Below are 57,279 nucleotides of genomic sequence, written 5' to 3'. Positions count from 1 at the left end.
CACCGGCACCACCTATGGCGTGTTCCGCCTGATTGGGACGCCGACCAGCACGGACCGCCGCCAGTGGCAGCTCCTGGGCGCGTGCGACTACTCCGTCGCCGTGCGCGCGCTGGGCGTGTCCTCCACCGTGGACGGCCTGTACGGCATCGCCGGCAGCGGCGGGCGCTTCCGCGTGATGTCCGGCTGCACGCTGGACACGCCGGCCTCGCAGTGCGCGTGGACGGTGACCAACCGCATGGGCACGGACCTCAACGGCAGCGGCACCATCGACTCCAACGAGACGCCCACCTTCACCAGCAGCATCGACTTCCCGCCGAACCACACCGGCATCAACCCGGGCGACATGTTCGTGGTGTCCAGCGCGGCGCTGGCCTCCGTCCTGCCGCCGGGCCTCGGCCGCGTGTACCTCACGACCAACCGCGGCCAGACGTGGCAGAACATCTCCAGCAACCTGCCGAACGTGCCCGTCAACGTGGTGCGCTTCGACCCGTCCGACGACACCAACCAGACGCTGTTCGCCGGCACGGACCTGGGCGTCTACCGGAGCACCAACCAGGGTGCCACCTGGGAGCGCTACGGCGTGGGCCTGCCGCTGGTGCGGGTGACGGACATGTTCGTGGGCCGCACCGGTGGCCTGCTGCGTGTCGCCACCTTCGGCCGCGGCATGTGGGAAATCTACCCGTCCGCCACCGCCGAGCGCGGCGTGGCCGGCAACGGCGACTATGACCGCAACGGGCAGCTCGACTTCGTGGACCTGCTGTCCACGGCCAACCGCCTGGGCACCACCCCGGCGACGGCGGAGAAGCCCTACTACGACTGGAACCAGGACCTCGTGGGCCCCGTGAACGCGGTGGATGACGACGACCTGGCGCAGCTCCTGACCCGTTACGGAGGGCGGCCGTGAACATGCGCGCGTCCTCTTCCCCTCATTCGTTCCTCATGGAGCGCAACATCGTGACCCAGCGAATTGCTGTCGGTCTCACGCTGCTCGCGGCGCTGTTCGCCACCGCGTGCGGTGACGACCCCAAGCCCCAGCCCGCGGAGGCCACCCTGGTCTTCCGCACCCAGCCCGGCTCGGTCCGGGCGGGTGAGCGGCTCGGGGCCGTCGAAGTGGCCCTCGTCGACGCCAACGGCAACGTCGTCGTCGAGCGCGGCGGGACGGTGCAGCTCACGCTGACGGATGCCCCCGCCGACGCACGGCTCGGGGGCTCCACCCGGACCGCGCTCCTCTACGGCGTGGCCCGCTTCACCGACCTCACCGTGGCGAAGGTCGGCGCCAACATGAAGCTGTCGGCCCAGGTCGGCACGCAGACCGCGAGCAGCTCGGCGTTCTCCGTGCGCGCGGCCGCTCCGGCTCGCATGGCGCTCACCACCGGCCCCACGGACGTGGACGTGCATACGGTGCTCTCCCCGGTGGTCATCAACGTGCAGGATGCCTTCGGCAACACCGCGGACGACGCGGCCACCGTGACGGTGGCGCTCGAGGGCGGCGCCACGGGAGCCACGCTGGGCGGCAACACCACCGCGGAGGCGGTGAATGGCGTGGCCACCTTCAATGAGCTGACCGTCGACGAGGATGGCACGGGCTACGTGCTGGCCTTCTCCTCGGGCTCGCTGCCCGTGGTGAAGTCCGCTCCGTTCACCGTGCGTCCCGGCCAGCCGGCCAGCCTGAGCTTCACCACGCAGCCGGCGGAGTCCGCGGTGGCGGGTGCCACCCTGGCGCCGGTGCGGGTGACGGTGCTGGACTCGCATGGCCGTGTGGCGAAGCGCGCCCAGGGAAACGTCACCGTGGAGCTGGTGTCCGGCAACGGCGCCACGCTGGCGGGGACGGCCTCGGTGGCGGTGGCCAACGGCGTGGCCACCTTCGACGCGCTGAGCGTCCAGAAGGCGGGCGCGGGCTACACGCTGCGCGCCAGCTTCGGCTCCCTGACGGCGGCGGACTCGTCGGCGTTCGCCATCACCCCGGCGGCGGCGGCGCGGCTGGCCTACGTGGCGGCGCCCGGCGCGGCCACCGCGGGCGTGGCCTTCAGCCCGGCGGTGCAGGTGGAGCTGCTGGACACCTACGGCAACCGGACCGCCTCCAACGCGACGGTGGCGGTGGCGCTCGACGCCAACCCGGGCAGCGCGACGCTCAACGGTACGGCCTCGGTGTCCGCGGAGGGTGGCGTGGCGACGTTCGCCAACCTGTCCATCAACGTGGCGGCCCAGGGGTACACCCTCCGGGCCACGTCGGGGTTGCTGGAGTCCGCGACGAGCGGCACGTTCGACATCGCCCCCGCGGCGGCGGCGGCGCTGGCCTTCACCGCGCAGCCGGCCAACGGCACCGCGGGCGCGGCGCTGGCCCCGGCCGTCGAGGTCACCATCCGTGACGCGTTCGGCAACACGGTGCCCTCCACGGAGCAGGTGACGCTGGCGCTGCAAGGCGGCGCGGGCGTGGTGCTGAACGGCACCACCACCGTGGCGGCCGAGAATGGCGTTGCCCGCTTCTCCGCGGTCAACGTCCAGCGGGCCGGTGCGGGCTACACGCTGCGTGCCAGCTCGGGCTCGCTGGCGGAGGCGACGAGCAGCGCGTTCTCCATCTCCGCGGCGGACGCGGCGAAGCTGGTCATCTCGCAGCAGCCGGCCAACGGCACGGCGGGCGTGGCCCTGAACCCGGGGATGCGCGTGTCCATCCTGGATGCGTTCGACAACCAGACGGCCTCCACGGCGAGCGTCACGGTGGCGCTGGCGGCCAACCCGGCCAACGGCACGCTGCTGGGCACGCTGACGGTGTCGGCCGACGCGGGCGTGGCCACCTTCGGCGCGCTGCGGCTGGAGAAGGCGGGCAGCGGGTACTCGCTGCGCGCTACCTCCGACGGGCTCACCGAGGTGACGAGCAACACGTTCGACATCGCCGCGGCGTCCGCGGCGGCGCTGGCCTTCCGCACCCAGCCCGCGAACGGTATCGCGGGGCAGGACCTGGCGGCCTTCGAGGTCGAGGTGCACGACGCGTACGGCAACATGGCGGACTCCACCGCCACCATCACGCTGGCGCTGGGCGCCAACCCGGGCGGCGATACGCTGGGGGGTGACGTGGAGGAGGCCGCGGCGGCGGGCGTGGCTCGCTTCTCCGCGGTCCACCTCCGGAAGGCGGCGGCGGACTACACGCTGCGCGCCACCTCCGACGGGCTCACCGAGGCGACGAGCAGCGCGTTCTCCATCTCCGCGGCGGACGCGGCGAAGCTGGCCGTCTCACAGCAGCCGGCCAACGGCACGGCGGGCGTGGCCCTGGCTCCGGGGGTGCGCGTGTCCATCCTGGACGCGTTCGACAACCAGACGGCCTCCACGGCGAGCGTCACGGTGGCGCTGGCGGCCAACCCGGCCAACGGCACGCTGCTGGGCACGCTGACGGTGTCGGCTGACGCGGGCGTGGCCACCTTCGACACCCTGCGGCTGGAGAAGGCGGGCAGCGGGTACTCGCTGCGCGCCACCTCCGACGGGCTCACCGAGGTGACGAGCAACACGTTCGACATCTCGGCGGCATCCGCGGCGAAGCTGGTCATCTCGCAGCAGCCGGCCAACGGCACGGCGGGCGTGGCCCTGACTCCGGGGGTGCGCGTGTCCATCCTGGACGCGTTCGACAACCAGACGGCCTCCACGGCGAGCGTCACGGTGGCGCTGGCGGCCAACCCGGCCAACGGCACGCTGCTGGGCACGCTGACGGTGTCGGCCGACGCGGGCGTGGCCACCTTCGGCGCGCTGCGGCTGGAGAAGGCGGGCAGCGGGTACTCGCTGCGCGCTACCTCCGACGGGCTCTCCGAGGTGACGAGCAACACGTTCAACATCGCCCCCGCTGGCGTCGACACGCTGGTGGTGGCGACGGAGCCGCCCGAGACGGCGGTGGCCGGTGAGTCCCTGGGCACCATCACCGTGGAGGCTCGGGACGCGTTCGGCAACCTGGTGCCGAGCTACGGTGAGCTGGTGGCCGTCGCGGTGGACCCCGACGCCAACCCGGCGGGCGCCTCGGTGGTGGCGGGCGCGCGCGAGGTGGCGGCCGTCAACGGCGTGGTCACCTTCGAGGGGCTGGCCCTGGACAAGGTGGGCGCGACGCAGCTCGTGTTCGTGGGCTACAACGCGGCCTTCACCGAGCTGTACGTCGGCTACTCGCGGGCGGTGAACATCACCGCCGCCGCGGCGTCGGCCATGGCGTTCCGCCCGGTGGCGGCGGAGACGCAGGCGGGCTCGGCGATTGGCCCGGCGGTCCAGGTGCAGGTGACGGACCGCTTCGGCAACGCGACGAGCGGCAGCGGGAACGTGACGCTGTCCCTGGGCGCCAACCCGGGTGGCGACACGCTGCGCGGCACGCTGACGCAGCCGGTGTCGAATGGCGTGGCGACCTTCGCGGACCTGGTGCTGGAGAAGGCCGGCCGGGGCTACACGCTGAAGGCCAGCCAGACGGGGCTGACCCCGGCGACGAGCGCTCCGTTCGCCATCATCGGCGCGGAGCCCACCCGCCTGGAGTTCGCCGCGCAGCCGCGCTCGACGCCCAACGGGCTGCCGCTGAACGAGGTGGCGGTGCGTCTGGTGGACGCGTTCGGCAACACGGCGACGTCGGCCAGCGAGGTTGCCCTGGCGCTGGGCAACGCGAACGGCGCGGTGCTCGGCGGCACGGTGCAGGTGGCCGCGCAGGCCGGCGTGGCGCGCTTCGGTGACCTGACGGTGGACCGTAACGGCCAGGGCTACACCCTGGCGGCGTCCTCGGGCCCGCTGGTGGGCGCCGAGTCCGCCGCGTTCGACGTGTACGGCGCGACGCTGGCGTACACGGACCCGGCGGCCGGCCGCATCCGGGTGATGCGCAACCCGTCCTCCACGGCCACGCGGCTGGTGCTGGACGTGGTGGCGGCCGAGGACCTGAGCGGCTACGGCGTGGGCTTCAACCTCCCGCTGGACGCCACGAAGGTGCGGCTGCCCACGGCGGGGGCGCTGACGGCGGGTGCCATCCTGTCGGCGGGCGCCTCGGTGCCGGCCGCCGCGGTGGCGCTGCCGGCTTCCGGCCCGCTGGCAGGGGTGCTGACCAGCGGTATCAGCCAGAAGGCCGGCGGCTCGGGCTCGGTGGCGGCGGACACCGCCATTCCCACGGGCAGCGTCCTGTATCAGCTCACCCTCGAGCTGGCTCCGGGCGCCGAGCCGGGCGTGGTGTTCGACGGTGCCAGCCTGGGCAGCCGCTTCAAGGGCCTGCTCCGGAACAAGCTGGGCGATGACGTGGTCGGCAGCAACGACTTCGGCATCGGCCGCCTGGAGATTACCGCCGACCCTGGCTTCCAGCAGACCGCTCAGCGGTAGTTGAGGGCTTCACCGGTGGGGCCCGAGTCCCACCGGTGAGTCCAGCTTCCGGGCCCTGCTCGGGTGGCACTCGCCACCTGGGTGGGGCCCGGGTGTTTTCAGGGCACGACTCTTCCGGGGGAAGAGGGCAGGGCGGGCTCCACATAGCGGGCACGCGGGCGCAGGAGGTGGCCCTGCTCGCGCTGCTCCAGCACGTGCGCCACCCAGCCCGCCGCGCGGCCCACGGCGAACAGCGTGGCCCCCGCGCCCGGTGGCAGCCCCAGTGCCTCCGCGAGCATGACCAGCCCGAAGTCCACCGACGGCGGCGGGTGCCCCGCCTTCCGCATCACCTCCAGCACCGAGCGCGCGACACGGACGCCCATTGCCTCCGGCCGCACCGACTGTGCCGCCTCCACCAGCGGGGGCGTCCTCGGGTCTCCGTCGGGGTACAGTGGGTGGCCGAAGCCGGGCACCGACTCGCCCCGCCGCAGGCGCTCGTACACCACCTCCGTCGCGCGCTCCGGCCGGCCCACCTCCGCCAGCAGCGCCTCCACCCTGTCACAGGACCCGCCGTGCTTCGGCCCGGACAGCGCCGCCAGCGCAGCGCTCACACACGCGTAGAGGTCCGCCCCCGAGGACGCCGTCACCCGCGCCGCGAAGGTGGACACGTTCAGCTCGTGGTCCGCGCACAGCACCAGCGCCCGGTTCAGCAGCGCCGGCGCCCGCTTCACCCCCGTGCCCCACGCGCACGCCAGCGACGCCGCCACCGTGTCCTCCTTCAGCGCCCGCACCACCCGCCCCGGCGCCTGGGCCACGCACACCCAGGCCGCCAGGTGCCGCAGCAACCGCCGCGCTCGTGCCTTCTCGCTCTCGGGAGGCGCCGCGAAGCGCACCGGGTCCCTCGCGCCCAGCAGCGTCACCAGCGCCGACAGCGCCGCCACCGGAGGCGTCCCCCGTGGCAGCAGCCGCGCCAGCTCCGAGGGAGGGAAGGACGGCTCCGGCGCCGGCCACAGCACCGCCTCCGGCGGAAGCGTCCCCGTCCACAGCAGCTCCGCCACGTCCTCGAAGCCGCGCCCCTCCACCGCGAGCGCCACCGCCGGCTGCCCCCGGTACGCCAGCCCCTCCGCGCCCACCCGTGACACCGAGGAGTCGATGACCGGCTCGCCCCACCGCAGCGCCCCCGAGGCCACCGCCGCATGTCCCGCCCGCGCGTCATGCCGGGCCTTCAACCGCTCCAGGTCCGAGCGCACATAGCGGTTCTCCTTCGTCCCCGGCTCGGGCACGCAGCGCACGAGCCCCCGGCTCACGTACGTGTAGAGCGTCGCCCGCTTCACCCCCAGCAGCGCCGCGGCCTCCGCCGCCGGCACCAGCTCCTCCTCACGTTGATGGTCGAATCGAGATTGAGAGCGACCGCCCTTGCGCCTACTCATGTCTCACGCGCCTCCCCGAGGCACATTGTCGACTCGACTCGATGCCATGTCGATATGAAGGAGCCCGTCATGCAGGTGGACTTCGGACGCACGTCTTCTGACTACGCGAAGCACCGCGCCGGCTTCCCGGATGCCTTCTTCGAGCGGCTCGCCCGGGAGGGACTCCTCCGGCCCGGCGTGCGCGCGGTGGACCTGGGCACGGGTACCGGCACCGTGGCCCGGGGGCTCGCGCGGCACGGCTGCACAGTGCACGCGCTCGACGTGTCCGCCCCCATGCTGGAGGCCGCGCGGCGGCTCGCCACCGAGGCCGGACTGAGCATCGACTTCCACCAGGCTCCCGCCGAGCACACCGGCCTGCCCTCGGGCGCGTTCGACCTCGTCGTCGCCGGACAGTGCTGGCACTGGTTCGACCGGCCCGCCGCCGCTCGCGAGGCCGCGCGGTTGCTCGCTCCCGGTGGGCGGCTCGTCATCGCCCACTTCGACTGGATGGCCCTGCCCGGCAACGTGGTGGAGGCCACCGAGTCCCTCATCCAGGCCTTCAACCCCGGCCCGTCGGCGCCCGACGTCTTCAGCCACGGCACCGGCCTGTACCCGCAGTGGTTCCGCGACACCGCGGAGGCGGGCTTCACCGGTCTGGAGTCCTTCACCTTCGACGTGCCCACGCCCTACACCCACGAGGCGTGGAGGGGCCGCGTCCGCGCCAACGCGAAGGTGGGCGCCTCCCTTCCGCCGGACACCGTGTCCCGCTTCGACACCGCGCTCGCGGCCGTGCTCGCCGAGCGCTTCCCACACGACCCGCTCGCCATCCCCCACCGCGTCTTCGCCCTCCTGGCGGCGCGGCCTTGAACCCCGTCACACAGGAAGGAGCACACGCCATGTCCTCCCACCCCCACGTCATCCACGAGCCGGACGTCCCCTGGAGCGAAGTCACGCAGGGCCCGAAGGTGGCGTACCGCCGCAAGCAGCTCGGCGCCGCCGCGAAGGGCCGCAAGCTGGGGTGCAGCCTGATGGAGCTGCCTCCCGGCAAGCACGCCTGGCCGCGCCACTACCACCTGGCCAACGAGGAGGCCTACTACATCCTCTCCGGCACCGGCCGGCTGCGCCTGGGCGAGGACACCCTCGCGGTGAAGGCCGGTGACTACGTGGCGCTGCCCATTGGCCCCGAGGGTGCGCACCAGCTCCTCAACGATGGCACCGAGCCCCTGCGCTACCTCGCCTTCTCCACCATGGTGGAGCCCGACGTCATGGTGTACCCGGACTCGCGGAAGGTGGTCATCTCCGCGGGCTCCGCGCCGGGCGGCGACAAGGCCGCGCGCACCCTGTTCACCACGCTGCCCCTGTCCGCCGAGGTGGACTACTGGAGTGGCGAGGAGCGGTAGTCCGCGGAGTGGCGTGGATTCCCGTTCCGGCTCCGGGTTGCTGGAAGCTGGAGGTTGGGGCTGTTGTGTCCTACCCAGGGTGTTCTAACCTCTGCTGCCCGCAACGAGGGGGACACCTGATGTCTGGCGCAGCAAAGTCGTTCGTGATTCGCGACCCCATTCACGGTTACGTCCGCATCGCGTCCCACGAGCGCGTCATCGTGGACCATCCCATCACGCAGAGGCTGCGCCACGTTCTCCAGACAGGTCTCGCGCACCTGGTTTTTCCCGAGGCCAGGACCTCTCGGTTCGTGCACAGCCTGGGGGCGATGCACCTGGCTTCACGCTTCCTCGTTGCCAGCCTCGAGAACGCGGAGCCCGTGGTCGCGGATGCATTCTTCGACGAGGTCGAGAGCCTTGGGGCCTTCCGGCCGCTGAAGCACGCTGACATGGATGCGCTCCTGTCGCCTGCCTCGGGCGAGGGCGGGCTCCTTGCGTCCCGTGCGACCTTTCCGGGCCACCATTCCCCCGAGGAAGAGCGCCGCCGCCGCCGTCTGCTTGCGTTCGCGGAAGCGGGGCTCCGGCTGGCTGCCTTGTTTCACGACCTCGGCCACCTGCCCTTCAGTCATGACCTGGAGTTCGCGCTGGACACCCACGCGCAGAATGCGCGCAAGCAGGCGGCGCCCGGTTCCGCGCTTCCCAACGGACTCCAGGCCCTGCTGGAGAGTGGTCTTCCCGCACACGAGGCCATAGGCCACCAACTCGCGAAGCTCGTGATGGACAACCTCGTCGAGACGGAAACCTCCACGGGCGTCCGCGCGGTGTACCAGCTCGCCTACGATATCCTCGACCTGCAGCCTCCGTATGAGCAGAAGGCGGTGCCCAAGGCCAACGTGCTTCACTGGCTCCATTCACTCGTTGATGGGGAGGTGGACGCGGACAGGGGCGACTATCTGCTGCGAGATGGGAGGGCACTGGGCTTCGAGTTCGCGGCCTACGACCTGGAGAGGCTGGTCGGCAACCTCGTGCTCGTCAAAGACCCCGCCATGGGGTTCATGACGGCGGTACGTGAGGCGGGCCTGAGCGCACTCGAAACGTTCTTCCTCTCCCGAAGCCGGAGCAATCTGGCGATGGTGCGCCATCACAAGAACGCACAGGCGGGTGCCGCCTTTCGTTACGCCTCCCTGCGCGTCTTCAAGGAGCCAGCGGGCCTGGCACTGGTAGAGGCCATTGGTGAAATCTTCGCCGTCCGGGTCAAGGACGATGCCAAGGTCCGTACCGCGCTCAACCGGTTCGCTACCTTTGATGATGCCTTCTGGTGGCAGGCGCTACGGGAGCTTCGCCCGTCAGCGAGCGAGCCCCTGCTGGTCGCCTGCCTCGAGTTGGTACTCAATCGCTCGGCCACTCTGCGGAGTCTGTGGAAAAGGAAGGGCAACGTCGCACGCGACAAGGTCGCGCGGCTCAATCAGTTGCTGGATGACCCGAATGCGAAGGAGCGGGTCAGCGCCACCATGAACAGGCTTGCCGAGCGTGGCGTGCTGGTCCTGCGCCACAAGTTCACCCCGTTCAAGACCTTCAAGCGTGAGACTCGACCTGATGGTATCCACCCCGATGACGACAGCCTCGTCCTCATCCGGACGGAGCGAGGGCTGCAGCCGGCCGCAAGCCTCTCGTCCATCATTCGTGGCCTGCGTGAAGCCTGGAAGGAAGAGCCACACCTGCACGCGTTCGTGCTCGCGAACTCCCGCGGCCTTGATGCGGAGGGTGTGCTGGACGAGTTCCTCCGCGAGTAAAGTTCCTGACCGCTGTGCTACAGGTCTTTCGGCAGCGAGAAGCCGCAGCGCCAGCCAGTGTACGGAATCCCTCCAGCGCCGCTAGACGCGACGGATGAGAGGCACTACCGTTGATTTGTTCGCGACCTCGGGAGATTGCTCGTGTTCGACGCATATCGCTTCTTCGAGCCACTGAATGGCCGCTCCTTCATCGAGGTGCGCGACTTGTTGCGGGCAGTCGCGGAAGTGCGAGTTCGGTTCCTCGCGGACCTGCCCTCCGACTTCGACGTGACGGAGTTGCTGGAGTTGGCACGTCGGAACCAGTGGCTCACCGAAGATGCGGAGGGGCGGTTGCACTTCCATGTCGCGGCTCCCGCGAAGTCCCGGAAGATGGAAGCGGCATTCTCTTCGTGAACGTGGCGATAGGGCTCGCTTCTTTCCAGGGCTGAGTCGAGCCGCAGCGGAGTTGAGTTGACAGGCGCATGAGGCCCACGTCCCCGCGTCGGCCCGTCCGGGCTTAAGCTTCCGGCCGCATGGCCTCCCTGCTCGACACCCTCACCCAGGAGCGACTCCTCAAGGACCGCGACGCCGCCGCCGAGGTGGTGCGTCGTGGTGAGCCCCCGCACGTGTCACTGCTGCGCCTGTGCGACGCGGGGCTGCTGGAGGGAGGCCTCTCCGTGGGGTACGGCGTGCGCCCCGACGAGCTGGTGGGCCCCCTCACCACCGCCATGGGCGGCCCGGCCCGCCGCTTCAAGGTGGTGGACGTGCGTGAGCGCCCCGTGCTGGAGCTGCACGTGCTGGCCGGCGACGTCTCCGAGCGCTGGGAGGTGGAGGACCTCTCCGCGCTCGTCCACAACCTCAACAGCCTCTACCGCGACGCGCCCGACGTGCGCGCGGTGGCCGAGCTCGGCGAGTGGGAGGACGCGCTCCAGCTCTGGTGCGTGGACAAGCGCACCCTGCCGCGCCTGCTGCGCCAGCCCTTCTTCGCCCCCCGCAACGTCCGCGCGCTCACGCCTTCCGGCGGCAGGTGATGTTCAGCGGACGCCCTCCGCTCCGGGGCAATCCCCCTGGAGGGTGGGGGCAGGCGCGGTGGACGGTTTCGCGTCCACTGGCGGGGCGGGTCTGCCAGCGCGTCCAGCGGGACCTGGTGCGGGTGTCCTGCTGCTCGCCCGGGAAGCTGTGTGGCCTGGGTCTTGGCACCATCCGCGGGCTGGCGCGGCACCTGGGCCAGGACGTGGTGGCGCGGGAGCGCCGGTGCATGCACCAGGGCGCGCCCACCTGCGAACTGGAGGTGGGCCAGCTCCCCTGACGGCCCGGGCCGGTCCGCTCCGGCGCCCCCGGCCTCCCACGCGCCGGAGTTCTGGGGCACCATGGGGCCCCATGCGCTTCGTCCCCCTCTTCGTGCTCGTACTCCTCACGGCGGCCCCCGCGCTGGCGGAGCTGGACTCCTTCGGACAGGGGACGGGCCGCGACGGTGCCCTCACCGTGTCGACGCTGGGCCGGGTCATCAACCCGCACGGACCGCTGGTGGCCAGCGCTCCGGCCGGGAGCACCGTGCTGCAGCTGCAGAGCACCACCAATCAGGTCGTCGGTGCGTTGGTGCTCATCCACCAGAGCATCGGCGTTCCGGCCACCACGCCGTCCGGCGGCACGACCTCCGTCGCCCCGGGAGCGGTGGGGCGCTGGGAGCTGGCCCGCGTGGAGTCGGTGAGCGCCGAGCCGCCCGAGGTGCGCCTCACCGCGCCCCTGGTGAACAGCTACACCGTGCCGGGCGCGCAGGCCGTCCTCGTGCCCGAGTTCACCAACGTCGACGTCGCCCCCACCGGCTCGCTCGTGGCGCCGCCGTGGGATGGCCGCAGTGGCGGCATCCTCGCCTTCCTCGCCACGGGCACGGTGACGAACGGGGGCCTCATCTCCGCGGACGGCGCGGGCTTCCGAGGGGGCGTCTTCGCCAACCACGCCAGCCTCCAGCTCTGCACCGGGCTGGACCTGACGCCCGAGCAGGGAGGCTCCTTCAAGGGCGAGGGCGTGGTGGTGAGCCGTTTCGGCACGGCCTCCGGGCGCGGCAACCTGGTCAACGGTGGCGGTGGCGGCAACTGCAGCAACTCGGGAGGCGGCGGGGGCGGACACGGAGGCGTGGGAGGGCTCGGCGGTCGCACCGGGAGCTCCCCCCCCAGGGACGAGGGCGGGCTCGGGGGCGCATTCATGAGCTACTCCCTCCTGGACCAGTTCCTCTTCGGCGGTGGCGGTGGCGCCGGCGAGGGGAACGACGACGCAGGCTCCAGCGGTGGGGCGGGCGGTGGCGTGGTACTCATCCGCGCGGGAGTGCTGAGCGGCACGGGCGTCTACATGGCCAATGGCCAGGGGGCCGCCGTCACGTCGGGGCACGACGGCGCGGGGGGCGGAGGCGCGGGTGGCGCCGTCATCCTGCGCGTGGCCGGGCAGGCCAGCTGCGGCGCCGTGATGGCGACTGGTGGCGGTGGTGGCCGCGTGAGCGAGGCGAGCGTCCCGCTGGGCCCGGGCGGCGGAGGCGGGGGCGGCTACACGCTCGTGCAGGGCACGGCGTTGAACTGCCCGGCCATCGTGGCGGGTGGGCCCGCTGGGCAGACGGCGTTCGACGGCTCCACCTACGGCGCGGCGGATGGTGGGGTGGGCATCGGCAAGGAGCTCATGGTCGCCTACCGCCGGCCGACGACACCCGTGGTCACCACTCCGGCGGCGGGTGCGGTGGGCGTGCCATCCCGCCCCCGCTTCGAGGGAGTGACGGACCCGGGCCTGCGCGTCATCGTGTACGTGGATGGCGTGGAGGTCATCCAGGTCTCCTCCGCCGCGGACGGCGTGTTCACCGCGAACTACCCCGCGCTGCGCGAGCCCCTGCCCGCGGGCGAGCACCGGGTGGCGGTCGTGGCGGATTCCCTGGGCGCCTACAGCCTGCGTTCCGCGGAGGTGGCGTTCAACGTGGTCGTCACGGTGGCGGATGGTGGCGTGGTGGAGCCGCCCATCCTCGTGGTGCCCGCGGAGGGCGACGTCGTCGGCCCCACGCCGCTGTTCGCGGGCGTGGCACCCCACGGCGTGACGGTGGGCATCGAGGTGGACAACGGGGCGGAAATCACCGTCCCCGTGGATGCGTTCGGCCGCTTCCGCTACCAGGTATCCGCCGACAACCCTCTGCCGCCGGGCCCGCACTTCGTCGTCCTCCACGCGCACAACGAGGCGGGCGCCACCGGGCCGTATTCGCCGACCACCCGCTTCGAGTCGGTGGACGGGGACGCCGGAACGCGGGATGCGGGCACGGGTGGGCCGGACTCGGGCACCCCGGGCGCGGACGGGGGGACTTTCGAGGTTCCGGTGCTGGTGGTGCCCGCCGAGGGCGAGGTCGTGGACTCCACGCCGCTGTTCGCCGGCGTCGCCGCGCCCGGGGCCTCCGTGTCCATCGAGGTGGATGGCGCGGAGGTGGCCCGGGTGACCGCTGACGGGACGGGCGCCTTCCGGCATCCGGTGCCCTCCGCGCAGGCGCTGGCGGTGGGAGCCCACAGCGTCACGGCGTACGCGCTCGTCAGCGCCACGGGGACGGCGGGGCCCCGCTCCGAGGCCACCGGCTTCGAGGTGCGCGGCCCCGCGGCGCTCGACGTGGGCTGCGGGTGCGGCGCGTCTCCCGCGAACGTGGCGGGGGCCTGGGCCCTGCTCGCCGGACTCGCGGCCGCGGTGAGGAGGCGGAGGAGGTAGACGGCTGGGCTCGCCCCATGATGCGGGCTCCTCCGCATGTGTACACGCCGCGGCGTCGCGGCGCGGACCGGCTCCCTCATCTGTCGGCAGGCGCCGGCCCCTGGCGCGGGACGCGCTACTCGTCGCCGCCGAGCAGGGCGCCCAGGCCGACGCCGCCCAGGACGCTGCCTTCGTCGCGCGAGCCGCCGGGACGCGCGGCGGAGAGGATGCGGCCCGCGAGCCGGCTGAACGGGAGCGACTGGAGCCACACCTTGCCCGGCCCTCGCAGGGTGGCGAAGAAGAGGCCCTCGCCGCCGAAGAAGGCGGTCTTGATGCCGCTCACCATCTGGATGTCGTAGTCCACGGTGGGCTGGAAGGCGACGATGCAGCCGGTGTCCACGCGCAGCGTCTCGCCGGGGCCCAGCGTGCGCTCGTGCAGCGTGCCGCCCGCGTGGATGAAGGCGAGGCCGTCACCCTGGAGCCGCTGCATGATGAAGCCCTCGCCGCCGAACAGGCCGGTGCCCAGCTTCTTCTGGAAGGCGATGCCCAGCGACACACCCTTGGCCGCCGCGAGGAAGCTGTCCTTCTGCGCAATCAGCTCGCCGCCGAGCTTCGCCAGGTCCACCGGGATGATTTTGCCGGGGTAGGGCGCGGCGAAGGCCACCTTGCGCTTGCCGCCGCCCCGGTTGAGGAACACGGTGGTGAAGAGGGACTCGCCCGTCAAGAGCCGCTTGCCCGCGCCGAGCAGCGAGCCGAGGAAGCCGCTCTTCTTCTCCGAGCCGTCACCGAAGATGGTCTCCATCTCGATGCCGTCCTCCATGTACATGAGGGTGCCGGCCTCGGCCACCGCCGCCTCGTTCGGGTCCAGCTCCACCTCGACGAACTGCAGGTCTTCGCCGTAGATGTGGAAGTCCACCTCGTGCATCTGCGCCATGGACACGCTCCGTCGTAAAAGGACGGCGCACCATAACCGTCCCGTCGCATGGCTCAACCCGCGAGATGGGGCGGACCTGCCGGTTCCGTACTGGGTTGACGGGCAGACAGGCGGGTTGCCGGGCGGGTGACGGAACCGGCCGTTATCTTCCGCGTCTTCGCGGCTGTGAGTCCCTGATGGAGGTCCTGTGTCCGTGGCGGAGCCGTCCCAAGGCATGGAGGAGCGCAGGTCGAGGCCACGCGTGGCCCTGGGATTGCTGCTGCGGTGGCTGATGTCGCTGGGCGGCATCCTCGCCGTCTTCGGCGGGCTGCACGCGTACATCGCCGTGCGGCTGTTCATCAGTCCGGAGCTGCCCGCGCCCTGGCCCGTGGTGGGCCCGCTGCTGGTGGCGCTCCTCTTCGTGTCGCTTCCGCTGGGCATGGCGGTGTCCCGGCGCGAGCCCACGGTGTGGACGCGGGCGCTCCAGTGGACGGCCTTCGTGTGGCTGGGGGCCTTCGGCATCTTCCTCAGCGCGGTGGTGGCGGCGGACCTCGTGGGCCTGGTGCTGAAGTGGACGGGTGTGGTGGAGGACGCGCTCGTGCTGGCGCGGGGCAAGGCGCTGGCGGTGGTGGGCCTGGCGCTGCCGGCGGTGGTGTACGCGTTCGTCACCGCGCGTGGCCGGGCGCGGGTGGAGCGGCTGACGGTGCCCATGGCCGGGCTGGAGCCGGGGCTGCACGGGCTGAAGGTGGTGCAGATTTCAGACATCCACGTGGGCCCCACGCTGGACAGGCACTGGCTGCGGCGTGTGGTGGCGCAGGTGAACGCGCTCCAGCCGGACGTGGTGGCGGTGACGGGCGACCTGGTGGACGGCCACGTGGAGGCGCTGCGTGACGAGGTGACGCCGCTGGCGGAGTTGCGCGCCTCGCTCGGCGTCTTCTACGTGACGGGCAACCACGAGTACTACCACGGGGGCCCCGCCTGGGCGGCGGAGGTGGCGCGGCTGGGGCTCACCGTCCTGCAGAACGAGCACCGCGTGGTGGAGCGCGACGGCGCCCGGCTCACCGTGGCGGGGGTGACGGACCACGACGCGGGGCACATCCACCCCGCGCACGCGAGCCGTCCGGACGTGGCGCTCGCCGGGGCACCCCGGGGCGTGCCGCGCCTGCTGCTGGCGCACCAGCCCCGCACGGCGCTCCACGTGGCCAGGGCGGGCGTGGAGGTGGACCTCCAGCTCTCCGGGCACACGCACGGCGGGCAGGTGTTCCCCTTCATGTTCTTCGTGAAGCTGCAGCAGCCGGTGGTGCGCGGGCTGGCCACCATCGCCGGGGTGCGCGTCTACACCCACCGGGGCACCGGCTACTGGGGCCCGCCGCTGCGCCTGGGGCCCGCGCCCGAAATCGCGGAGCTGACGCTCGTCATGGCGGGGTGACGGGCACCCGGTGGCCTTCCGGTCACCGGGTGCTCAAACGCAACTCCGTTCCAACCAGCAGCCGGGCGCGGCGACCCGACGCCTGCCCGGGCCCTCTCCATGCCCCTGGCCCTTCCGGAGCTTTCACCTAGAATCCGCGACCTCTGTAGCCGATGAGAGGGCTTCACCCGGTGGACCAGACGACGTTGAACAAGCTGCTCTCGGTGGGCGTGCAGAATGGCGCCTCGGACATCCACTTCCGGCCGGGAGACCCGCCCATCTACCGCGTCAACGGGGTGCTGCGGCCCCTGAAGATGGAGAAGCTGCATGCGGACCACACGAAGCAGGTGGCCATGCACATCATCAGCGACCAGTTGATGAAGGCGCAGATTGACTCCTTGCAGGAGTACGACACGTCCTACAGCGTGCAGGGCGTGGCGCGCTTCCGGGTGAACATCTACCGGCAGCGGGGCTCACTGGCGTGCATCCTGCGCATCATCCCCGACGAGATTCCCAACATCGACACGCTGGGGCTGCCGCAGGTCCTCAAGAAGATTGCGAGCAACGACCGCGGGCTGGTGCTGGTGACGGGCGCCACGGGCTCCGGCAAGAGCTCCACGCTCGCGGCGATGATTGACCACATCAACCGCAACGAGAGCCTGCACATCCTCACCATCGAGGACCCCATCGAGTTCGTCTACAAGAACATCAAGTCCTCCATCTCCCAGCGGGAGATTGGCCCGGACACGGAGAGCTTCGCCCGCGCGCTGCGCTCGGCGCTGCGGCAGGACCCGGACGTGATTCTGGTGGGCGAGATGCGCGACACGGAGACCATCGACATCGCGCTCAAGGCGTCCGAGACGGGCCACCTGGTGCTGTCCACGGTGCACACGACGGACGCGTCCCGCACCATCAACCGGCTGATTTCGGTGTTCCCCGCCGAGGAGCAGGCCATGGTGCGCATGCGCCTGGCGGACTGCCTCAAGGCCACCATCTCCCAGCGGCTCCTGCCCCGCGCCACCGGCAAGGGCCGCACCGTCGCGCTGGAAATCATGGTCCAGACGAAGTCCGTGGAGCAGTACATCCGCGAGGACCGCGCCAACGAGCTGAAGGACGTCATCGAGAAGGGCCGCGACATGTTCGGCATGCAGTCCTTCGACCAGCACCTGACCCAGCTCTACCGCGAGGGCATCATCACCCTGGAGACGGCGCAGAGCGCGGCCACCAACCCGGCCGACTTCCAGCGCGCGCTCGAGTTCGAGTGAGCCTTCGCGCCCTGCCTCCCGGTGCCATGGAGGTGTGAAGGGCAGGGTGGGTCCATTACGCTCCAGTCCAGGCGGTCAGTGGTCAATTTTGACTCGCTGAACGGGTTTTCAATGGACGGAGGTACCATCGGTGTGGCCGACCTCGGGGGAGCGGGGTCTCCTCGGCCGTTTGCGCACGAATTGAAGCAAAGTTTGATATTTCCGCTATCGCTGGTTACTCTGTGGGTGTGTCCCGCGCCCTCGCCCCTTGTTCGAGTCGTCTGGAGTCCCTCCCCGTCCACGGCCTGACGGAGGTTGGCGCACTGCGTCTGCCGCTGGCTTCGGGTGAGGCGCCTGGCCGGGTGCGCCATGGCGCACCGCCTTCCGGGGCGCCTCGCGTCATGCTGGTGTCGGAAGCGCCGCTGCTGAGGCTGGCCATTGGCCGGGAGCTGGCGTCGGGCTTCGAGCTGGCGCATGCGCTGGGCACCGCGTCGGCGGATCGGCGGCTGGATGCCGGCACGCTTCCGGACGCGCTCGTCATCGACCTGGACACCTCCGAGCGCTCCGCCGTGCCGGCCTTCCTCGTCCGGCTGGTGGAGCGGGGCTTCACGGGGCCGCGCATCCTCGTGTCGGCGCACTTCCGTCCGGAGCTGGCGGCGTCCTACAGCGCTTCCTGCCTCACCCACTTCGCGCTGGCGCGTCCGTGGCATCCCGGTGCGCTCCGCGCGCTCGTGGAGACGGTGCTGGGGGTGAACGGCTCACGCGCCGCCATGGGCGGCGCCTGAGGTCCTCGCGGTGAGCCGCGTGCCCTCGCTTCCGGACCGGTTGGTGGATGCGGGCCATGGCCTGCTGACGGGAGTGGCGAGCGCATCGCTGGGCGTGGCGCGGAGCGTGGGTGTGGTGCTGGCGTCGCTCGCCGGAGGCGCGTCGCAGTGTGTCCGTGGCCGTCCGCGCGAGGGGCTGTCCCGGCTGGGACGTGGGCTGACGCGCGTGGTGCAGCTCCCGTCGGACACGGTGCTGATGCTGGCCGGGCGCGTGCTCAGCGCGGTGCAGGTGCTGGCCGGGGTGGAGGTGCCGGGCCGCCGCCTCACGGATGAGGAGGTGACGCGGCTTCACGCCATCTTCGGGGAGAGCCTCGACTACGGGCGGGTGCGGGTGAAGGCGGGGCGGTTGGGGTTGCTGGGGCTGACGGGGCGGGCCTTCGCGCACGGCAACACCCTCTTCGTGCCGGGGCGGGACACGGTGGAGTTCGGGCTGCTGGTGCACGAGCTGACGCACGTGTGGCAGCACCAGCACGGCGGCACCGCGTACCTCGGCGCCGCGCTCGCCGCGCAGTGGTGGGGGGACGGCTACGACTGGCGCAAGGCGGTGAGCCGCCACCTGCGCTGGGCGGAGCTCAACCCGGAGCAACAGGCGCAGCTCATCGAGGACGCCGCCCTGTCGGGCCTGATTCCGCCCATCGTGCCGCTCCCGCCGCGTGCGCGGCTGAAGGGGTGGACGGAGGCGGCGTTGCCGCTGCTGGACGAGGCACTCATCTGTCTGCACACCGGCCGCGGCGCGCCCTGAGCGTCAGGTCCGGCCTCACAGCTTCGGCGGCGCCACCGGGTCGTGCTCGGAGAGGAGCCGGGCCACGCGGGCCTCGTCGATGCGCGTGCCGAGCTGCTCCATCTCGTGCTGGTCGCGAACCGTCTTGGACAGGCTGAAGGTGGAGCCCACCGTGAAGAGCAGCCCCATGCCCAGGAAGGACTTCACCCAGATGTCCACCGGCAGGTTCCAGATGCCCACCGCCGTCACTCCGACGGACAGGACGAAGGACAGCCAGGTCTGGGCGACCCAGGCGGAGCTGTGGGGGACGACGACCTTCGGCGTGGCGCGGGACATGCGTGCTTCCTCCTCGGAGCGAGCCGTGCTCGCTGATGGGAGAACCATGCACCTTCCGCTCGTAAAGCGCATGGAACGAATCCAGCGCGGATTGATAACCTGGAGTGAATGATTCAGCTCCAGCGGCTCGAGGGCTTCTACCGGGTGGCGCGCGCGGAAGGGTACGCACGCGCGGCGCGCTCATTCCCCTATCCGATAACGCAGCCGGGGGTGCACCAGCAGGTGAAACGGCTGGAGGACGAAGTGGGCGTGCCCCTCTTCGAGCGCGTGGGCAAGGACCGCGTGGTGCTCACGCCGGAGGGCCGCGCGCTGTACGCGCACGTGGCGCCCTTCCTCGAAGGGCTGGACGCCGTGGTGCAGTCGCTGCGCAAGGGCGAGGTGGGCGGCACGCTGCGAGTCCACGCCTCCGGCCACGTGCTGCGCCACCTGCTGCCGGCATGGCTGCGACGGCTCCAGGCGAAGCGGCCGGACATCGAGGTGGCCCTCTTCGAGTCCAAGGTGCCCGCGCTGGACGTGCTGCGCTCCGGTGACACGGACCTGGTGGTGGACCACCTGCCGGAGGTGCCGGACGATGTGGAGGCGCGCGAGGTGGGGCGGACGTACCCGTTCCTCGTGCTGCCCTCGCACCATCCCCAGGCGAAGAGCCGGCAGGTGCGGCTGGCGGAGCTGCGCGACGACGCCTTCATCGCCTACAGCACGGACCGGCACCTGCGGGAATTGCAGCTCGCGGAATTGGCGCGCGTGGGCGTGAAGCCGAAGCGGCTGCACGCGGCGGACTCGTCGGAGACCATCCTCGGCTTCGTGGCGGCGGGGCTGGGCTATTCGCTGCTGGCCTCGCTGCTGCCCGGAGGCCCCCGCGAGGCGGGCGTGGTGGCTCGTCCCCTGCCTGGCACTCCCACCGGCACCATCCACGCCGCGTGGCGGAAGTCCGCGACCCGCAGCCCCATCCTCCAGGCCGCGCTGGCGCTCGCGCCGAAGCCGTAGCCGCGCCCGGAACGCCGACGGGGCCCCGCGCCCGCCCGGAAGGACGGACCCGGAGCCCCGCGGGGACTCCATAACCTGCGCGCGGAAAGCTCAGCCGCGGTGCTGGTGGATGGCCATGATGGGGTAGTTCATCGAGCGGATGGTGACGCGCTGCGAGCCATCCGCGTTGACGTTGTTGGAGCCGATGAACTGGGGCTTGCCGTCCTTCCAGCCCGCGAACATCACCACGTGCTGGCCGCCCGGCGTCTTCATGGACACCACGTCACCGGGCTTCGCGTCCTTCAGGGACACGCGCTTGAAGTCCGGGTCGTTGTCCAGCTTCTTCATCAGGCCCATCACGCTGTTGTCGTGCTGCTTGTCGGTGATGAGCCCCGCCTGCTCCAGGCACGCGGAGACGAAGTTGGCGCAGTTGACGTTGTTGGGGACCCAGTCCTCCATGTTCTTGCCCACGCCGCTCTTCTCCAGCTTGAGCGAGCCCGCGTTCTTGCCCAGGTGCGACTTCGCGATGTCGAAGGCGCTGCCGGTGGGGGCGTTGCCGCCGTTCGTTCCGGTGGTGCCGCTCGTGCCCTGCGGACGCGAGCCGGAGGAGGGCTTCGTGCCCTTCGGCGGGTCGAACCCGTCGGTGGCGCCCGGGATGCTCAGCGACTTGCCGGCGTAGATGAGGTTCGCGTTCTTGATCTGCGGGTTGGCCTTCATCAGCGCGCCGACGGTGGTGCCGTACCGCTTGGCGATGCCGGACAGCGTGTCACCGGACTTGATGCGGTAGCTCATGGGGGGCTCCGAGGAGGCAGGGGACGCGGGGGCGTCACGGGTGGGACCTGCAACCATTCTCGAAGCCTGTGAATTGAAGTTGCGCACCCTCTGCGTTTTTTACCTACAGCCAAGGGGAGCAGCCTCAGTGTGGAGTCCCTCCCTCGGGAGTTTCGGGGCCTTTGGGCAGGGATTCCGGACAGTGGGGGGGGCCACCCGCCGTGTCCGGAAGCAGCCGGGGAACCGGAGGCCCCTCCCGGGAGGGGGCCGGAGTCCCTACCCTGCGGCGTATGAGCGAGTCATTCCGCAGGCTCAACCTGGACTGGGTGCTGCCCTCGCTGGCGGTGGGAGGCCGCTTCCCCATCGAGGCGGCGGAGCACCTCGCCCGGAAGCTCGGCATCCGCTACGTGGTGGACGTTCGCGTGGAGGAGCGCGACGACGAGCACGTGCTGCGCGAGCACGGCATCACCCTGCTGCACCTGCCCACGGAGGACATGCGCGCCATCCGCCGCGACATGATTGACGACGGTGTCGCGTGGGTGACGGAGCAGATTGGCCACGGCCACAAGGTCTACATCCACTGTGAGCACGGGGTGGGGCGCAGCGCGCTGCTGGCGCTGTGCTGCATGGTGGCGCTGGGGCACCCGCCGCTGGAGGCGCTGGCACTGGCCAAGCGGCAGCGCTGGCAGGTGTCGCCCAGCCCGGAGCAGCTCCGGACCTTCATGGACTGGACGGAGGCCTGGCGTGCGCGGCACGGGCTGACGTGGAGCATGCCCACCTTCAACGAGTTGGCCGACCTCGCCTACAGCCACCTGCGCAATCCGCCGCCCGCCGGCGCCGACAACCACGACTGATTCCGGAGCGTCATGTTGGTGTACGGAGACCACCCGCGAGAGGTGGACGCCGTGGCGGAGGCGCGGGCGCTCGTCACCACGAGGGCGGAGGTGCGGGCGCTGCCGCCGGGCCTGTCCCGTCACGCCGCGCTGGTGTCGCTGCTCATCCGCGTGGGCGAGTGGGCGCAGGGCGTGCTGGACGCCGAGCATCAGCGGCGCGGCGGTGACGGGGACACGCCGCTGGCTCGTGCGTGCGAGGCCGCGCTGCTGGCGCTGGGACACGCGGTGGCCGCATCCTGGTCGGACGGCTTCCGCGCGGACCTGGAGACGCTGGGGCCGCTGCTGGAGGTGCTCGAAGGGCTGGCGCCGCGCGAGCCCGTGCGGTGCAAGGTGCCGGAGGGTTATGCCTTCTACGCGCTCTACCCGGAGGCGTATCTGGAAGCGGCGAGGGCGGTGCCGGCGGACGGACGTCCCTGGCGCGTCATCGGCATCCGCGGCATCGGCACGGGGCTGGCGGGCGTGGTGGCCGCGGGGTTGGGCACGGAGGTGCTGTGCACCGTCCGCCCGGGAGGGCACCCCTTCGAGCGCACGCTGTCGCTGTCACCGGAGCGGGCCGCGCGGCTGGCGGAGGAGGCGCGCGCGGGCTGGCGCTTCGCGGTGGTGGACGAGGGGCCGGGCCTGTCGGGCTCCTCGTTCGGCGCGGTGGCGGACTTCCTGGAGTCACATGGTGCGGCGCCGGAGTCGGTGACCTTCTTCCCGAGTCACGCGGGGGACCTGGGGCCCCAGGCACAGGCACGGCACCGCGAGCGCTGGGCCCGAGCCGGCAAGTGCGTGGTGGACTTCGAGCCGCTGCTGCTGCGTCTGGCCGAGCCGTCGCACGCGCTGGCCCGCTGGGTGGAGGACCTCACCGGACAGGCGGAGGCTCCGCTGGAGGACGTGGGGGGCGGAGGCTGGCGGCGGTTGCTGCTGCCGGAAGCGGAGTGGCCGCCGGTGCACCTGTGGCAGGAGCGGCGCAAGTACGTGTCGCGAGCGGGCGGACGGCGCTGGCTGCTGAAGTTCGCGGGGCTGGGGGCTCATGGTGCACGCGCATGCCTCCATGCGCGCGCGCTGGCGGAGGCGGGCTTCGGCGTGCCGGTGGCGGGGCTGCGGCACGGCTTCCTGGTGCAGCCCTGGCTGGAGGAGGCACGGCCGCTGAGCATGGCCTCGAGCGGCGTGGAGCGCCAGGCGCTGGTGGAGCGCGTGGGGGCGTATCTCGGCTTCCGCTCCCACCACTTCGGCCCGGTGGGTGACGAGTGCGGGGCATCACCGCGCGAGTTGTGGGAGATGGCGCGCTACAACACGGAAGCCGCGCTGGGGCGCGAGGTGGCATCCGCGCTGGAGGCATGGGAGCCACGGCTGGACGGACTGGCGCGCGAAATCCGCCGGACGGTGACGGACAACCGGATGCACGCGTGGGAATGGCTGGTGCTGCCAGGGGGGCGTGTGCTGAAGGCGGACGGAGTGGACCACCACCGGGGGCATGACCTGGTGGGGTGTCAGGACCTGGCGTGGGACCTGGCGGGAGCGGCGGTGGAGCTGTCGCTGGACGCGGACGCACTGGGCGCGCTGTGCACGGCGGTGGAGTGCCACAAGGGCCATGTGCCATCGCCCGGCGTGCTGCGCTTCCACCGGCACGCGTACCTCGCCTTCCAGCTCGGCCACCATGCGCTGGCGGCGGCGTCCTATGACACCCGCGCGCCGGACGAGGCCGCGCGCCTGCGCCGGGCGGCGGACCGCTACGCGGCGCTGCTGCGGAGCGAGCTGGCGGCCTTCTCCGCGAGTGTCAGGGCACGCTGAGCGCGGGCCCACATGCCGGGGCGCGTCACCGAGCCCGGAGCCGCGACATGGCCGCTGCAAGACGGGAGAAGCCAGTGCCGGCGCCAAGAGGCTTGAACCGGACGGGTGGGCCGCGCATGGTGCCAGCGTGAGCACCCTCATTCCACACCCCGACTTCAAGGCCGCGCGGTTCGCCCAGTGCCCGGACGCGCGCTTCCAGCCTGCTCCCGCGGACGGCGTCCTGCCGGAGGGCTTCTTCTCCACCACCAACCTCCCCACCTACGTGCGCGTGGACGGCGTCTGGCGCATGCCCCGCGAGCCCCGCATGGACTGCGCGCTGGTGCTGGACGCGCAGGGCGAGCTGTGGGCGCGCGAGGGCCGGCGCGTGCGCGCGGGCGAGCGCGTGGTGGTGGGCCACGCCGAGGACGGCAGCGAGGGCGTGTACGTGAACCTGGCCTGGCTCTCCGAGGGCGGGGAGGGTGAGTTCAAGTTCATGACGAGCGAGGTGTCGCGCGAGAAGCCCATCGACTACGCGCACATGGCGCGGCTGCTGGTGGATGAGCGCGAGCGGGGCGGCTACCCGGTGTGGGTGACGGGGCCGGCGCTGGTGCACTCGCGGGCGCGCGTGGACATGACGTGGTTCATCGCCAACGGCTTCGTGGGAGCGCTGCTGGCGGGCAACGCGGTGGCGGTGCACGACATCGAGGCGTCCATCTTCAACACCACGCTGGGGATGAGCGGCTCGGGTGAGGCCACCTCGGGCGGCCACGGCCTGCACATGCGCGCCATCAACAAGGTGCGCGCGGCGGGCTCCATCTCGAAGGCGGTGGAGGCGGGGGTGATTACCAATGGCATCATGCACGCGTGTGTGGTGCACAAGGTGCCCTTCGTGCTGACGGGCTCCATCCGCGACGACGGGCCGCTGCCGGACGTCATCACCGACAACCTGTCCGCGCAGGACGCCATGCGCCGTCACGCGGTGAAGGCCTCCATGGTGGTGATGATTGCCACCGCGCTGCACTCCATCGCCACCGGCAACATGCTGCCGTCGTTCGTCACGGAGAAGGACGGCAGCCTGCGCGAGCTGCCCACCATCTGCGTGGACTCGTCCGAGTTCGTGGTGAGCAAGCTGAAGGACCGCGGCACGCACCAGGCCTTCGGCGTGGTGACGAACGCGCAGGACTTCATGCACATCCTGCGGCTGTACGTGGAGCGTGAGCTGGCGGCGCGGGGCAAGGCCCCGAAGGGCGTCTGAGGACACGCGAGGGGAACGGCGCGTCACCGTTCCCCTCGCCGTGCGTCACTTGCAGGACTGCGCGCCGATGGGACGGCAGACACCGTCCACGCAGGTGCCGGAGAGGTAGCAGTTCTCTTCGACCTCGCACGGCTCCCCCAGGCGAACGGTGGGCACGCAGGTCTGTGTCGCGGAGGCGCAGACCAGCCCCGGGCCGCAGAGCGCGTCCGCGCAGGACTCACCCTGGCGCGGCGCCGGCCGGCACGTACCCCACGCGCTCCCGTCGGACTTCGCGCCGGGGCAGTCCATGCCGGTCTCGCACTCGAAGGGACCGCGGCAGGCGGCGCCCGCTCCGCGCCTGGGGCGGCAGGTGCCGGGCTGGCGGCTGTCGCCATCGCAGAACAGCTCGTCACGGCACTCCTGCGTTCCAAAGCGGCCGAGGCCCGGGGCCGTACAGGACTCGCCCTCGCCCCGGGGCTTCTGGCAGCGGCCGTCCCGGCAGAACAGGGACCAACCACACCGCGCGCCCTCGTAGTCGTCGCATGCCTCGCCCTCGCGGCTCATGGGCTGACAGGTTCCGTGCGTTCGACTGGCCTGGTCACACCACGTACCCTGGTCGCAGACGCCCACCGGAATGCCATCCTCGGCTCCGCAGCGCGCTCCCTCGCCTCCGGGCGTGAGGCACCTGCCGCCGATGAGGACGGTGCCCGGCGGGCACGCGTCGGTCGCGAGGATGAACTCCGGTAGCGGCTCCCGCCGGCACGCACCTCCGCAGGTCCAGGGGAGCGCGTCGCAATACGCGCCGTCGCGGCACTCGGTGCTCCACTGGCACGTCCCTCCGTCCTCGACCTGTCCCAGGAGGAAGCGGCACTGCGTGTCGTACTCGATGCCCCGGTTCCGCATGGGCAGGCTGACCGGGGTGTCCTCACAGCTCCCACCGCGGAGGTGTTCCACGCACTGCCTGGCCACGTCCGCGTCGTAGCGCACGCGTCCGTCCGTGAGCGCGGCGTCGTGCCGCGTGCCCAGCCCGACCTGCCTCACGAAGCCCGAGGACAACTCCTGCGCCTGACAGCGCTCCCGGTCCTCGATGAGCCCACAGCGCGCGTACCGCTCGCACAGGGCCTCGGCGGCCTTCGCATTGAAGTCCGCCCGCTCCACGGGGACGGTCTCCTCCACGACGCCCCCGCCACCGTCGCTCCCGCCACACGCCGCCAGTCCCGCCCACATCACCGCCAGTACCACGTGCCATCCGCGCATCGCTCGCTCGTTCCCGGGAGGGGACCGGCCCCCTTGCCCCTGGAGGGGTATACGGAGCGAGCCCCGTTTCCTGGCTGGCGGGCCGGGCGAACGATACGACGCCATCAGGCTGTCGCGATGCTATGTCACCGGCCCGCTCATCGAGGGCGCCAGGAGCCGTGCGTGACGAAGGAAGACGTCTCTCAGGCCATCTCCATCGAGGTCAACGCCATCCTCAAGGCGGGCTGGGAGCTACGCAGGGACGCAGGAGCGCTGGTCGTCACCGGTCCCGACGACCGTGACTTCATGGGAGAGATGTGGCGCATCGCCCGCTTCGTGGCCTACGACGACTTCGTCTCCATCGAGCGCACGAAAGAGGTCGGCCGAGCCTACAAGGTGACCTCGCGGTCGAACGCCGGTGTTGGATTCGAGTTGCTCATCCGCGCGCGGACGTTGGCCACGCCGATGCAGCCAGAGGCGGCCTCCCAGCCGGGAGCGAGCCCGGGGCCGTCGTCGAGCACCTCCAGCACCAGCCGCTCGTGAGCCGGGGCGACGCGCACCCGGTGCTCAGCGAGACGCCAGCCGGCCCTGGGTGTCGATGAAGAACGCGCCCTCGCCCGCGGCGACCTGCACGCCGTGCGGCTCCTCCTCGATGCGCCACACGGGCCCGTCGACGGTCCACGCGCGCTCCGTGCCCAGCTCCAGCACGCGTCCCTCCATCGTGCCCGCGTAGCGCGAGGTCAGCACCGTGTACGTGGCGTCCGCAGGCAGCACCTTCGCGAGCAGGTCCAGGCGCTCCACGTACTCGGCGGTGCTCGCGTCCTCGGCGGCCGGCAGCGTGTGCCAGCCCACGTCGAGCACGGGCTCCAGCTCGAAGGCTGCGTCGACGGAGACGATGCCCGCGTCGGTGGCCGCGAAGAGCCGCTCTCCGGCAACCTCCAGCGCGAGGCACGAGGTGCCCGGCAGCCCCTCCTCCGTGCCCAGCACCCGCACCGGCTGGCCGCCGGAGGTGAGCACCTCCAGGCCCTCCGAGGTGCAGGCGACGAGGTGGCCCGCGAAGGGCGCCAGCTCGTACACGGCCCCTTCCTGCGTGGCCGGAGAGGAGAGGGCGAGGGCGGCGGCGATGGACAGTGCGGAGAGCATGACACCCGCACCCATTGCGAACCCCGGGCCAGTGCTCAGGCCCCCAAGAGGACGCGGGGATGCGGGCCCTGTCACCACAGTGGGACTCCCAGGCGTCTCCCCTCGGCCACGGGTGCGGCCGGGGGACAACACGTCACCGCGCCGGAACGGCTCCTCCGGCACCGACATCCGGCCCGGGCCGCCCGCCTCCACCAGGTGGGCGAAGCCGGGGAGCACCTCGCGGCGATGTCAGAACGACTCTTCCGGCACCTCCATCAGGTCCAGGTTGCCCGCCTCCACCATGCGGGCGGCGTGGGCGAGGCCGGGGAGCACCTCGTGGCAGTACCACCGGGCGCTGGCGAGCTTGCCCACGTAGAAGGCCTTGTCGCCGGGGTTCTCCTTCATCCGCTCCAGGGCCACCTGCGCATGGCGCACCAGCAGCCAGCCGATGACCAGCTCCGCCACCGACATCAGCACGCGGTTGCCTTGCAGGCCCACGTGGTAGACGGACTCGCCCAGCTTGCCCATCAGCGTGCCGAGCATCGTCTCCACGTCTCCCAGCGCCCGGCCCAGCGCGGCGCGCTCGGCTTCCAGCTCCTTGCCGCCGCCGTCACCCTCGGCCGTCTGGCGCACCTGGGCCAGCAGTCCCTGGAGCGTCGCCCCGCCGTCGCGCGCCACCTTGCGCATCAGCAAGTCCAGCGCCTGGATGTGCGTGGTGCCCTCGTAGAGCGTGTCGATTTTCTGGTCCCGGATGTACTGCTCCACCGGGTAGTCCGTCAGGTAGCCCGAGCCGCCGTGCACCTGGAGCGACAGCGCCAGCAGCTCGTACGCCTTCTCCGAGCAGTAGCCCTTCACCAGCGGCAGCAGCATGTCGTTGAGCGTGTCCAGCTCGCCGGCCTCGGTGGCGCGGTGGCCGCCCTTCAGCTCCACGCCGTCCTGGACGGAGGCGGTGTAGAGACACAGCGCGCGCATGCCCTCCGCGTGGGCCTTCTGCGCCATCAGCATGCGGCGCACGTCCGGGTGGCGGAAGATGGGCACGCGCGGCGCCGTCTTGTCGCGCGCCTGCAGGAGGTCCGCGCCCTGGAGGCGGTCCTTCGCGAAGGCCAGCGCGCGCTCGTAGCCGGCGGACAGCGTGGCCATGGACTTCACGCCCACCGCCATGCGCGCCTGCTCGATGACGTAGAACATCTGCCGCATGCCGTCGTGCACCTCGCCCAGCAGGAGGCCCCGCGCCGGCTTCCCGTCGCCGAACGTCAGCTCGCAGGTGACGGAGCCCTTCAGCCCCATCTTCTTCTCCAGCTTGGTGCACACCACGCCGTTGAGCTCGCCGAGGCTGCCGTCCTCCTCCACCCAGTACTTGGGCACCACGAAGAGTGACAGGCCCTTGGTGCCCGGTCCCGCGCCCTCCGGCCGCGCCAGCACCATGTGGACGATGTTCTCGGCCATGTCCGACTCGCCGTTGGTGATGAAGCGCTTGACGCCCTCAATCTCCCAGACCTCGCCGCCCACGTGGCGCGCCTTCGTGCGCGCGGCGCCCACGTCGCTGCCGGCGTCCGGCTCGGTCAGCACCATGGAGCCGCTCCAGCGGCGCTCCACCATGTGCGGCAGGAAGCGGCGCTTCTGCGCGTCCGTGCCCAGCCGGTCGATGATGCGCGCGAGCAGGTTTCCCAGCGTGTAGAAGGCCAGCGACGCGTTGGCGCCCGCCAGCAACTCGAACGCGGCCCAGCCCAGCGACGGCGGCGCGCCCAGGCCTCCCAGGTGTGGCGGCTGCTCCAGCAGGTGCATGCCCGCGTCGTAGAAGGCCCCCATCGCGCCCTTCAGGCCCGGCGGCAGCGTCACCTTCCCGCCCTCCAGCTTCGGAGGGTTGTGCTCGGCCTCGTCGAAGGAGGCGGCCAGCTCGCCCGTGCAGAGCTGGGCGAAGGTCTGGAGCATCTGCCGCGCGGCCGTCTCGTCCAGGTCGCCGAAGGGCGCGCGGCCGAGCGACGTGCGGCCGATGTCGAGGAACTCGAAGAGGTTGAACTCGATGTCGCGCAGGTTGGGGACGTAGTGGCTCGGAGACGTCATCGCGGGCTCCTCTTCAGTCGGTGCGGGAGCGGTGAAGCTAGTCGAGGTTGATTCGCGAGTCAGTCCTCAATGGGGGTGTGTATTCACCCATGGTGAATATTGATGGAAATATGAGTGAAACATGTTTAACGTCTAAAAGCCGTCATTCGCGACGGCTAGACCGGCTCGGTTTCCGAGCCCTGGGGGCCACTCATGACGCATCGTTCTGTCTTCCGTTCGTTGGGGTTGTTGGCCGCGGTGTGCGCGGGCTTTCCGCTGACGGCCGCGGCGCAGACGCAGGTGTGTGACGACAACGCGCGTGCGGCGTACCAGAGCGCGGTGGACGCCGGTGCCTCGGAGGCGGAGCTGGAGGCGCAGTTCGGCCGGTGTCGCGAGTCGACGACGCAGGGCGTGACGGCGACCATCTACAACTTCAACAGCTGGTACGAGAAGATGAATGGCTGCGGCCTGCACCCGCAGCAACGGCGCGCCGCCTGTGACGTGGAGATCCGCCAGAACTTCGGCTACGGCGCGTTCCCCACGGGCAGCAACGAGTACGTGCTCTTCTGCTTCGACTGCGACCTCAACGGCACCTTCGAGTACGCCACGATGGGCGGCGTCCACGTGACGAACAACATCTCGCCGCAGGGCCCGTCCTGGTACCACTCGGCCAACGCGCTGGCGACGAACGCGCCGACCACGTGCGCGTGGAACAGCGGCCGGACCATCCGGATGCGCGCCATCCTGTCCTGGGCCGCCCGGCCGACGAGCTGCGCGTACAAGCCCATCTGGGGAAGCTGGATGGACTTCCAGGCCCGCCTGGACCCGTGAGCCTCGCGTAGCGCTGGCTTGAAAGCACGAAGGGCCTCCGGGGTGTGTTCCCCGGAGGCCCTCCGTATTTCAGCCTGTCACGCCAGTCTCAGGAGCCCTTGAGCTGCAGCGTGGGCACGGCGCCCTCGCCGAGCACCAGGTGCACCTGGCCGACCTTGGACGCCAGGTCCTTGTACGCCTCGAGCTCCTTGAGGCGCACCAGCAGCGGGTTCTCCGCCAGCACCTTCGCCGTCTGCGCCATGGAGCGCGTGGCGGCCGTCTCCTCGCGCCGCAGGATGACGTTGGCCTCCGCCTCCTTCTGCGCCTGGATGACGCGGTTGAGCAGCTCCTTCATCTCGCCCGGCAGCACGACGTCCTTGATGCCGAAGCGCAAGAGCTCCAGGCCCACCGTGTCGGCGCGGCCCTTCACGTCGGCGTAGAGGCCCTCGGCCACCGCCTCGCGGGACGCGAGCAGCTCGTCCAGCGTGCGCTCCGCCACGGCCTCGCGCGCCGCCAGCTGCATGGCGAGGTAGAGGACGTCATCCGGAGAGCGGGCCACCACCGCGAGCCGGCGCGCGTCCGCCACGCGGAAGGCCGCGGAGAGGTTGAGGCGCAGCGTGACGCGGTCCTTCGTCATCACCTCCTGGCCGGTGACGTGGAGCAGGCGCTCGCGCAGGTCGATGAGGGCGAGCTGCACCTTGCGCGCCACCGTCCACGCCGCGTGACGGCCGGCGGGGAGCACCGCGTCCAGGGTGCCGTCCACGTAGCGCAGCACGACACTGCCCTCCGCGGCGGTGGCCTCGACGTAGTCACTGGCGGGCACCAGGGCGCGCACGTCGTCGCGCAGCGGCGCCGTGGCGATGCCGGAGGTGTCCACGCGCTCCACGCGCACGGACGGCGCGGCGGGCACGAGGGCGCGGCCGGGGATGCGCTCCACCGTCCACACCTGGTGCTGGCCGCGGCCGAGCCACTTCACGGGGCGGCCCTTGTGGAAGAGGACGGCGCGCTCGTCGGCGCCGAGCTCCACCACCTGGAGGTCCGCCTCGGGCACGAGGCCGAGCAGGGCGGTGTCGAGGTTGGCGAGGGGCTGCTCGGTGCTCACGCGCACCAGCCGCACCTTGCGGAAGGGGTAGACCAGCCAGTACCGGCCGGGCACGAGGTAGCGCGACGGCTGCTCGTCCACCAGGACGAAAGCCCGCTCGTTCTGCCCGACATCCACACGCATGATGCTCATCGCGCACCTCCCTTCTCCCCGCTTCGGGGAGCTTCGAGACCGGGACCTGTGAGTGCGCGGCATCGCGCGGGAGTCCCGGGTACTTCCGAAAAAGTGAGAGCCCCACCCTTCACGGATGTGAAGCGCCGGCTGCGTGCCCTGACCGCTTCCCGCCTTCCCGCGCCTGTGGGCCGGGCTGCGTCCACGGACGGCGGCAGGTGCTCCCGCTGACGGCTCGGGGTGGACCTGTCGCCCTGGCGGACGGCCGGGCATCACCGCGGGGGAGGGTGGAAGTGGAGGGCCAGCGTCCGCATCAGCTCCAGGCAGGACTCTCTGGATGAACGGAGGATTCGAACCTCCAACCCCAAGATTCAGTGTCTTGTGCTCTTACCAGTTGAGCTAGTTCTGAGATGACCCCACGTGTGGAGTCAGCTCCGTTGGTGGACCTTGCGGTGGCCCGTCGCCGGACGGCCCGATGTGAGGGAGCCACCGCGAGCAATGGACCCGGGGACACCCTGTCCGGTGCGTGAGCGCAGGGCGCCCACGGCCAGACACGGGAGCCCGGGGACAGCCCCGTGGCACCTCTGGATTCCGTCGCTTCGCAGGGACGTGGAGGTGGGGCGGGGCCTGACAGCGGGGCACGCGCGGACTCGTGGTGTTGCTCGGACGGGGTGCGTGCTGGAATGCCCGGGTCGGCGCACTGCATCGGGACTGGAGTTGGAACACGAGCGCCGCGGCAGTCCGTGTCACTCCTTCGATGGAGCGGTTCCGATGCGTCGATTGAAGTTCGTTTTGGCTTGTGTGGTCCTGCTGCTGCTCGCGTGTGCGGGTGGGGCGGAGGCGGTGAGGGAGGACTCCGCTGGTGAAGTGGCTCCAGTGGAGGGAAGCGTCTTCGTGGAAGGGGCCACGGAGGAGGGGGATGGAGGCCCGCCTGGTGCCTTCCTTCCTGACGATTGGGAGCACCTCGTCTGGGGCACGGACCCGCTCGATGGCGCCGTTGCCCTGCGGCCACCGGTGCGGCGCGGTGGCGGCGCGAGGGCCGTGCGTCAGCCTCCACTGCTTGCGACTCCACGGCCGACGCCTCTGCAGGTCCAGGTTCGCGCGCAACGCACCGCGAACCATGCGGTGGTGCTCCAGGCACGGCAGACCTATTACCAGCGGCTCAAGGAGGCACAGGCGACGTACCCGAACAGCTCAGGGTACGAGAACCACCACCTGATACCCATGTACCTGGGAGGCCCGAAGAACGGGCAGACGTACCGGCTGCCGATCGCGTACCACAAAGCCATTACTCAGGCGTTTCGCCAGGAGTGGAGGTACGGTCAAAGAAGACCCAATCCACAGGAACTGACGGACATTCTCGTACAAGTCTACGCCAAGTACCCGATTCCCCAGCTCATCGGCATCACCCCTTGAACATGCGCGAGACCTTCGAATTCAGAATCGCTGAAGACAGGGCCCGGAGGTTCCTTGCTCCCGACCTGGGAGTTCCCCTGAGCGACATTTTGCGGAAGGTGGTGCTTCCAGGCGATGACCCCCGCGTCCAGGAGATTGGAGACATCCAGCGTGCTCAGAGGAAGAAGGGCGAACTCTTCTTCACCTACTGGCACATCCATCGCAAGTACACGGCGGAAGAACTCCAGTCTGCAGAGTTGCTGGACCTCATCATCCGCGCGTACTTCGAGCCGCCGGGCTCCATGTGCGGCACCGAGTACGACGACGCGGCCGCGTGCAAGCACTGCGGCGCGGACGCTCCGCTGAAGACCGAACTCATCCTCAACACGAAGCGCATTCCCAAAAGCAAGGACATCGCCCAGAGCATCGCGGGAGAGGTGGTGGTGTCCTCCCGGTTCGTGGCGGCCTTCAAGGAGCATGGGCTGCGCGGCGCGGAGTTCCGTCCCGTCTTCCACAACGGCCGCAAGGGCCCCCAGCCCTCCGAGTGGTACCGCCCCGTTTTCACCTCGAAGCCCCTGAAGCTGGATGCGAAGACGGTGGCGGGCAACAACCCCTTCGACCTGGACGAGCGCGGTGAGTTCCGCTGTCCGAAGAGGCACATGGCGGGGCTCAACCAGATCTCCGAGCTGTACCTGAAGCGCGCCAGCCATGATGGCAGCGACCTGTGCATCACCGACAAGTACTTCGGCTGCAGGCGCGGTGAGCTGAGGCCGGAGCGCCGGCTGCTCATCTCCCCGAAGCTCCGTGAAGTGCTGGAAGGAATGAACGCCAAGGGCTTCATCCTGGAGGTCGCCCACCTGGTCTGAAGTGCGCGGCGCCACACGCGCGTGGTCCTCCTCACCCACGTTCGATGAGGAGGGCTGTCTTCTCACGTGAGTCCGTATCGCCTGTGCCTACTTCGCCGCGTCGGGCTGTTCGCCCTCGGGCTCGAGCGGCGTCGGCGCCTTCGCGGTCTGCTCGGGCGGCGTCGTGAGGACGGGCTGCACAGCCGGGTCCGGCTGGAACGACTCGGAGGGCTCGGGCGGCTTGCACGCCGTGGGCTCCTCCGTGCTGGCCGGCTCCTTCTGGCTCAGGTCCACCCGCACCTGCTTCGCCGCCAGACGAGGCGGGCACATGGGCAGCGGCTCGCCGGACGTCGGCTTCGCCACGCGTGGACCCCGGGACGTCGAGTCCCTCCGCGACGAGGAATCCCCTCGCGACGTCGAATCTCCTCGCGACGTCGAGTCGCCCCGAGCCAGCGAGTCGCTCTGCGTGTTCGCCTTGCCCTCACTCGTGGACGAAGAGGTCGCCGTCGCGATGGCCGCGGGCGCAGGCTTCTTCGCCGCCTCGCCCAGCACCTCCGTCAGGCGGTTGTTGCTCTCGTGCATCTGGTCCCGCGCCCGCGACATGTGCGCGTCATGCCGCGCTTGCGCCTGCTCCATGCTGGCATCGTGCTGGGCGCGCACCTTCTCGATGCTCGCCTGATACGCGCCGCGCTCCTTCTCCAGGTGGGCCTTGAGCGTGTCCCGCTCCTGGGAGACCTCGCTCAGGCGCTGCTCCACCGCGCTCTTCTCCGCGTTCAGCACCGTCTCCGCCCGCGCCATGCACGCCGCGAGCACCTTCTCCTCCGGCTCGCGCTCCGGCAGCGGGTCACCCCGGTTCCACGCCACCAGCGCGCTGCTCTGCCAGCGGTAGTCCGCGTGCATCACGCACTCCTGCACCAGCCGCGTCAGCCGGTCCTCGGACCAGACCGGCGTCGGCCGTGCACAGGGACCAATCTCCTCCTTGAGCTTGGATGGGAAGCTGCGGACCTGCCGCACCCAGCAGCCGTTCCGCTGCTCCATCCTCGACGCCGTGCAACCGCTCACCGTCATCGCGAGCACCACCACCGCCGCCATCCGCTTCATGTCTCCCCTCCATCCCCAACCATGGCCGTCGTCCGGCCCGCGCTCCGTGCGCGCAGGGTAGGAACGATGGAATGGGCAGCCCATTCAACCGGGCCGCGCGGGAGGTCCGGGATGTCCATGGGCAGACGGAAGAGGGCAGACAGGCGAGCACGGAGCGGCCCATCTCGCGTGCGCTGCTCAACGCTCGCCGCTGCCCACGCGGCGCACGAGACCCGTGCTTCCACGCCATGGCCACGCGGTTGCGCTCCCCCTGCGTCCACGTTTCCACGGGTGACGACCCGGCGCGGAAGTGAGACGCGCCGGGCACCCACGGTGGAGAACTCGTGGAGGACTTCAGCGAAGCAATTCCTCGGTGTGGCCGAGGAGCTCCGGACCGCCGGGCGCACCGTGGCCGGGCACCACCACCTGGAGGCCCGGGAAGCGCTCTCGCGTGCGCTCCAGGCTGGCGGGCCAGGCCGACACGGCCGCGTCCGCCACGTTGCCCAGGTCCTTCGCGGCGCCATCCTTCACGAAGCAGCCACCGAAGAGCACGCCGCTCCCCGGGTGGAACACCACGATGTTGTCTCTCGCGTGGCCCGCGCCGGGGAAGAAGAGCTCCAGGGGCCCCAACGCCTGCTCCTGGGAGAAGGTGCGCGGAGGCACGGGCAGGCCTCGCTCCTTCGCGAGCCTCGCGGTGTCCTCCAGCCCGTACACAGGAAGTCCCTTCGCCACGAGCGCGGGCACGCCGCCGGTCCGGTCCTCATGGAAATGTGTCACCACGGCCGCGCGCACCGGGCGGTGCAGGGTGTCCCGGGCCCACGCCACCAACTGCTCCGCGTGCCGCGCATTCCACCCCGTGTCCACGAGCAGCGTCTCCCCGCCGTCCTCGATGAGCAGCCCATTGGCGGGGTAGCGGTCAAAGTCCTCTCCCGCCAACGTCGTGTGGAGCCAGACGCCGGGCGCGAGCCGGCGCACGTGGATGTCTTCCGCCACCGTGTACTCGCTCGGGCCGTCGTCCAGCGCGGCGCGCTCCGGAGTGGAAGCACACGCGGTGCCGAGCAGGAGCACGATGCAGAGGCGGAGGGATGGGATGTTCATTGGGGGCCTTGGTTGGGGGCGCAAGCGCGCGTCTCGTTGAGAGCGCGCCCGGATGCAAGCCACATGCGCGCTCAGGCCCATCATGCAAGGCCGGGCGTCGCCGTGAGCGCAGCCACCCGGCGTGGCCTCGGAGCCACACCCCGTGGCTCCGAGGCACCACGCACCTACAGCCCGCCGGTGTCGTAGCTGGAGGGCGCGTCCACGTGGAAGAGGAGGTCCACGGTGCGCTCCTGCCCCGGAGCCAGCTTCACCTTCCACGTGGCGATGCCGTCCTCCGCCGCGAGCGTGTACCCGGCCGTGGACTCCGGCTCCAGCTCCACCTTCACGTCCTCCAGCTCGGAGACGGGGATGTGCTCGGACAGCTCCACCGTCTCGGGACGCTCGCGGAGGTTGGTGAGCTGGAAGCGGTAGGCGTAGCGGAAGCGCTGCTTGCCGCCGAAGAGTCCCTTGGGACGCTGCACCTCCTCCACCACGGTGCGCTTCACGCGCAGCCCCTCCTCCAGCCCGAAGGTGAGCTCGAAGGGCGCACCCTTCGCCACGCGTCCCAGTTGCTGGTGCCCCAGGAAGCCCGTGTCCCGGAAGAGGCTGACCGGGCCCGGCAGCAGCGGGAAGGGCGTGGTGTTGGCCAGGCGCGCCACGCGGAAGACCACCGGGTGCAGCTTGGGCACCGTGCGCCAGGAGAGGTTCGCCTTGAGGCGGTGGCGGCCCAGGCGCACCCGCACCGCGCTGCCGTCCCCAGGCACCCGCGTCGCCTCCTGGGCCTCCCACTGCACGGACAGCCCCTGGGCCGAGACGCGCAGGCCCTGGCCCTCCGCGTCCTCCGCCCCGGCGCCGGCCTCGGCGTGCGCGTGCTGCTCCTCGCGCCGCACCAGCACCTTGCGCTCCTTCGGCTTCTGCACGGCGGAGACATGGAGCGGCGTCACCTCGGGCGGCGTGGCGTCCTGCCGAGGCTGCGCGGTGGAGAGGAATAGCTTCGCCCCCGCCCAGTCCTCGCCCGTCTCCTGGCGCACCGTGGCCAGGGTCGTCAGCTCCACGACGCCCGAGGCTTCCTCCTCCCGCGCCTCGTAGAGCGGCACCCAGGACGTGCCGCCCACCAGGTACGTCAGCTCCACGCGGACCTGCGAGCCCTCGGGGCAGGACAGGCGTACCTCCACGTGCTGCTCGCTTCGCGCGGCGAGCGTCTTCAGGCGCGCCAGCTCCGCTTCCGCCTCGGCCTGTCGCTGCTCCACCGCGCGCTGCTTCTCCGCGACATCCCGCGCCTCCTTCACCGCGCGCAGGCGCACCGCCAGCGCCGAGTCGAAGGCCGAGGCCCAGGTGCGCGTGTCCGCCTTCGACGCGGTGAGCTCGTGGGTGACGCGGGCCACGGCCACCTCGGTGAAGCCCTGCGACAGCCGGTCCAGGTCCTTCGCCTGCCGGGCCGCGGCGTCCAGGGTGACCAGCTCGCGGTCCAGCTCGACGGCACGCGCTTCCCACTTCGCGAGCTCGGGCGCCAGTTCCTGCTCGCGCGTCCGGGTCTCCGCGGTGAGGCCCTCCAGAGTGGCGCCGGTGGCGCGGGCGCGGAAGCTCTCCCGGGACGCGGCCGGGGGCAGGTGCTCGAAGACGGCGGTGGTGGCGTGGGTGCACGTCACCGTCCGCGCGCGAGTCACCTGCGCGCGGTCCGGGTAGATGACGACGGAGGAGACCTGGGACGTGGTGGCGAGCGCCACGAGGGTCAGCGGGAGCAGGTACATGGGAGCGTCCTCACGGGCTCTGGTACAGGCGCCAGTCCAGGGGACGGCGCAGGGTGTATTCGAAGGAGACGGTCTTCTTGCTGGAGGGCGGCACCACCAGGTCCCAGCTCAGCTCGCCGGTCTTCTCGTCCTGGCGAGCGGCGGGCGTGGTGCGCACCAGCTTCACCTCCACCTTGCCGTCCTTGTTGAGGGGCCACTGGTCCACCACGCGCACCGGCAGGGGGAAGTTGTACGGGTTGGGCACCTCCAGCGTGACTTCGTACGTGTTGACGTCGTCCTTGGAGAGGAGGCCCTCCCTGGACTGCACGAGCCGGATGTTGCGGGCGGCGCGCACGGAGCGGTCCACGCCGAGCGGCAGGGTGAAGGGCTCGCCGGGGACGACGAGCTCCAACGCGGCGGAGCCGGCGGGGTCGGCGCCGACGAAGAGGGAGGCCTCGCCGCCGGGCAGCACGCTTCGAGAGGGGCTCTTGAGCTGGGCGACGAGGTAGGCGTCCGGCGCGAGGGCGGGGAAGACCTGACGCTCGACCTGCACGGGCCAGGACTCGATGCGCAGGGGAATGGTGCGCTCGCCCTGGCCGCTGCGCACCGTCTCCGGACGCGGCGCGGTGAAGGCCAGGTCGTAGCCTCCGGCGAGCGCGGCCGGCGAGCGCGGGTCCAGTCTCGGAGGGCTCCAGCCCGCGGGCGGCGCCAGGCCCACGGAGGTCTGCACCTCCAGGGCGCCCGAGGGCAGGGTCCCGCTTTCGAAGCTCGTGCTCGAGCCGCCCCTGGCACCGGGCCGGGAGACGGCGATTCTCCGGGTGAACTCCTGGTCGACGGGCACCCCCGTGGTGGTGGAGCCGACGTCGAGGGTGGGCGCACGCCCCGTGATTTCGATGACCTCACCGAGGCTCTCGGGGAGCAGCTCCACGTTCACCCGGATGGTGCGGTTGGCGCGAAGCCGGACGTCGGCGCGGGCGTAGGGCCTGAACTCCTCCTTCTCGAACCTCAGGGTGTAGACGCCGGAGGGGAGGTTGGGGATGCGGTAGTTGCCTTGCTCATCCGTGACGACGACGTGCTCTCCACTGTACGAGGGGGACGTTGCCGTGACGACGACATCGGGCGCGACCTGCCGGCTCTGGGCGTCGATGACGGTGCCGATGATGTTGCCCGGAGCGTTGGGCAGGTCGGCCGGTGCCTGGGCGGGGGCCGGAGGGCTGGCGGCCACCGTCTCCGGCTCTTCATCGGGCCTGCCCGCGCGGGCCAGGAGCTGCCTTCGCAGCTCGAGCTCCAGGTCCGGCTCGGGAATACGATTCGGCAGGGGCGGGGGCGGGCTGGCGGTCTCCTCCCGTGCCTTGGGCGTGGGGATGAAGCGCTCGGTGGTGCCAATCTTCCACGTGGCGAGCCGGGGCAGCGCGGTGGCGGTGGAGGGCAGGGCGGTGCTGAGCGTGAGCTTCGCGCCCTCCCAGTCCTCGCCCGTTTCCTGGCTGACGCGGCCGGAGAAGGCCACCTGCACGCGCTGCTGCTCCGGGATGAGCTGGAGCTCGTAGCGCGGGTACCAGCGGACGTGCTGGGGAACGAGATAGGAGAGCTGCACCTTCGCCTGCCCGGTGCCGGCGAGGGTGACGGCCACCTCGATGCCGGGCTTCCGGGGCCGCGCTCCGAGCTGGCCCGCCTCTTCGAGGCGCTTCGAGCGCTCCGTCCGCAGGGATTCGGACTGGTCCGCCAGCGCGCGGATGCGCGCCTCCAGCTTCGCGGCGGTGTCGACGAGGAAGGCCGCGGAGGTGCCCCACGTCGCGGGGGCGAGGGGCGCCATCGCCGGCACCCGAGAGGCGAGGTCGTCGTCACCTCGCGGCACCACCGGCTGCACCCGGCGAAGCGCGGCGAGCTGGGCCTCATGGGCCGCGCGCTCCGCGCCCACGCGGGTGATGGTGTCATCCAGCCGGTCCAGCGTGTCGAGCAGCTTTCGCGCCTCCTGCTGGGGGAAGGGTGGGGCGCTGGCGGGGCGCACGTCCACGGAGGCGACCTCGGCGCCCTGGGCCTCGACGCGGATGGACTCCGGGTCCACGAAGTCCGGCAGCCGGGGCAGTTCCACGCGCTGGGTGCCGGAGACGCCGAGGGTGGCGGTCCGCACCACGCGGGCCCGGTCGCTGTAGACGGTGACGGCGGTGATGGGCGCTTCCGTGGTGGCGTGGACGAGGCTCGTCGCCACCACTCCGAGTCCGAAGAGGAGCATGGCGCCACGCTATCCAGCGCAACGCCAGCACATCTTCATGGAGTCATCATGGAGCCGGCATGAAAGACTCACATTCGAGGCGCTGACACCTCGGGGGCCGGGCTGCTCGCCACTCAGCGGCTCCCATCCGCGCGCCACCGCGCGAGGAAGAGGTCCCGCCCTCCGTGCGCCCCGCCTCCACCCGGTATTTCGCCGTGGGTCGTTCCCATCACCAGCACGTCGCCGCGCGGAGACAGCGCCACGTCTTGCACCTCATCGTCCGCGGGCGAGCCGAGCTGGCGCACCCACACGCGCTCTCCGTCCGGCGTGTAGCGCGCAACGAATGCATCACGCCCTCCCTGGCCGGGCCCGTCCAGCGCCGCGGTGGTGACGCCCGCCACGTACACGTGGCCCTCCGCGTCCAGCGTCATGCTCCGTGCGCGGCTGAAGTCCTCCGCCGCACCGAGCCGCCGCATCCACTTCAGCGCTCCGTCCGCGTCGAACTTCAGGAGGAAGGGAGACTGCCGCCCGTCATTCTCCAAGCTCCCCGTGATGAGGTCCGAGTAGGACATGGCGAGCACCACCACGTCTCCATGGCTGTCCACGGCCACGTCGAAGACGGCATCCGTGTCGGGCGTGCCTCGTTGTCGCGCCCACCGGCGTTCTCCCTCGGGGCCGAGCCGCACGAGGAAGAGGTCGAAGCCTCCTTGTGGCGTGCCGGCGAGCGGCCCCAGCGTGGTGCCCACGACGTACAGCCCACCGTCCGGGGCGCGCGCGGCCGCGTGGCCCACCTCACCGTCGTAGCGCTCTCCGTCCGCGCCGAAGGTGTGGCGCCGCCGGACCTGGCCGTCCTCCAGGGACAGCCGCTCAATCATTACCTCCCAGCCGCGCTCGGGCGCCTCCTGCGTGCTGCCCACCGTCCAGACTCCTTCCGGGGTGAGCGCGAGGCGGCTCGCCATCTCCGGCTCCGCGGAGCCCCGCTGCTTCATCCAGCGCCGTGTGCCATCCACTCCGTAGCGGGCGACGAAGAGGTCCGTCTCTCCGAGGTGCGCCGCGCCCGGCATCGCGCCCTGGGTGGTGCCCAGCAGCAGCAAGTCTCCATCAGGCGTCAAAGCCAGGTCATTCGCTCCATCCCACGCGGGCGAGCCGAGCGCGGCCGTCCACGCGAGGCGCCCATCCGGCTCCAGCCGGCCGAGCAGGGCATCCGAGCTCCCGGCGGTGCCCTCCGTTCCCCAGGCCCCATTCGAGGTGGCCGCGAAGAAGACATGGCATGCTTCGTCCACCGCGAGCGCGGCGGCCTCGTCCTCCCCGGGCGTGCCCAGCTGGAGGACCTCCCACTCCGGTACGGTGCATCCGTTCGCGGTATCTGGTGGCGGCGGCGCACCACAGGCCACGAGCCCCAGCAGCAGCGCCGCGGTGCTGCTTCCCCGGCGTTGTCGTTCCTTCGTCCCCATGTCCCTGACTCCTGTTCATCCGCTGGCGAGGGCCTTGCGGGCCGCGCTTCCGGAAGTGTCTGTGAGTGAGACCGGCGAAGGGGCGGAAAATGGGAACTGGAATTTCTGGCGCGAGCCGGGGCCTACCGCCGCTCCACGTCCCACCAGCCGAACCACATGGTCCGCTGCTCCGTGAGGTGGACCCAGCCGGGCGCGTGCACATACGCACGGGGCAGCAGGCCCGCGCCCGTCACCGCGCGGGCCGTCTCCTCGAAGGAGTACAGGTGCAGTGTCACGGCCGGGCCTGCCGTCTGCACCTCTCGCGTGGGGGACTCATGGCCTTCGAGCCCGGGCCGCCGCTCCAGCACCGTGAAGAGCAGCCGTCCACCCGGCTCCAGCGCCGCGGAGAGATGACCGAGCACCCGCGGCAGATCCTCGCAGAAGTCGAGGCAGCCAATCGCCAGCGCCACGTGGAAGCGCCCCCACTCCGGGGGAATCGGCTGGTGGTAGCTGTGCAGGTGCCACGCCCCCTCGGGCCGAGCGCGCCGCGCCAGCTCCAGCATCTCCGGGGACAGGTCCGTGCCCACCACAGCGACGGACGCTTCCAGGCCTCGCGTGTGCAGTCCCGGCCCACAGCCCACGTCCAGCACGCGGCACCCGGGTGTCACCGCCTCCGCGAGGAAGCGCTCCACCCGGTCCTCGTACCGGTGCAACACCGGGAAGAGCGCCTCGTAGGCCGGGGCAATCTCCCCGTACACTTGCCGCACTCCGTCTTCCTGCGTGTCCCGGGACATGGTGCCTGGAGCCTACGTGCCACGCCGCCTATCTTCGAGAGCCATGTCCGCAGGTTCGCGGCAGCTCTGGCGGGCGATTCCATGCACCCACTGCAAGTTCCCCGGCGCGCGTGCCTCTCACCCGCTCCGGGGCGTGCCGCACTCCGGGCAGAACTTCGCGCGCTCCGGAATCTCCTGGCCGCACTTGCCGCAGCCCACCTTCTGCGCGGTGAGCGGCTTGCCGCACTCGCCGCAGAACTTCCCTCCATCCACCCTCGCGTTGCAGTGCGGGCACGCCGCCACGCGTGTCGCCTTCATGTCGAGCGACGCCACCTGGTCCACCTTGCGTGCCTTCTCCCGCGCCTGCTCCACCGCCACGTGGGCCTGGATGGAGGCCGCTTCCTCGCCGAGGTCCGGCGCGCAGGCCTCGCACATGCCGCGCGTCTCGTTCCAGCACGACTGGGGGCACACCCACTTCCCGCACCGCGTGCAGTTCTTGAAGTGCTTCTTCCCCTCGCCTACCGCCTCGGCGTAGGCGTCATCCCAGCCCTGGCCGCGCAGCGCGTCCTTCAGGTGCGTGCCCGCGTGCGCCGCCCGGCCAATCGTGCCGCCGAAGAAGGAGCCCGCCGCGCGCAGGAGGCCCGTGGCCACGCCCACCTTGCTCGCGATGAACGGCGACATGTGCCCGTTGCCGCACTTGTCGCAGAAGAACTCGAACTGGAAGCCGTAGTCGTTCGAACGGTCCGTGTAGTTCCGGGTGAACTGAATCATCGACATGCCGCGCGTGCCCCCTGAGGACTCGGGGCTCACGCTAGCACGGACACACGGTGGCTCTCAGCCCCGGAGCTGGTGGAACACCGGTCAGGCGGCGGCGGCATGGTCCAGTGAGCGCCAGGTTCCCAGCGCCCAGTCCTGCTCGTCCGGGTCGTCGAAGCTCACCACGCAGAGGGCCCGGCGCCTGCCGGAGCTGCACAGTGCCGTCAGGCGGCACTCGCCCGGCTCGACGTGCAGCGAGGCGCGGCCACTCACCCGCTTGCCGTGGTGTTCCAGTTCCAGCGCGCGGCGCTCGGCGCTGGTGGGCGCGAGGCTGTCCTCCGCTCCGTCCTCCAGTGGAACGAAGCGCACGCTGCGCCGGTGGTCCCTCGCCACCCACGTGCCGTCCTGGAGGTGCGCCTCCGCGAGCGAGCCGGGGATGCGAATCTCCCAGCCCTCCGGAAGCGCCACCTGCACGGCGCCGCGCCGGTAGCCCATGGGCGGGCCTCCCCGGGCCTGGGCCGCGCGGCGGCGGACCTCTTCCGCCAGCGTGCCGCCCACGCCCAGGTAGCCGAGCACCTCCTGCCACTCGCGCCAGGGGTAGGGCAGCGCCGGGTCCTCGCGCCACGCCAGCTCCAGCAGGCGGGCCACGTCGCGCAGCCGCCCGCGCTCCTCGTCCAGCAGGGGCGGGCGCCACACCACGTCCGTCCACAGGCGGCACAGCGCGCGGTTCAGCCGCGTGCGTGCGTGGATGCCGGGCTTCCACCAGGGGAACACGTCGATGCCCAGGCGCGGGTCGTCGTACACGTTGCGCAGCCACCGTTCGTCGCGAGGCCCCAGCGGTGTCAGCAGCGCGCCCGGGTGCTCGAAGGTGTGGCCGAAGCGCATGGAGAGCCCGAAGCCGGACTCTCCCAGGCGGCGCATGCGCAGCACCCGGGCGACGGACTCCTGGATGGACGCCAGCATGTACACCTCCACCGGGCCCGCTTCGCCCGTGTGGAAGTAGCCCGTCGGGTCGCCCATGCTCGCGGCCTCGTTCGCGTCCGCCCACGTCACCCCGAGCGCCTCGCCCATCACCTTCAGCGTGTCACACAGGAAGACGTGGTAGCCGGGGCCCACCGCGGACGTCTCCGCGGAGACGACGAGCCGGCCGCCGCTGGCCGCGACGAGGGAGATTTCGCTCGCGGCGGGGTGCAGGCGCAGCCGGAGCATGGGGGCGCCCAGGGGGCCGGTGCCGCGGTGGAGGCCTTCCAGCAGTTCGCCGGTGTGCTCGTGGAACCAGCCCTCCACGCGCCGCAGCCAGGACTGTGCCTCCTCGGGGGGCGAGAAGAGGGACTCGCCCCCTCCTCGCCGGCCGGCCAGCAGCAGCTTCACACTCATCGGTCCCCACCCGTTTTCAAACCTCGTACCCCTCGGCGATAGCGTGTCTGTCCGGCCTCGAAGGTGCCACCGACGCGCAGTGCCGGCCGCCCAGGCTCCACGTCGCTCGGAAGCGCCGCCGGAGCGGCGTGGGCCTGCCTGCCCGGCTGCTCCCTGTCCGGGGTCATGGGGCAACGCTGCCAGGGCCTGGGCGGCCGCTCAAGCAGGCCCCGGGACGACGGGTGTCCGGGGACCGGCCCGAGCGCCATCCAGGCGTCAGCGTGACGTGAGCGAAGCCCGTGAGGCGGAGTTGCCTCGAGGCCTCAGCCGCCCCGTGCCGGGCGGATGGGGAGGAACACCGGCCTCCACATCTGCTTCTCCAGGTGGGTCTCCAGGTCCTCGGGGAGTTGCTCTTCGCAGACGCCGTCCTTCACGGCCTGGTGGATGACGGCCAGCGCCACCCGCTTGCTGGCGGTGCGGATGCGGTCCATGCGCGGGTAGAGGCCACCCTGCGCCAGCCGCTGCGCATCCACGTACCCGCTGAGCTCCAGCGACGCGGCGGTGAGCATGCCGTCCGTCACCTTCCGCGCGCGGCAGGTGAGCACGCCCAGCCCCAGGCCCGGGAAGATGAACGCGTTGTTGCCCTGGCCCACCGGGTGGCGCGTGCCCGCCCACTCCACGTCGGGGAAGGGGCTGCCCGTGGCCACCAGCGCCCGGCCGGCCGTCCAGCGGTAGACGTCCTCCGGAGCCGCCTCGCTGTTGGCCGTGGGGTTCGACAGCGCGAATACGATGGGGTACGGCGTGTGGCGCGCCACCTCGCGCACCACCTCCTCGCCGAACGCGCCGCGCTGGCCGGACAGTCCCAGCAGCACCGTCACCTTCGCCTCGCGCACCGTCTCCAGCAGCGAGGGGATGGCGCCCTGGAGCTTCCAGCCCGCCACTCGCGCCGGGTCCTGTGCCAGCTCGCGCTTGTACGGCTCCAGCCCCTTGCGGTCCTTCAGGATGAGGCCCTTGGAGTCGATGAGGAAGATGCGCTCGCGCGCCGCCTCCAGGCTCAGGCCCTGGAGCTGGAGTCCGCGGACAATCTGCCGCGCCACGCCCACGCCGCCCGCGCCCGCGCCGTGGACGACGAAGGTCTGCTGCGCCAGCGGCTGCTGGCTGCGCCGGGACGCCGCCAGCAGGCCCGCGAGCACCACCGCGCCCGTGCCCTGGATGTCGTCGTTGAGCGACGGCAGCACGTCCTGGTAGCGCTCCAGCACGTCGAAGGCCTTCTGCTTGCTGAAGTCCTCCCACTGCAGGAGCACGCGGGGGAAGCGGCGCTGGAGCGCGGTGACGAAGCGGTGGATGAAGTCGTCATAGGCCTGGCCCTCCAGGCGCCTCATCCGCACGCCGAGGTAGAGCGGGTCGTCCAGCAGGTCCTGCCGGTGGGTGCCCACGTCCAGCTCCACCGGCAGCGTCACCGCCGGGTCGATGCCGGCGGCCGCCGTGTACAGCGACAGCTTGCCGATGCAGATGCCCAGCCCGCCGAAGCCCTGGTCGCCGATGCCGAGGATGCCCTCGTTGTCGGTGGCGACGATGAGCTGCACGTCCGGGAAGGGCGTGTTCTCCAGCAGCGAGTCGATGCGGTCGATGTTCTCCGGGTTCACCACCAGCCCGCGGGGGTAGCGGTAGATGCGGCTGAACTGCTCCACCGCCTGCGCCACCGTGGGGGTGTAGATGATGGGCATCATCTCCTCGATGTGCTTGTCGAGGAGCGCGTAGAAGAGCACCTCGCTGCGGTCCTGGAGCGCGCGCAGGAAGACGTGCTTCTCCAGGTCGGTGCGGAAGCTCTTGAAGTTGTCGTAGGAGCGCTCCACCTGTTCTTCCAGCGAGGAGACATGCGTGGGCAGCAGGCCCATCAGGCCGAAGGCCTCGCGCTCCTCCCAGGTGAAGGAGGTGACCTTGTTGAGCAGTGGCAGGCGGGTGAGCAACAGCCCCGGCAGGGACGTCTCCAGGTAGGGGCGGCCTTGAGCGTCGAGCTTCTTCTCGTACTGTTTCATGGGGGCGAGGGGGCAGGGGTGTGGGCAGCGTGCCGAGGTATGCCTTCGGAGTGGGCATGCCGCCACGGGATTTCAACGGCCCCTGAAATGGCGGTGCCCGCGCTGTTCACGCGCGGGCACCTTCCCCGGCTTCAAGCTGTCAGGCCGGGCGCCGGGTTACTTGCTGCCGCCGGTCCCCGGGTCGGTGCTGGTGCCCGTGCTGCCGCTCGTGCCCGACGGGTCCATGGAGGTGTCGTCGCTGGTGCCCGTGTCACCCGCGCCGGTACCCACGTCGCCCCTGCCCGTGCCCGGACCCATGTCGCCCGTGTCCACGTCTCTGCCGGTGGCCGGTTCATCCGTGCCCGTGCCGCCCGTGCCCGGCTCCACCGGCTCCATGCCGGGCTCCACCGGCTCCATGCCGGGCTCCACCGGCTCCATGCCAGGCTCCACCGGCTCCATGCCAGGCTCAGTGCCCGTGCCGCCCGTGCCCGGCTCCATGCCGGGCTCCGTGCCCGGCTCCACCGGCTCCATGCCAGGCTCCGTGCCCGTGCCGCCCGTGCCCGGAGGCGTGGTCCCGGTGTCGCCGCCCGTGGTTCCGGTGTCGCCGCCCGTGGTTCCGGTGTCGCCGCCCGTGGTGGACGGCGCGGCGGGTTCTTCCTTTGTCGCGCCCGAGTCCGACTTACAGGCGGTACCGAACGCGAGGACGCCGGCGGTGAGGGACGCGACGACGAGCTTCGTCTTGAGGAACTTCTTCATGGTCTGCACTCCCGGGTTGAGGGTTGCTCGCTGCTGCGACCGGAACGTGAGCAGCCGATATCCGGTGTGCAGGGTGCGCCCCTCCGGCCGCCCGCTCTTCGGGCGGCGCCGGGAACAGGACCTGGGGACAACTTGTCGGGCCGGGCGTGTCCTTCAGCCGGCGGAGTTGGGCCCTTCCAGACGGGGGCGGTCGTCGCCCCGGGTGCCCCGCGCGCGGCGGCGCAGCGACTCTCGCCAGCCCGGTGACAGCAGCGGGCACTCCGCCAGCGCGGCCGCCGCGTCGGGGTCGTGCCCGTGCATGGCGTGGTTGGCGAAGGCGACGGTGAAGGCGGGGAAGGGACGCTCGAGCAACTCCACCGCGTCACCCTCGCGCACGGAGCCTTCCTCCAGCACGCGGTAGTACCAGCCGGTGCGCCCCGTCTCCTGGATGAGCAGCGACAGGTCCTTGTGTCCCCAGCGGCGCGCCGGTTTCCAGCAGGGCTGGCGAGGCTGGGACACCTGCACGCGCGCGCCTCCGAGGCGGAGCACGTCGCCGATGCAGGCGCTGTCCTCCGCGCCGCCGGAGAGGACGAGGTTCTCCCCGAAGGCCCCCGGGCCCACGTCGGCGCGCTCCAGGCGCTGGCGCCAGAAGTCGTAGTGCGCGGCGGCGTACGCGAGCACGGCCTTCTCCACGCCGCCGTGCACCTTGAGGTCCGCCTGGCCGTCTCCCGCGAAGCCCGTGCGGGACAGCCACACCGGCCCGGATATCGGCTCCTTGAAGATGGCGCTCGTCCACGGCCGCTCCATGGGGTGGGCGGCGCCGGCAGTGCCCAGCTCGCGGGGCAGGCCCACGCGCAGCGAGAGGATTCGGGACGCGGTGGTGCTCATCGCCCGCGGGACAAAGCAGGCGCGGGGCTTGCTGTCCAGCGGCGGCGCATGAGACCCGGGCGCGCGCGCGCTCACTCGCGGTGAGTCGCGGCGCGTGGGCCGGACAGCAGCGCCATGGGGAGAACACGCCGGGGCGCGCCCATCAGCGCCGATGATGACATGCACGGCATCCGTCCCGGGCCCGCCGCTTCACCGATGAAGAAGCGGCGAGCACGCGCGTGACGTGCTCGCCGCGGGGGCGTCTGTGCCGTGCCTTGCCCGGTGGCCTAGAAGCCGGTGCCGCCGTCGAGCACGGAGGTGCCGGCGGGCGGCTGGAACGTGCTGGACGAGCCGCTGGGATTCGGGCTCAGCCCGGGCGTCGTCCCAATGCCGGAGCCGCCCACGCCCGCGTCCGAGCCGTACAGCTCCGTTCCCGGAGCCGCGGTGGTGGTGCCCGGCGGCGTGGTGTACCCGGGAGTCGTGGTGACCGTGCCCGGCGCCGCGGTGGTCCCCGTCCCGGTGCCCGGCGCCGCGGTGGTCCCCGTCCCGGTGCCCGGCGTCGTCGTGGGGGTGCCCGGCACCGTGGTGTCAGGTGTCGAGGTGCCCGTGCCTCCCGTCCCCGTGCTCGGCTGGCCTGTGCTCGGCTGCCCCGTGCTCGGCGTCGCCTGCGCCAGCGTCACCGGTGCCTCCGTCGAGCTGCACGCCGTCCCCAGCGCCAGGGTTCCCGCCACCGCACCCGCCCACAACCAAGTCCCCTTCATGTGCTTCGCCATCGCTGCCTCCCTTCCTGGGTGTGCGTACTGCAAGTCGTTCAGCTCACGTGCGGCGCCGGCTTCGAGCCCGGAGGCCCCGCCACCGTTGGCGCCTTCTCCTTGGTGCGGCGCGCCCGGCGCCGCCGCATCCGGCGCTCGGACAGCATCAGCAGCAGGGCCGGGAAGGCCACCAGCATGATGAGCAGGTTGGTGGCGAAGCCCAGGTTGGCCAGCGCGCCAATGGAGTTGAGGCCCGGGTGGTCCGCCAGGAAGAGCGCGCCGAAGCCCACCGCGCTCGTCAGCAGGCCGCCGCAGATGGCCCGCCCCGTCTCCGAGTACACCGCGACGAAGTCGCTGCCCGGAGCCGCCAGGCGCGTCAGCAGGTGCACGCCCGCGTCCACCGTGGTGCCGATGAGCACGGGGACGACGAGGATGTTGAGGTAGTTGAACTCCACCCCCAGCAGCGGCATCAACCCCAGCAGCGCCAGCACCGACACCACCGTGGGCGTCAGGCACAGGAGCGCCATGCGCAGCCCGCCCAGCGTCGCCCACATGGCCAGCAGCACCGCCAGCGTCGCGCCGCCGAGGATGCGCGGCCCCTCCCGCGTCACCATGTCCAGGATGTCCGCCAGCACCAGGGCCTCGCCGGCCACGGCGCCGCGCTCGCCGGTCGGAAGCCGCACGCCGCGCACCTCGCGCGCCAGCGCGCGGACGGCCTGCCCGTCCGACAGGCTCACCGACGGGTACACCATCACGAAGCCGCCCGGGTTCCCCTGCCTGCTCTGGAACTGCTGGCGCACGCTGGGCGGCAGGTCCGCCTGGGTGAAGGGCCGGGCCCGGACCTCGCGGCGCAGCTCCGCCAGTTGCTCGCGCTGCTCCGGCGACAGGCGTCCCTCCGGCACCGTCTCCAGCAGCCGAGCGAGGTCCTGGAGCAGGGCCTGCTTCTCCCGCTGCGCCGGCGGAACGAGCGAGGACAACGAGGCCACGAAGTCGATGGTGGAGTCCTCGCCTCGCTCGTGCTGGGCCTCCTGGAGCGCGTGGGCCACCTTCCGCTCCTGCTCCGGCGTGTCGGTGAGCACCACCACCGGCGTCTGCGAGTAGCCGATGATGCGGTTGACCTCGCGGTCCAGGACGAAGGACGGCAGGCCCTGGTCCTCCAGCGAGCGGAAGTCGTAGTCGAAGCGCACCCGCGTCACCTGGGTGAACAGTCCGAAGAGCAGCACCGCCGACACGGTGGTGAGGACGATGCGGCGCCGCACCAGGATGTGGCCCATGGGAGCCTGGGGGGGCGTGGTGGCCGAGCGCCGGGGCCGCCATCCCCAGCGCGACGTCAGCCCCAGCAGCGCGGGCAGCACCAGCACGTACGCGGCGACGAGCACCACCATGCCCACGCCGGCGATGACGCCGAACTCCCGGAACGCGCGGAAGCGCGAGGTGCCCAGCACGAAGAAGGTGAGGGCCGCCACCAGCGCGGAGACCAGCGCCGCGCCACCCGTGTGGACGAAGGATTCGCGCGTGGCCTGCTCGGAGGAAGCGCCCTCGCCGCGCAGGTGCAGGTAGCGCCCCAGCAGGTGGATGCCGTGTTCGATGCCCAGGCCCCCGAGGATGGCGCCCAGGAAGCCCGTCAGCAGATTCACCTGCCCGTACACCAGCGCCACCAGCCCGTACGTCCACGCCAGCCCCACCGCCACCGGTGTCAGCACCAGCCCCACCGCCAGCGCGCCGCGGAAGTGGAAGAGGAGGTAGAGGAGCATCAGCCCCAGCGCCACCGCGGACGACACCGCGATGTCGCGGGCAATCTGCGCCTGCTGGTCAATCTTCTTCTGGAAGGTGCCGGTGATGTCCACCTGGAAGCCGGGCCCGTACTTCGACAGGTCCTGCGCGTCGAGCACCTCGCGCACCTCGTCGATGAGGCGGCGCGAGTAGCCCAGGTCCGCGGAGGTGGTGTCCGGCTTGGCCAGCAGCACCACGCGGCGCGCAATCGGGTCCAGGTAGTAGTCGCCCCCGTTGGAGGACAGCCGATGGCCGGCGCCGCCGCTGTATTTCCGCTCCAGGTCGGAGAAGTCCAGGGATGGGGGCTCCTCGCCCACCAGGTCCACGTAGAGCGGGTTGGCCTGCTTCCGCTCCCAGGCGATGCGCGCCTCCAGCCGGCGGTGGACCTCCCTCAGGTCCTCCTCGGACAGGAAGTAGAGCGCCCTGTCGCGGAAGAAGGCGTTGGGCCGCTTCGCCTCCACGAAGCGGATGCCGGGCAGCGCCTCCAGCTTCGGCGCCAGGTCGTCCGCGAAGCGCTTCAGCGACTCGGTGTCTCCGCCCTCGCCCACCACCGCCACCCAGCCGAGCGCGCCGAAGCGTTGCTCCAGCGTGTGCAAGTCCCTCACGCTCTCGAACGAGCGCGGCAGCAGGTCCACCAGGTTGGCGTTGAGGGAGAGGTTCCGGGCGAACAGGCCCCCCACCGCCGCCAGCACCACGGCCAGGAGCAGGGCGAGCGTGGGCCGGCGGTGGCTGCGCGCGGCCACCGCGCCCAGGGTGCGCTCCACACGCACCATCCACATCCGTTCCGCCTTCGACGCCGGGTCCGAGTCCATGACGTGCGGTGGCCCGCCCCCACGCCCACCGGCCCTCCGATGGCGCGGAGGGCAGCGCGGTATCCCCTCCCTCGGGTGCCCGCCAGCGCGGACCCCATGTCGCGGGGCAACGTGGCCACTCCGGGAGGCCGGTGCAGGCTCCGAAGCCTGCCCGTCCGCCCTCCAGGGGAACGGCACGGGCCATGCTCATGGCCGTGATTCAGGTGGGTTACAAGGGCTCGTCCTCCAGCGGAAACGGCCCCGCGGACAGGCGGGCATCCGCGCGGTGTCCCCATTAAAAAGGCGGGGTCGTTCGTAACCTTACTTTCCGCCTTCCGGCATAAACGCGTTGACTCGCCGGTTGGCGCGTGCCCAAGGTGGGCCACGATTTCGGCCAATCAACACAGCAGGTGCCGCAACATGGGTGAGAAGCGTTGGTCGGAGCGGTTCGAGGGGGCGATGGGTCGCCTGGCCGCGAGGAATCACCGGCGGCCCTTCCAGGCGCTGGTTCTGGCGCTGGTGCTGACGGTGGCGGGCGTCTTCTTCTCGAGGACGCTGACCCTGAACGCCGACTTCGTGGGCCTCCTGCCGAAGAACTTCCCGAGCGTCCAGGACATCGACAAGCTGCGCAAGCGCTTCGGTGGCCAGGGCAACGTGGTGGTGGTGGGCATGGGCGCGGAGCCCGAGGCCCTCAAGCGCTTCGCGGATGACCTGGCGCCGCAGCTCGCGCAGCTGTCGGAGATCCGCTACGTCAATCACCAGCGGCCCCGCTCCTTCTTCGACGAGCACTCGCTGTACTACGTGGACGTCGATGACCTGAAGACCATCCAGGACCGCATCGACGCGCGCATCACCTGGGAGAAGGAGCAGGCCAACCCGCTCTTCGTCCGGCTGGATGACTCGCCGCCGCCGTCCGTGGACTTCTCCGACATCGAGCAGAAGTACACGGGCCGCGCCAACCAGCGCATGGCCGGCCAGGGAGACCTGTACTACCTGGACCCGGCCGAGCGCATGGTGGTGCTGATGGCCAAGCCGCGGGGCAGCGCCGCCGACCTGACGTACTCGAAGAAGGTGGTGGGCCAGGTGGAGGAGTTCCTGGCGAAGCAGGACCTGTCGAAGTACGGGCCGGGCTTCAAGACGGCGGTGACGGGCACCTTCAAGAAGAAGATAGACCAGCAGCGCGTCATCGTCGGGGACCTGGCGAGCGCGTCCACGCTGGCCATGGTGCTGCTGCTCGTCTACCTGGCCTTCCACTTCCGCAGCGGCCTGTCCGTGGGCTTCACCATGCTGCCGGTGGTGGCGGGCCTGGGGTGGACGTACGGCTTCGTGGGCCTGGCGTATGGGCAGGTCAACCTCCTGACGGGCTTCCTGGCGGCGGTGCTGGGCGGCCTGGGCGTGGAGCACGGCATCCACCTGCTGGGGCGCTACGGCACGCTGCGCTCGGAGGGAATGGGCAGCGAGGACGCGGTGGCGGAGTCCTTCCGGCACACGGGCTTCTCCGCGCTCATCGCCGCGCTGGTGGCGGCGCTGACGTTCCTCAGCCTCGCCATGTCCGAGTTCAGGGCGTTCCGCGAGTTCGGCATCATCGCCGCGGTGGGCATGCTGGTGAGCATCTTCGCGTACCTGCTCATCCTGCCGGCGCTGCTGGGGCTGGCGTCGCGCTTCGGCTGGGCGCCGCGGCTGCACCAGGGCTCGTCCGGGCCGCTGGGGCTGCTGGCGCGGTGGCTGCCTCGCTCGTACCGGGGCGTGGGGCTGGTGGTGGGCGTGGGCGTGCTGGCGCTCGTGTCGCAGGCGCACCGGGTGTCGTTCAACTACGACTCGCGCACGCTGGAGGACTACAAGCAGGCGTCGGCGGTGCTGGACCAGAAGGTGAACAACATCCTCGGCTATTCGCAGACGCCGGTGGTGGTGCTGACGGACTCGCGGGAGATGGAGCGCGAGGTGGTGCGCCAGCTGGAGGCGCGCAAGGCGGCGCGGGGCAAGGACTCCACCATCGACTTCGTGGGCGCGCTGGAGGACCTGGTGCCCCGGCGGCAGGACGAGAAGCAGTCCATCCTCCAGGCGATTGCGTCGAAGCTGGAGAAGCTGGACCCGGAGCGGCTGCCGGAGGACACGCGCGCCACGCTGACACGCGCGCTGAACATGGCGCGGGCGAAGCCCTTCACGCAGCAGGACCTGCCGGCCAGCGTGAAGCACCAGTTCGAGAACCTGGACGGCAGCACGGGCGGCGCGGTGCTGGTGTACGCGGGCGGCGGGGTGAGCCTGTCGGACGGTGAGGGGACGCGGCGCTTCGCCAAGGAGGTGCGCGATTTGCACATGCCGGACGGAAGCCAGGTGTCCGCGGCGGGCGAGGCGCTCATCCTGGCGGACATCCTGGACATGGTGTCGCGCGAGGGTCCGCGCATCCTCGTGGCGGCGGTGTTGAGCGTGCTGGCGGCGATGTGGCTGACGCTGGGCAGGCTGCGCACGGCGCTCATCTGCATGGTGCCCACGCTGCTGTCCGTCATCGGGCTGGTGGGCCTGATGTCGATTCTGGGCCTGCAGTTCAACTACCTGAACATCATGGTGCTGCCGGTGCTGATTGGCACCACGGTGGACGCGGGCGTGCACCTGGTGCAGCGGCTGGGTGAGCCGGGCGCGGACTTCATCTCCGTGTATGCGGAGACGGGCCGGGCGATTACCGGTGGCCTGCTGACGAGCGCCATCGGCTTCGTGGCGCTGATTCTCGCGAAGCACCCGGGCCTCAACTCCATTGGCGACCTGGCCAACCTGGGCTTCGGCATCAACATGGTCATCGTGCTGCTCGGCTTCCCGTCGCTCCTGCTGATGGTGGAGCGCTGGCGGCGCCGGCACGGCGCCACGCCGGAGCAGCCCGAGGAGCAGCCCGCGCCCGAGGCGTGAGCCTGTTCTCCGCGCCGCGGCCCCTGGGTATGAAGGCTCCGCGGGGCCTTTCGCGGCCGTGGCGGCGGCCCCGATGAAGACCGAGGTCGGGACATGACGCTGGAGACGAAGCGGAGCGGTGGGCGGCGGTGGTGGGTGGCGGCGGTGATGCTGGCCGTGGCGGGCTGTAGCCACGGCGCCAGGAACGAGGAGAAGAAGGGCGAAACGCGCTGCGCCGAGTCGCGCAACCTCACGTGCCTCACCGCCGTGAGCTGCACCCTGGACCGGGACCGCGGCTGCGAGACGTGCCGGTGCGCCGAGCCCAACGAGTCCACGGACAACCGGCGGCCCGAGGCGATGCAGCCGAGCCCCCCGTGGCGGTAGCGCCCCCGCCCCTTCACCCGTGCGGCCGCGCGGGTGAAGGGACGCGTCCCTGGACGACGACTCAGAAGTAGCCGCAGGTGTCCATGTAGTAGCCGCCGTTGCCGTCCGGCGTGCCGTCCATGGTCCAGTTGATGCTCACGCTGGCGCTTCCGTAGTTCGAGACGGAGGCCGAAGCCGAGGCCGAGAATGCGAACTTGTGCGTGCACTTGGTCTCGGCAATCCACTTGCCGGTGGTGCCGGTGGCGCCATAGCCGAAGTCGTTGTCGCAGGAGCAGCTCCAGCCCAGGAAGCCCTGGCAGCTGGAGACGTTGCTGTAGCCGAACGGCGCCGGCTGACAGCTCGAGTTGCAGCGGACGCCGGACTGCTGCCCGCCCAGGCTCTTCCGGACCAGGGTGCCGCCGTAGATGTTGTAGTAGGTCTGCGTCCACGCGCCCCAGGTCAGGGACTTGCCGATATAGGCGGGGTTGCTCGCCAGGCCGCAGGCGGCGAGGCTGACCGGCTCATCCCCCTGCGCCACGGGCCTCTTCTCCTCGGCCACCTTCGGGCCCCAGCCCTCGGCCATCAGGCGCGTCCGGTTCTTCGCCGTGGACTCCATGAAGACGACGGTGGGGTCCAGCACCGTGCAGTGCCCGAGCGAGGCCCAGCAGAACTCCAGGGCCTCGTGCCGCCGCGTCTCCGAGCCGATGGTGGTGGACACCTCCAGCTTCCGCCAGGTGCCCGCCGTGATGGGGTAGCCCGCCACCGTCTCGAAGCCCGCCGGGGTGTTCCTCAGCTCCGACGCCATGTAGACGTCGTACCCGCGCGTGGCGTACGGCGCGACGAAGCGGGGAGCGCGGACCTCGGTGCCCACCTGGTCGGCGTCCACCATGAAGTCGGTGGCCTTGACGAGCTCGCCGAAGGGGACGTTGGCGACCTGCTTCAGCGGGCCCGAGGCCAGCGTCTCCACGTCGAAGGCAACCCGGCCACCCGCGCCGGCCGCGTATTCGGCGTACAGCGACTCCGCGTAGCCGCGGTTCTCCGCCTTGTTCCCGGCGGCCTGTGCCGTGCCGGCACCGAACGCGAGCAGGCCAACAGCCATGAGTCCCACCTGGATATGACGCATGTGGCTCTCCATTCTCGGTCGACCACCGAGTGGCTCCTTCTCCGGGAGGGAGAAGGGCGCACGCATCATGCTCCAGGCCAGAGACGTTGAATGCCGCGAATCAGTGAATATCGGGGTGAACTGTTTAGACCCGGGTAAATCCATACCTTGACCGGGTGAGTCATTCTCTCCAGACGGCGTTGTTTCCAGAAACAAGGTAAATGATTCAGAATTGCTGATGTAAGCTGATTATCCAGACTGAGCTTGTATTGCTTGATTTGGGCAGGAATGAGAAAATCGATGGGCCCGACGGGAGCTTCCATGAGGGCGCTCCAGGTCGGTGTGCGGTGCGGCGCGGTACCCCCACGGAGAGGTTCCACATGCGCAATACCCGTCTGTTCTCGAGCAAACACGTCACAGTCTGTCTGGCCTCCGCCCTGCTGTGGGGCGGTTGTGAGGGCCCGGCGGACGTTTCCGGGCAGCCCCATGTCGTGGATGGAGACCTCGTGCTGGTGCGTGAGGACAGCGCGCCGTCACCGGTCCTCGACCTGGACGTGGAGGTGCAGACGAGCTTCGGGCGCGCGGGGGACCGGCTCCTCTTCGGCGCGGAGCGGCAGGTCCTGGAGAACTCGGACGCGCTCACGGGCTTCAACCTGTGGTCCGTGGCCGCGGATGGCTCCGGCCCGCGCAGGCTCACCACGGACCAGAAGGTGCTGCGCGCCATGTGGAGCCCGGCGCACGAGGGCATCATCTACTCCACCACGGACATGGAGGTGTACCTGCTGAAGGACGGCGAGTCCCGGCTGCTGGTGGAGCGCGCCACCTCGCCGGCCCTGTCTCCGGATGGCACCCGCCTGGCCTATGCGCGGCTGCCGGACTCGTGGACGGCCGGGGCCATGCCGGGCGGCTACGCGCTGCACGTCCGCGAGCTGGACAGCGGCGTGGACACGGCCCTCACCCAGGGCGCCGACGATGCCGAGCCGATGTGGACGCCGGACGGCAGGAGCCTGTTGTTCCTCTCGGGCGCGCGCACCGGGCTGACGTCCTTCTGGAAGGTGGACGTGGACGGCTCCAAGCTGGCGCAGGTGACCAACATCGGCCGCGCCGACGTGGACGCCTCCTTCATTCCCAACCCCTCGTCCAACACCGAGATGAAGTGGTCGCCGGACGGCACGCGGCTGCTGTACGGGACGCACTACACGAATGACGGCGAGGTGCGGGTGCTGGAGTTCGACGGGGCGCGGGAGGTGACGCGGGCCTACAGCCTCGGCCAGGGCCACTCGCCCATGTGGACCTCGGACGGGGACGTCCTGCTGGCGCGGCAGGCCGGCGGCACGGTCGCCTTCGTGGAGACGCCCGCCGGTGGCGGTGACGTGAGGGAGCTGGGGCGCGCGGAGGGCCGGCTCGGCCTGCTCGCCTACGCGGTGTCCGAGCCCGCGCCGGACGCGCACGAGGGGCCCCAGACGGTGGCGTGCGACGACAGCGTCACCGCCATGCACGGCACGGCGCGCTACCGCTGGCCGCTGACGTACTGGCCCGGCTTCAGCGCCTACTACGACAACGACTCCAGCGGCGGCCTGCGGTCCTGGAAGTGCAACAGCTCCACGTACAACGGCCACCGGGGCACGGACATCCTCGCCTCCAGCGGCAGCAACATCTACTCGGGTGACAGCGGCTCCGTGTACAGCCGCAACGATGGGTGCCCCACCGTGGGCTACGTGGGCAGCACCTGCGGCGGCGGCTTCGGCAACTACGCGAAGATCAACAACAGCAACAGCTGGTACTCCGTCTTCGCCCACATGACGAACGGCACCGTGGCGGTGTCCGCCGGCCAGGCCGTCTCCTGCGGCACCTACCTGGGCCGCTCCGGCAGCTCCGGCAACTCCTCCGGCTACCACCTGCACTTCGAGGTGCAGCGCTACGGCTACCCGCAGGACGACCCGTTCGCCGGCTCGTGCAGCGGCCCGGAGAGCTTCTGGACCAACCAGAACGGCGGCTCGCCGACGGCGGCCTGCCACTGATGGGGAGTTGAAGTCCGGCGGGAAGGCGTGCTCCGCCTTCCCGCCGTCCCGGCCGCGCCGTCAGCGCGTGCCGATGGTGGCCACCTCGGGCTGGGCGGCCTTGAGGTAGCCCTCGCGCTGGATGAAGACGGAGCGGTCCAGGCGCCCGGAGTTGAAGACGATTTCCTCGTGCTCCAGCAGCTTCGGGTCCACCAGCAGCTTCAGGTCCGGGTGGAAGGAGACGGGAGGCACCGCGCCCATGACACAGCCCGTCAGCTCCTCGGCGACG

Annotated in this window: 47 protein-coding genes and 1 tRNA gene (2 of these 48 cut by a window edge); 24 read left to right on the top strand and 24 right to left on the bottom strand. The window is 71.1% G+C overall.

Annotation, left to right across the window (positions count from 1 at the left end):
- Positions 1–904, top strand: the end of a protein-coding gene (locus K8638_RS30440) for a hypothetical protein (RefSeq protein ID WP_223758187.1). The gene continues 2,129 nt to the left of window position 1, outside the view; the window shows 904 of its 3,033 coding nt (coding positions 2,130–3,033); its start codon lies off the left edge, out of view; it ends in the stop codon at positions 902–904.
- A gap of 50 nt (positions 905–954) precedes the next feature.
- Entirely contained in the window at positions 955–5,322 is a 4,368-nt protein-coding gene (locus K8638_RS30435; RefSeq protein ID WP_223758186.1) for a hypothetical protein, read from the top strand.
- Positions 5,323–5,420: 98 nt separating this feature from the next.
- On the opposite strand, the gene K8638_RS30430 is transcribed toward K8638_RS30435, so the two are convergent.
- Entirely contained in the window at positions 5,421–6,731 is a 1,311-nt protein-coding gene (locus K8638_RS30430) for a citrate/2-methylcitrate synthase (protein WP_223758185.1), read from the bottom strand.
- Between the two features lie 54 nt (positions 6,732–6,785).
- On the opposite strand from K8638_RS30430, the gene K8638_RS30425 reads away from it, so the two are divergent.
- The 7 genes from K8638_RS30425 (at position 6,786) to K8638_RS30395 (ending at position 13,587) form a co-directional block, all read left to right on the top strand.
- Positions 6,786–7,577: a class I SAM-dependent methyltransferase gene (locus K8638_RS30425; protein ID WP_223758184.1), complete on the top strand. Its 792-nt coding sequence runs from the start codon at positions 6,786–6,788 to the stop codon at positions 7,575–7,577.
- Positions 7,578–7,606: 29 nt separating this feature from the next.
- Entirely contained in the window at positions 7,607–8,110 is a 504-nt protein-coding gene (locus K8638_RS30420) for a cupin domain-containing protein (protein WP_223758183.1), read from the top strand.
- Between the two features lie 143 nt (positions 8,111–8,253).
- Positions 8,254–9,882, top strand: a complete 1,629-nt coding sequence (locus tag K8638_RS30415) for a hypothetical protein (RefSeq protein ID WP_223758182.1) — start codon at positions 8,254–8,256, stop codon at positions 9,880–9,882.
- 141 nt (positions 9,883–10,023) lie between these two features.
- On the top strand, positions 10,024–10,275 hold the full coding sequence (locus K8638_RS30410; RefSeq protein WP_223758181.1) for a hypothetical protein: 252 nt from the start codon (positions 10,024–10,026) through the stop codon (positions 10,273–10,275).
- 119 nt (positions 10,276–10,394) lie between these two features.
- Positions 10,395–10,892, top strand: a complete 498-nt coding sequence (locus tag K8638_RS30405) for a hypothetical protein (RefSeq protein ID WP_223758180.1) — start codon at positions 10,395–10,397, stop codon at positions 10,890–10,892.
- Positions 10,892–11,170: a hypothetical protein gene (locus K8638_RS30400; protein WP_223758179.1), complete on the top strand. Its 279-nt coding sequence runs from the start codon at positions 10,892–10,894 to the stop codon at positions 11,168–11,170. Before K8638_RS30405 ends, K8638_RS30400 begins: the two co-directional genes overlap by 1 nt.
- A gap of 71 nt (positions 11,171–11,241) precedes the next feature.
- Complete coding sequence (locus K8638_RS30395) at positions 11,242–13,587, top strand: MYXO-CTERM sorting domain-containing protein (RefSeq protein ID WP_223758178.1); 2,346 nt, start codon at positions 11,242–11,244, stop codon at positions 13,585–13,587.
- Positions 13,588–13,702: 115 nt separating this feature from the next.
- Here K8638_RS30395 and K8638_RS30390 read toward each other — a convergent pair whose 3' ends face one another.
- Positions 13,703–14,500 carry a TIGR00266 family protein gene (locus K8638_RS30390; RefSeq protein WP_223758177.1) on the bottom strand — a complete coding sequence of 266 codons (798 nt, stop codon included), beginning with the start codon at positions 14,498–14,500 and terminating at the stop codon, positions 13,703–13,705.
- 214 nt (positions 14,501–14,714) lie between these two features.
- Here K8638_RS30390 and K8638_RS30385 point away from each other — a divergent pair, with 214 nt between their 5' ends.
- The 4 genes from K8638_RS30385 (at position 14,715) to K8638_RS30370 (ending at position 18,697) form a co-directional block, all read left to right on the top strand.
- Positions 14,715–15,908, top strand: coding sequence for a metallophosphoesterase (locus K8638_RS30385; RefSeq protein ID WP_225937722.1), 1,194 nt, complete (start codon positions 14,715–14,717; stop codon positions 15,906–15,908).
- Between the two features lie 170 nt (positions 15,909–16,078).
- Positions 16,079–17,152 carry a type IV pilus twitching motility protein PilT gene (locus tag K8638_RS30380; protein WP_223758175.1) on the top strand — a complete coding sequence of 358 codons (1,074 nt, stop codon included), beginning with the start codon at positions 16,079–16,081 and terminating at the stop codon, positions 17,150–17,152.
- A gap of 380 nt (positions 17,153–17,532) precedes the next feature.
- A complete protein-coding gene (locus K8638_RS30375; protein ID WP_223758174.1) occupies positions 17,533–17,916 on the top strand; it encodes a hypothetical protein in 384 nt (127 codons plus the stop codon).
- 10 nt (positions 17,917–17,926) lie between these two features.
- Positions 17,927–18,697 (top strand): DUF4157 domain-containing protein, encoded by a 771-nt coding sequence (locus K8638_RS30370; protein ID WP_223758173.1) that lies wholly within the window; start codon positions 17,927–17,929, stop codon positions 18,695–18,697.
- 15 nt (positions 18,698–18,712) lie between these two features.
- Here K8638_RS30370 and K8638_RS30365 read toward each other — a convergent pair whose 3' ends face one another.
- Positions 18,713–19,012 (bottom strand): YiaA/YiaB family inner membrane protein, encoded by a 300-nt coding sequence (locus K8638_RS30365; protein WP_223758172.1) that lies wholly within the window; start codon positions 19,010–19,012, stop codon positions 18,713–18,715.
- Positions 19,013–19,120: 108 nt separating this feature from the next.
- Between K8638_RS30365 and K8638_RS30360 the strand changes: the two genes are divergently transcribed.
- Complete coding sequence (locus tag K8638_RS30360; RefSeq protein ID WP_223758171.1) at positions 19,121–19,996, top strand: LysR family transcriptional regulator; 876 nt, start codon at positions 19,121–19,123, stop codon at positions 19,994–19,996.
- Positions 19,997–20,086: 90 nt separating this feature from the next.
- Here the strand turns inward: K8638_RS30360 and K8638_RS30355 are convergent, their stop codons facing one another.
- A complete protein-coding gene (locus K8638_RS30355; RefSeq protein ID WP_223758170.1) occupies positions 20,087–20,767 on the bottom strand; it encodes a LysM peptidoglycan-binding domain-containing protein in 681 nt (226 codons plus the stop codon).
- Positions 20,768–21,036: 269 nt separating this feature from the next.
- On the opposite strand from K8638_RS30355, the gene K8638_RS30350 reads away from it, so the two are divergent.
- The 3 genes from K8638_RS30350 to K8638_RS30340 all read left to right on the top strand — a co-directional run bounded on the left by K8638_RS30350 (position 21,037) and on the right by K8638_RS30340 (position 24,649).
- Positions 21,037–21,600, top strand: coding sequence for a dual specificity protein phosphatase family protein (locus K8638_RS30350; RefSeq protein ID WP_223758169.1), 564 nt, complete (start codon positions 21,037–21,039; stop codon positions 21,598–21,600).
- 12 nt (positions 21,601–21,612) lie between these two features.
- Positions 21,613–23,415, top strand: a complete 1,803-nt coding sequence (locus K8638_RS30345) for a hypothetical protein (RefSeq protein WP_223758168.1) — start codon at positions 21,613–21,615, stop codon at positions 23,413–23,415.
- Between the two features lie 127 nt (positions 23,416–23,542).
- A complete protein-coding gene (locus K8638_RS30340; protein ID WP_223758167.1) occupies positions 23,543–24,649 on the top strand; it encodes a hypothetical protein in 1,107 nt (368 codons plus the stop codon).
- A gap of 45 nt (positions 24,650–24,694) precedes the next feature.
- Here K8638_RS30340 and K8638_RS30335 read toward each other — a convergent pair whose 3' ends face one another.
- A complete protein-coding gene (locus tag K8638_RS30335; RefSeq protein ID WP_223758166.1) occupies positions 24,695–25,885 on the bottom strand; it encodes a hypothetical protein in 1,191 nt (396 codons plus the stop codon).
- A 162-nt stretch (positions 25,886–26,047) separates the two neighbouring features.
- Between K8638_RS30335 and K8638_RS30330 the strand changes: the two genes are divergently transcribed.
- The gene (locus tag K8638_RS30330) at positions 26,048–26,407 is read left to right on the top strand and encodes a hypothetical protein (RefSeq protein ID WP_223758165.1); all 360 of its coding nucleotides are present in this window, start codon (positions 26,048–26,050) and stop codon (positions 26,405–26,407) included.
- Positions 26,408–26,431: 24 nt separating this feature from the next.
- On the opposite strand, the gene K8638_RS30325 is transcribed toward K8638_RS30330, so the two are convergent.
- Positions 26,432–27,007 carry a hypothetical protein gene (locus tag K8638_RS30325; RefSeq protein WP_223758164.1) on the bottom strand — a complete coding sequence of 192 codons (576 nt, stop codon included), beginning with the start codon at positions 27,005–27,007 and terminating at the stop codon, positions 26,432–26,434.
- 228 nt (positions 27,008–27,235) lie between these two features.
- Complete coding sequence (locus tag K8638_RS30320; RefSeq protein WP_223758163.1) at positions 27,236–29,050, bottom strand: acyl-CoA dehydrogenase; 1,815 nt, start codon at positions 29,048–29,050, stop codon at positions 27,236–27,238.
- 192 nt (positions 29,051–29,242) lie between these two features.
- Between K8638_RS30320 and K8638_RS30315 the strand changes: the two genes are divergently transcribed.
- On the top strand, positions 29,243–29,860 hold the full coding sequence (locus tag K8638_RS30315) for a hypothetical protein (protein WP_223758162.1): 618 nt from the start codon (positions 29,243–29,245) through the stop codon (positions 29,858–29,860).
- Positions 29,861–29,948: 88 nt separating this feature from the next.
- Here K8638_RS30315 and K8638_RS30310 read toward each other — a convergent pair whose 3' ends face one another.
- A complete protein-coding gene (locus K8638_RS30310) occupies positions 29,949–31,073 on the bottom strand; it encodes a slipin family protein (protein WP_223758161.1) in 1,125 nt (374 codons plus the stop codon).
- A gap of 313 nt (positions 31,074–31,386) precedes the next feature.
- Positions 31,387–31,459 (bottom strand) — tRNA-Gln (locus K8638_RS30305).
- A gap of 385 nt (positions 31,460–31,844) precedes the next feature.
- Between K8638_RS30305 and K8638_RS30300 the strand changes: the two genes are divergently transcribed.
- On the top strand, positions 31,845–32,468 hold the full coding sequence (locus tag K8638_RS30300) for a hypothetical protein (protein ID WP_223758160.1): 624 nt from the start codon (positions 31,845–31,847) through the stop codon (positions 32,466–32,468).
- A 101-nt stretch (positions 32,469–32,569) separates the two neighbouring features.
- Positions 32,570–33,313, top strand: coding sequence for a hypothetical protein (locus tag K8638_RS30295; protein WP_223758159.1), 744 nt, complete (start codon positions 32,570–32,572; stop codon positions 33,311–33,313).
- Positions 33,314–33,400: 87 nt separating this feature from the next.
- Here the strand turns inward: K8638_RS30295 and K8638_RS30290 are convergent, their stop codons facing one another.
- The 13 genes from K8638_RS30290 to K8638_RS30230 all read right to left on the bottom strand — a co-directional run bounded on the left by K8638_RS30290 (position 33,401) and on the right by K8638_RS30230 (position 50,633).
- Positions 33,401–34,393 (bottom strand): hypothetical protein, encoded by a 993-nt coding sequence (locus tag K8638_RS30290; RefSeq protein WP_223758158.1) that lies wholly within the window; start codon positions 34,391–34,393, stop codon positions 33,401–33,403.
- Positions 34,394–34,726: 333 nt separating this feature from the next.
- Complete coding sequence (gene bla / locus K8638_RS30285; protein WP_223758157.1) at positions 34,727–35,470, bottom strand: subclass B1 metallo-beta-lactamase; 744 nt, start codon at positions 35,468–35,470, stop codon at positions 34,727–34,729.
- 164 nt (positions 35,471–35,634) lie between these two features.
- Positions 35,635–37,200, bottom strand: a complete 1,566-nt coding sequence (locus K8638_RS30280; RefSeq protein ID WP_223758156.1) for a mucoidy inhibitor MuiA family protein — start codon at positions 37,198–37,200, stop codon at positions 35,635–35,637.
- Positions 37,201–37,210: 10 nt separating this feature from the next.
- Entirely contained in the window at positions 37,211–39,412 is a 2,202-nt protein-coding gene (locus tag K8638_RS30275) for a mucoidy inhibitor MuiA family protein (RefSeq protein ID WP_223758155.1), read from the bottom strand.
- A gap of 113 nt (positions 39,413–39,525) precedes the next feature.
- Complete coding sequence (locus tag K8638_RS30270) at positions 39,526–40,845, bottom strand: SBBP repeat-containing protein (RefSeq protein WP_223758154.1); 1,320 nt, start codon at positions 40,843–40,845, stop codon at positions 39,526–39,528.
- A gap of 122 nt (positions 40,846–40,967) precedes the next feature.
- The gene (locus K8638_RS30265) at positions 40,968–41,618 is read right to left on the bottom strand and encodes a bifunctional 2-polyprenyl-6-hydroxyphenol methylase/3-demethylubiquinol 3-O-methyltransferase UbiG (protein ID WP_223758153.1); all 651 of its coding nucleotides are present in this window, start codon (positions 41,616–41,618) and stop codon (positions 40,968–40,970) included.
- Between the two features lie 117 nt (positions 41,619–41,735).
- Positions 41,736–42,374: a zinc ribbon domain-containing protein gene (locus K8638_RS30260; protein ID WP_223758152.1), complete on the bottom strand. Its 639-nt coding sequence runs from the start codon at positions 42,372–42,374 to the stop codon at positions 41,736–41,738.
- A gap of 84 nt (positions 42,375–42,458) precedes the next feature.
- Complete coding sequence (locus K8638_RS30255; RefSeq protein ID WP_223758151.1) at positions 42,459–43,730, bottom strand: hypothetical protein; 1,272 nt, start codon at positions 43,728–43,730, stop codon at positions 42,459–42,461.
- Between the two features lie 302 nt (positions 43,731–44,032).
- Positions 44,033–45,748 carry an NAD-dependent malic enzyme gene (locus tag K8638_RS30250; protein WP_223758150.1) on the bottom strand — a complete coding sequence of 572 codons (1,716 nt, stop codon included), beginning with the start codon at positions 45,746–45,748 and terminating at the stop codon, positions 44,033–44,035.
- Between the two features lie 156 nt (positions 45,749–45,904).
- Positions 45,905–46,483: a hypothetical protein gene (locus K8638_RS30245; protein ID WP_223758149.1), complete on the bottom strand. Its 579-nt coding sequence runs from the start codon at positions 46,481–46,483 to the stop codon at positions 45,905–45,907.
- A 153-nt stretch (positions 46,484–46,636) separates the two neighbouring features.
- The gene (locus tag K8638_RS30240) at positions 46,637–47,350 is read right to left on the bottom strand and encodes an MOSC domain-containing protein (RefSeq protein ID WP_223758148.1); all 714 of its coding nucleotides are present in this window, start codon (positions 47,348–47,350) and stop codon (positions 46,637–46,639) included.
- Between the two features lie 266 nt (positions 47,351–47,616).
- The gene (locus tag K8638_RS30235) at positions 47,617–48,102 is read right to left on the bottom strand and encodes an Erp protein (RefSeq protein WP_223758147.1); all 486 of its coding nucleotides are present in this window, start codon (positions 48,100–48,102) and stop codon (positions 47,617–47,619) included.
- A gap of 38 nt (positions 48,103–48,140) precedes the next feature.
- Positions 48,141–50,633, bottom strand: coding sequence for an RND family transporter (locus tag K8638_RS30230; protein ID WP_223758146.1), 2,493 nt, complete (start codon positions 50,631–50,633; stop codon positions 48,141–48,143).
- A gap of 432 nt (positions 50,634–51,065) precedes the next feature.
- On the opposite strand from K8638_RS30230, the gene K8638_RS30225 reads away from it, so the two are divergent.
- Together K8638_RS30225 and K8638_RS30220 are read left to right on the top strand one after the other, a co-directional pair.
- A complete protein-coding gene (locus tag K8638_RS30225; RefSeq protein ID WP_223758145.1) occupies positions 51,066–53,546 on the top strand; it encodes an RND family transporter in 2,481 nt (826 codons plus the stop codon).
- Positions 53,547–53,639: 93 nt separating this feature from the next.
- On the top strand, positions 53,640–53,909 hold the full coding sequence (locus K8638_RS30220) for a hypothetical protein (protein WP_223758144.1): 270 nt from the start codon (positions 53,640–53,642) through the stop codon (positions 53,907–53,909).
- Positions 53,910–53,970: 61 nt separating this feature from the next.
- Here K8638_RS30220 and K8638_RS30215 read toward each other — a convergent pair whose 3' ends face one another.
- On the bottom strand, positions 53,971–55,011 hold the full coding sequence (locus K8638_RS30215; RefSeq protein ID WP_223758143.1) for a hypothetical protein: 1,041 nt from the start codon (positions 55,009–55,011) through the stop codon (positions 53,971–53,973).
- 359 nt (positions 55,012–55,370) lie between these two features.
- Here K8638_RS30215 and K8638_RS30210 point away from each other — a divergent pair, with 359 nt between their 5' ends.
- Positions 55,371–57,011 carry a M23 family metallopeptidase gene (locus tag K8638_RS30210; RefSeq protein ID WP_223758142.1) on the top strand — a complete coding sequence of 547 codons (1,641 nt, stop codon included), beginning with the start codon at positions 55,371–55,373 and terminating at the stop codon, positions 57,009–57,011.
- A 60-nt stretch (positions 57,012–57,071) separates the two neighbouring features.
- Here the strand turns inward: K8638_RS30210 and K8638_RS30205 are convergent, their stop codons facing one another.
- Positions 57,072–57,279: the 3' portion of a YbaK/EbsC family protein gene (locus tag K8638_RS30205; RefSeq protein ID WP_223758141.1), read on the bottom strand. Its footprint extends 278 nt past the window's final position; only the last 208 of its 486 coding nucleotides appear in the window; the start codon falls outside the window, past its right edge; its stop codon occupies positions 57,072–57,074.

It is taken from the genome of Myxococcus sp. RHSTA-1-4 (assembly GCF_020037125.1).
In the GTDB taxonomy this organism is placed as follows: domain Bacteria; phylum Myxococcota; class Myxococcia; order Myxococcales; family Myxococcaceae; genus Myxococcus.
Note: the sequence above shows the minus strand (reverse complement) of the source record. Positions and strands in the feature narration are given on the sequence as shown.

Coding starts and splice junctions, on each gene's coding strand:
- K8638_RS30250 (WP_223758150.1), bottom strand. CDS start 45,748: ATGAAACAGTACGAGAAGAAGCTCGACGCTCAAGGCCGCCCCTACCTG.
- K8638_RS30280 (WP_223758156.1), bottom strand. CDS start 37,200: ATGTACCTGCTCCCGCTGACCCTCGTGGCGCTCGCCACCACGTCCCAG.
- K8638_RS30350 (WP_223758169.1), top strand. CDS start 21,037: ATGAGCGAGTCATTCCGCAGGCTCAACCTGGACTGGGTGCTGCCCTCG.
- K8638_RS30390 (WP_223758177.1), bottom strand. CDS start 14,500: ATGGCGCAGATGCACGAGGTGGACTTCCACATCTACGGCGAAGACCTG.
- K8638_RS30320 (WP_223758163.1), bottom strand. CDS start 29,050: ATGACGTCTCCGAGCCACTACGTCCCCAACCTGCGCGACATCGAGTTC.
- K8638_RS30405 (WP_223758180.1), top strand. CDS start 10,395: ATGGCCTCCCTGCTCGACACCCTCACCCAGGAGCGACTCCTCAAGGAC.
- K8638_RS30225 (WP_223758145.1), top strand. CDS start 51,066: ATGGGTGAGAAGCGTTGGTCGGAGCGGTTCGAGGGGGCGATGGGTCGC.
- K8638_RS30270 (WP_223758154.1), bottom strand. CDS start 40,845: ATGGGGACGAAGGAACGACAACGCCGGGGAAGCAGCACCGCGGCGCTG.
- K8638_RS30345 (WP_223758168.1), top strand. CDS start 21,613: ATGTTGGTGTACGGAGACCACCCGCGAGAGGTGGACGCCGTGGCGGAG.
- K8638_RS30220 (WP_223758144.1), top strand. CDS start 53,640: ATGACGCTGGAGACGAAGCGGAGCGGTGGGCGGCGGTGGTGGGTGGCG.
- K8638_RS30325 (WP_223758164.1), bottom strand. CDS start 27,007: ATGCTCTCCGCACTGTCCATCGCCGCCGCCCTCGCCCTCTCCTCTCCG.
- K8638_RS30395 (WP_223758178.1), top strand. CDS start 11,242: ATGCGCTTCGTCCCCCTCTTCGTGCTCGTACTCCTCACGGCGGCCCCC.
- K8638_RS30375 (WP_223758174.1), top strand. CDS start 17,533: ATGCTGGTGTCGGAAGCGCCGCTGCTGAGGCTGGCCATTGGCCGGGAG.
- K8638_RS30420 (WP_223758183.1), top strand. CDS start 7,607: ATGTCCTCCCACCCCCACGTCATCCACGAGCCGGACGTCCCCTGGAGC.
- K8638_RS30245 (WP_223758149.1), bottom strand. CDS start 46,483: ATGAAGAAGTTCCTCAAGACGAAGCTCGTCGTCGCGTCCCTCACCGCC.
- K8638_RS30235 (WP_223758147.1), bottom strand. CDS start 48,102: ATGGCGAAGCACATGAAGGGGACTTGGTTGTGGGCGGGTGCGGTGGCG.
- K8638_RS30290 (WP_223758158.1), bottom strand. CDS start 34,393: ATGAAGCGGATGGCGGCGGTGGTGGTGCTCGCGATGACGGTGAGCGGT.
- K8638_RS30275 (WP_223758155.1), bottom strand. CDS start 39,412: ATGCTCCTCTTCGGACTCGGAGTGGTGGCGACGAGCCTCGTCCACGCC.
- K8638_RS30215 (WP_223758143.1), bottom strand. CDS start 55,011: ATGCGTCATATCCAGGTGGGACTCATGGCTGTTGGCCTGCTCGCGTTC.
- K8638_RS30365 (WP_223758172.1), bottom strand. CDS start 19,012: ATGTCCCGCGCCACGCCGAAGGTCGTCGTCCCCCACAGCTCCGCCTGG.
- K8638_RS30385 (WP_225937722.1), top strand. CDS start 14,715: ATGGAGGAGCGCAGGTCGAGGCCACGCGTGGCCCTGGGATTGCTGCTG.
- K8638_RS30255 (WP_223758151.1), bottom strand. CDS start 43,730: ATGAGTGTGAAGCTGCTGCTGGCCGGCCGGCGAGGAGGGGGCGAGTCC.
- bla (WP_223758157.1), bottom strand. CDS start 35,470: ATGAACATCCCATCCCTCCGCCTCTGCATCGTGCTCCTGCTCGGCACC.
- K8638_RS30310 (WP_223758161.1), bottom strand. CDS start 31,073: ATGAGCATCATGCGTGTGGATGTCGGGCAGAACGAGCGGGCTTTCGTC.
- K8638_RS30355 (WP_223758170.1), bottom strand. CDS start 20,767: ATGAGCTACCGCATCAAGTCCGGTGACACGCTGTCCGGCATCGCCAAG.
- K8638_RS30260 (WP_223758152.1), bottom strand. CDS start 42,374: ATGTCGATGATTCAGTTCACCCGGAACTACACGGACCGTTCGAACGAC.
- K8638_RS30230 (WP_223758146.1), bottom strand. CDS start 50,633: ATGTGGATGGTGCGTGTGGAGCGCACCCTGGGCGCGGTGGCCGCGCGC.
- K8638_RS30210 (WP_223758142.1), top strand. CDS start 55,371: ATGCGCAATACCCGTCTGTTCTCGAGCAAACACGTCACAGTCTGTCTG.
- K8638_RS30430 (WP_223758185.1), bottom strand. CDS start 6,731: ATGAGTAGGCGCAAGGGCGGTCGCTCTCAATCTCGATTCGACCATCAA.
- K8638_RS30265 (WP_223758153.1), bottom strand. CDS start 41,618: ATGTCCCGGGACACGCAGGAAGACGGAGTGCGGCAAGTGTACGGGGAG.
- K8638_RS30360 (WP_223758171.1), top strand. CDS start 19,121: ATGATTCAGCTCCAGCGGCTCGAGGGCTTCTACCGGGTGGCGCGCGCG.
- K8638_RS30315 (WP_223758162.1), top strand. CDS start 29,243: ATGACGCATCGTTCTGTCTTCCGTTCGTTGGGGTTGTTGGCCGCGGTG.
- K8638_RS30335 (WP_223758166.1), bottom strand. CDS start 25,885: ATGCGCGGATGGCACGTGGTACTGGCGGTGATGTGGGCGGGACTGGCG.
- K8638_RS30400 (WP_223758179.1), top strand. CDS start 10,892: ATGTTCAGCGGACGCCCTCCGCTCCGGGGCAATCCCCCTGGAGGGTGG.
- K8638_RS30425 (WP_223758184.1), top strand. CDS start 6,786: ATGAAGGAGCCCGTCATGCAGGTGGACTTCGGACGCACGTCTTCTGAC.
- K8638_RS30240 (WP_223758148.1), bottom strand. CDS start 47,350: ATGAGCACCACCGCGTCCCGAATCCTCTCGCTGCGCGTGGGCCTGCCC.